This is a genomic window from Maledivibacter halophilus (assembly GCF_900167445.1).
GTDB classification, from domain to species: domain Bacteria; phylum Bacillota; class Clostridia; order Peptostreptococcales; family Caminicellaceae; genus Maledivibacter; species Maledivibacter halophilus.
On the sequence record NZ_FUZT01000001.1, the window covers coordinates 146,437 to 204,107 of the forward strand.

Sequence of the window (57,671 nt, forward strand, 5' to 3'; positions counted from 1 at the left end):
TTCATAAAAAGTGGTCTTATCCATACTATGGAGGGAGCGGTAGTCGCAGAAATTCAACAAAATAGTGATTTGACCTATAGGGTTTATGATTTTAACAGAGGAAGAGAGCTTCATATAGATAAAGCAATGGATGTTATTGATTTTTCATTAAAAGGAAAAAAAGCATCAGGATTAACCGCTAAAGAAGAAGGATATGAAAAAACATATTATTGCTATAATGATAAATTTTCCATTGAAAAATATGAAATAAAGGATATGTTAAAAGAAAAAAGTGATGAAGAGAGATTTTATGTATATATGTGTATAGAAGGAAGTGGAAAGATTATATATGAAGGAGGAGAAGAAAATATATCTAAAGGAGAAACCATACTGATTCCAGCCTCCTTAGGAGAATATGAATTTAAAGGAGATTTGACACTGATTAAGACTTATGTTCCAAATATTGAAAAATTAGAAAAAGAAATATTAAAGGAAGTAAATTATCTGTAAAGAGTATATACTCTTTTCTGGTGAGATTAAAATAAAACCAGAAAAGAGTATTTTTATTATACAATTTCTTTATCCCATTATTTAATATTTTCAACTATTATTGATGAAATTAATTCAATTTTTATTTGATTCAGTGCATAGTATAATAAAATTGTACCTAGGAAAAGGGTGATATAAAACATATGAAAATAAGTGATTTAGATATAAGGAAAAGAATTATATTAAAAAAATTGTTATATAAGGATAGTCCTATTACAACTAAAGAACTTTCAAAAATATTAGGGGTTTCTTCTAGAACTGTATATAATGATATAAATTATTTAAAATATTTATTTAAAGATGAGGATGTTCACATAGTATCAAGACCAGGAGTTGGATTTTGGCTAGAGACTAATGAAAAAATCATTAAAAATCTAAAAAAGGAATTAGATAAAGAAATTAAGACCTATAATGATGAGAAACAGCGATTTAATTATATTGCTGCTAGACTATTAAGCAGCGATATCGCAACAACTATGCAAGAGTTAGGTGATAATCTGTACGTTAGCAAATCCACTGTAAATATAGATATTAAACATGTGGAAGAGTGGTTTAAAAAATATAATCTAAGCTTATATAAAAAGACAAACCATGGTATTAGGATAATTGGAGATGAAAAAGACATAAGATATTGTATTCAATGTTTGCTTATAGAGAATACATCTGTTAACAATATTTATCAATTCAAGAGTGATAAAAGAAATCTTTTCCATGTGTTTGATGAAATAAGATCAATTGATATATTTACAAATATAAAAGCTGATGATTTATTTAATATTACAAATGTTGTAAATGAAATTCAAAGAGAAAAAGAGCTGAATTTTACTAATGAAAGCTACTGTAATTTGTTTTTAAATTTATCCATACTTGTAGATAGAATTGCAAGAAAAAAATATGTACAATTTTCAGAAGCAGATATTATGCAGTTCAAAAAAACTAAGGAATATGAAATAACAACGGATATTTGTAGGTCAATAAAAAAATATTTTCAAATAGATTTCATAGAATCTGAAAAATGCTATATTACTTTAAATCTTATAGGGCTTAAAATAAATGTTGATTCATTTATAAATAATAAATATAAAATAATTTCAAAAATGGATAATTATACAGAAGAAATTATCGAATATACAATGAAATTTATAGAAAATAAGTTTAATATAAATTTAAAAAAGAATAAGGAGCTGCTATTAGGACTAAAAATCCATTTGAATTTTGCTATAAATAGGATGAAATATGGAATGAAGGCAGCAAATTCACTGCTGGAAGAAATAAAGAAAAATTATCCCTATTCCTTTAATATAGCCTTGGAAATAGGAAAGACATTAAAGGATAAATTCAATATTAATGTATACGAAGAAGAAGCAGGATATATTGCATTATATATACAAGGCTATGTTGAAAAGGATAGAGAAGATAAAGATATAAAGACCTATTTAGTATGTAATAGTGGAATTGGATTTGTAAATTTATTGAATATTCAGTTGAAAAAAGAATTTAAAAATTTAAATATAGTAAAGATGATTTCTGGAGAAAAGCTGGAGAAAGAAATAAAGAAATTAGGTAAAAGAGATTTACCCCAATTAATAATATCAACTATACCCTTAGAAAATATAAAATTACCCTTTGTTCATGTTAAGCCCATTCTATCTGAAAATGATATGAAAAAAATTCAAAAAGAGATAGAAAATATAAAAGGAACAAATAGAATTTTAATTAATGGAGAATCTTCAAGAATATTAGATTATTGCATAAAGCCGGATTTAGTCTTCCTAAATTATGAATGTGATGATAAAGAAAAGTTAATAAAAAAAATAAGCAAAGAACTTTTGAGAAGAGGATATGTAAAAGAAGAGTTTGAGCAGTCAGTAATTGATAGGGAGAAGCTTTCCAGTACCTATGTTGAAAATGGAGTGGCTGTTCCCCATGGTTATACAAAACATGTTAATAAAACTGCTATTTCAGTTATTCAATTAGATAAATATATAAATTGGAATGGAGAAAAGGTAAACATAGTTTTTTTGTGTGCCATAGATTTTACCTTTGAAGAATTTGCTCAAGAGTTATTTGAAAGGTTATATGAGATTATAGGTGATAAAAATTTATTAAAGGAATTAAAAAAATCTAAGAATAGGGCTGAATTTATAAATCTTTTAAAATGATTTATGGAATTCCTATGAACAATATTTTTAAGAATAAATTATTTATAGAAGGTGAAGCAAATGAAAATAAGTAATTTAACCAATGAGAATTTAATAAATCTCCAATTAAAAGGTAAGGACAAGATAGAAATAATTAAGGAATTAGCTAGTTTAATGGAGAAGGAAAACAAATTGATTTCTTCAGCTCAGTATTTACAGGATGTATATAAAAGAGAAGATGAATATTCTACTGCCTTTGAAAGGGGCATTGCAATACCCCATGGTAAGTCCCATGGAGTTAGGGAATCATGTATTGCAATTGGAAAATGTAATAAAGTTAAATGGAGCCATGAAGATAATTGCCCGGTAGAAATAGTTATTTTAATGGCTGTACCTAAAGATAAAGCAAATGATGAACATTTGGCTATATTATCCAAATTAGCTGAGATGCTTATGGAGGATGAATTTATAGAAGAATTAAAAAAGGCTGCTACTTCTAATGAAGTATTAAATATGCTAAAAAATATTAATTAATGGAGGAGAGAATATGAAAATTGTTGCTGTAACAGCTTGTACTGTAGGACTAGCCCATACATATATGGCAGCTAAGGCACTAAAAAAATATAGTAGTAAAAGGGGTTTTGAAATTAAGGTTGAAACCCAGGGAAGTATGGGAGTAAAGGATAAAATTTCTTCAGAGGAAGTAAAGGGAGCAGATGTTGTTATAATAGCAGCGGATACTAAGATTAAAGATATTGATAGATTTAAAGGTGAAACTATATTGCAGGTAAAGGTATCAGAGGCAGTTAAAAAACCAAATGATGTAATTAATAGGGCAGTACAATTAGTTGAGGAAAACAAATAATAATAGAAGAAGTTTAATCAAAGCAAAGGAGGATAAAAATGAATGATGGTAAAAAGATTTCTACTCATTTGATGACAGGTGTTTCCTATATGATTCCAGTTGTAACTGCAGGAGGCCTTATATTAGCCATAGCTACAATAACTGGAGGAGAAGACATCTGGGAAGCCCAAGGTACATTTGCAGCATTTTTGAGAGATTTAGGACAAATTGGATTAGGACTTATTGTGCCATTTATAGCTGGGTTTATAGCTTATTCCATAGCTGATAAACCAGGTATTGCTCCAGGATTTATATGTGGGATGCTTGCTGATAAAATGGGAACAGGTTTTTTAGGTGGATTAATTGTAGGACTTCTTGTAGGATATTGTGTGGAATTAATAAAGAAAATAGAGGTTCCAGAAAGTGTTATACCCCTTATGTCTCTACTTATAATTCCAGTGGTTTCAACCCTGGGAGTAGGAATGCTACTAAATTATGTAATAGGAAAGCCTATTCTTGTTATGACAAATGGATTGAATAATTGGCTTGGAGGACTCCAAGGAGGGAATCAGGTATTACTTGCTGCAATAATAGGAGCTATGATGGCCTTTGACATGGGAGGACCAGTGAATAAAGTTGCCTTTACCTTTGGACTTGCAATGTATTCTCAAAAAATATATGGACCTAGCTCTGCTGCACTTTTGTCCATTTCAATACCGCCTCTTGCAATGGCTTTGGCATCAAAACTTGCCCCTAAGAAATATACTGAAGAAGAAAGAGAAGCTGCTAAAACAGCCCTTGTTACAGGTATAGGAGGAATAACTGAAGGAGCTATTCCCTTTGCCCTTAGGGATCCAATTAGGGTCATTCCTTCTATGATGGTAGGTACAGCGCTGACCACCAGCTTAGCGGCTGCCTTTGGTGTAGAAAATCCAGTTATATTACAAACGATTTTATCACTTCCCATTGTAAATAAACCATTTATGCAAATAATAGCAATAATAGTAGGGGTAGTAGTCGGTGCTTTAATGGTTAATTTATTGAAAAAGGAAATAGATGAAAGTGAATTAGAAGTTTAAGGATAAAATTAAGTATTAAAAAAAGTATCTAGGATAGAAAAATCCTAGATATATTTTTAAGGAGGAATAAAATGTATAAAGCACATATAGTATCCCATACCCATTGGGATAGAGAATGGTATAAGCCCTTTCAGCATTTTAGGGTTAGGCTAATATATTTCCTAGATAAGCTTATGGATGTATTAGAAGAAAATGAAGATTATAAAGTTTTTACCCTTGATGGACAAACTTCTTTACTTGAAGATTATCTTAAAATTAAGCCACAAAATAGTGAAAGATTAAAAAATCTAATAAAAAATGGACGTATCCTCATAGGCCCATGGTATATACAACCCGATGAATTTAGTCCCGATGGGGAATCCCTAGTTAGAAATTTACTCATTGGAGATAGAATGGGTGAAGAATTTGAAAGTGTAATGAAGGTAGGATACTTACCTGACTCCTTTGGACAGTCCAGTCAAATTCCCCAAATACTTCTTGGCTTTGATATAGATTGTGCTGTAATGATGAGAGGGATACCATTTCACCTATTGGGAGAATCAGAATTTATTTGGGAAGGATTAAATGGGGATTCTATTTTAGCAGTTTATTTAGCAGAAGGATATTTTAACGGCTGTTTTCTGCCTAAGGATTTAAATAAGGCAGATATGCGAATAAATCCTTTAGTTGGAAAACTAAAAGAATCAGCTACAACTAAAAATTTGTTGATAATGAATGGAATAGACCATCAATTTCCACAGGAACATATTCCAGAGTATATAAAATATTTAAATGAAAGATCAGAGAAAGTTGAATATATTCATTCAAGCATGGATAAATACGTTGACTCTATTAAGTCTTATAAAGAAGAAATGAAGAGCTATAAAGGAGAAATGATAACTCCAGAAAGAAGTAGGACCCATACCAGTATGGCATCTACTAGAATGTATCAAAAGAAAGAAAATAGAAAAGTTGAGGTTTTACTAGAAAAATATGTTGAACCAATAGTAACTTTAGCATGGCTTAATGGTGCAAAATATCCAAAGGAATTAATAAATCAAAGCTGGAAATATCTTATTCAGAATCAAGCCCATGATAGTATTTGTGGATGTTGTACCGATGAAGTCCATAAAGAAATAGACCAAAGATTTATAGACTGTAAAAACATAGGAGAAACTCTATTGAATAGTCATGCAAGGGCTATTGCAAGGAAATTTTCTAAGGATAAATTAAAATTAATAGTTTTTAATAATGCAATGATATTAAATTTACAGTTGGTAAAGGCATCTATAATAATAGATTCTAAGGATTTTATTATGAAGGATGAAGATGGGAATATTATTCCCTATGAAATAGAGAAAATAGAGGATGTGAATGCTGCTTCCCTTGGAATATGGGCATCTATGACTAAAGTAACTCAAACTAAGAAAAAAGTATATTTATCATTTTACACTACCTTTGATTCTAATTTTGGTTATAGGGTATTTGACATTGTAGAAAGGAAGAATAATGCTCTTAAAAAGACAGTAGAAAAAGAGATTAAATACCGTGATAATATTTTAGAAAATAAATATTTTAAAATATATTTTAATAAAAATGGAAGCTTTAATGTTGTAGATAAAGAAAGTAATAGGGAATATAAAAATTTGAATATCTATGAGAATTGTGGAGATGATGGGGATACTTATAATTTTTCTCCTGTAAAGAATGATAGTATAGTTACTTCAGAATCTAATAAAGCAAAACTTAAATTAATAAAGAAGGATTCAATTAAGACAACGATTTTAATAAATAATGAGCTTGAAATACCATTAAAGCTGGATTCAAAAAATAATTCCAGAAGTAAAGAAATAAAAACTTTAAATATTAATACCTATGTAACTATTTATTCGAAAATTAAACGAATAGATGTAAGGGTAGATATAGAAAACTATTCATATGATCATAGGCTTAGGGTATTATTTCCAACTACAGTGAAGAGTGATTATTCCTTTGCCGAGACTCAATTTGGCACTGTAAAAAGACCTAATAAATTGGATGATACCTTGTGGGATAAAAACAGCTGGTCAGAAAAACCTCTTCCTATATACACCATGCATAGATTTGTGGATATAAACGATAGTGAATATGGCTTGGCTGTTTTAAATAAAGGAATTAACGAATATGAGATTTATGAAAACAATGAAGCTATTATAGCTATAACTTTACTTCGAGCTGTAGGAAATATGGGTAAAAGGGAACTTTTAATTAGACCGGGAAGGGCTTCAGGCATGGAAATTGAAACTTCAGATGCTCAATGTATAGGAAAACATGAGTTTGAATACTCAATAATTCCTCATATTGGAGATGCTTTTGATGCTAATATTCCTGCTTCAGCAGCACAATTTGATGCAGATCCCTTTAGTGTACAAAACATTTTAAAACTTAATAATACCAAAGAAGAAATTGAGTTATATGATATAGAGACATTGACTAAGCATATAGAAAATGAAATCGATATATTAAATACAAATAATAAACTTATATCACTAAATGATGACAGAATACTAATTAGTGCAATTAAAAGATGTGAAGATGAAGATAATTTTATAATTAGGATATATAATTCAAGTTCCAAAGCAATAACAAATGGCAAAATAGGAATTAATATTGATGGAATTGAAAAGGCTGTTCTCACAGATTTCAATGAATGTAATATTAAAAAGGAATTGGAAAGGGAAAAAAATTATTTTCAATTACCAAAATTAAAGGCCTTTACAGCAGAAACAATTAAATTTGTATTAAATTAGATAAAATTATAGCCTATAAGCTTATTAAAGCTTATAGGCTATTTCTGTTAGAAAGTTATTATGAAATAATAACAATTGATTTTGTATTATAAACAAACTAGCTTGCCTGTTCTTTATAATAAAATTCTGTCTTACCAATTCTTTTAAAGCCTACCGATTTATAAAATTTGATGAGCCTTTGTTTTAATGATACCATTTGCTCATCCTTTGAGTTCATAATATATTTTACTTCCCCATTTATTTTTTCTAAAGGTCCAGGCATTAAATATATATAGGCAATAGGCTCAATGATATGTTTCCGCAAAAACTCTGGTAACTTATCAAATAGCTTTCTACCAACTCCTTTTTTTCTATGTTCTTTCTCAATAAACAGTTCAGTAATATAAAAAGCGTTGTCTTTAAGTTTTTTCTTTGAAAGAACCTGAATATAGAAGCTTTTCATTTCACTTTCCTTTTCACTATCAGCAAATTCAAGGATTTTTAATATTTCATCAGATTCTAATTCATTGAAAATATTTTCTCCATTTAATAAAACACCCTTTATATAACCGATTTTTTCCTTTTCAGAAGTGATGTAGATTAGGACTTCTTTTGTATAATTTGACAGTGTTAAAATTGGCTGTTTATCACTGTCACTATTATTACTGTCACTATCATCACTGTCTGACTCAATGGTCTCCATCAATAACACCTCTACTTTTTAATATTCATATTTATTGTACTTTTTTTTACAGAATAAGTCAATGCTGTTTAATTACAATATTTCAATTAAATGTCACCATCATCCACGGTTGACAATGATTTACATTCATGGTATGTTATATATAGAAGCGTAGAGGCATTTCACATTTAAAATGTGAGGTGCCTTCTTCTATATTTAATTAATTACCATTAAATGTATAAATATGAAAGGAGAAAAGGTATGTCAGTTAATGCAGAATCCCATACGGTAAGGCAGAGATGGTTAGACCACTTATCAGATATTGAAAGTGAAAAAGTTCAAGTGATAGATAAGTTTTTTTTCAATGAGACAACAGAAAAATATGAATTTAAATCATACATGAACAATTACATTGCACAAATTGAACATTATATTAATGAATATGAAAATGACGCTCAAATAGATTCTTTTGTAATTATTGGTAGTATAGTAGAATTAGAAGATTTGGAAGATGGTGAAATTATAGAAATTCAAATTGTATCACCTTTTGGAAATGATGCACATAACACAATGGACTGCGCTTCATATATGTCACCAATGGGTCGTGCACTTCTATTTAAAAAAATTGATGAAATTGTTTGTGTTGAAACTCCTGCAGGACAGTTTGAGTATAAAATCAACTCCATTAAGATGTTGTGATATATATGATTTATAGAAAATAATGGAAGCGTCTATATTTTACTATGAAATTTACAATACTTTAGAGTTGCTTATTTTAGATAAATATTATTAAAAAAACAAGGGCAATGCCCCTTAAAAATATAGGAGGTTTTGTTATGAACACAGCAACACTTGTTGTCACACCAAGGCATGAAAAAGGACGTAAGGTAAGAAAGCAGGGTTTTATTCCTGCTATTATTTATGGTCATGGTACTAAAAATACACCTATACAATTTCCAAAATCAAATTTTCAACGTGTCATAAATGAATTTGGACAAAGAGCCAAAATTAATCTAGTTATCAATGATGAAGAAAAATCTGGTATTATTAAGGCTGTAGATAGACATCCAGTTACTTTGGAAGTACAGCATGTTGATATACAGGTTGTACAAAAAGATGAAACAGTTAACTGGGAAATTCCAATCACCTTTTCTGGGCGTGAAAATCTTGAATCAAAGCGTTTAGTACTTCAAGTAGATTTAGCACAAATTGAAGTAAATGGCAGGGTAGATATTATACCTGATTCAATTGTAGTAGATGTAAAGAATAAAGATATAAATGACACCATAACAATAGGAGATTTGAAACTTGATTCTAGAATTAAAACTATTAAAACCCCCGATACGGTTTTAGCAATTGTAAAATCAAATTACAATACGGCTGCTGATACCATAATAGAAGATACAACCGAGGAAAGTGCTGTATAAAGGACAATAAAGTTTCAATAAAAGTCATGAGATTTTAAGACTGAGTGCTTAAATTCCCATGACTTTTTGCTTTTAATACTTCTTCAATTTTTTACTAAATACAATTATTAAGTAGGATAGAATAAAAATTAAGGCTGCCATTATAAATGGCGTTTTAGGATATATGTCCAATAAAGCTCCTGCAAATAGAGACCCTCCCACCATCCCTACTGAGTTGGCAGAATTTTGAAGTCCCATAATTTTGCCATGTTCATTCTTACTTAGGTTCGATACCATTGTTTGCAATAGCGGTCTAAACATAGAAATCACAAATATAAATATTAGAAATATCATTATTGAAGGCAAAGATAATAAATTATCTATAGTGGCAAGAATTATTAGGGTTATACCTGTGGCCAATAAAATAATTTTAAGTGATTTTTTTTCTCCATATTTATTTGCTATTTTTGGTGTTAAATACACATTTGCTATCATACCAACAATACCAGTTAAGGCCATATAATAACCTATCTGTAATGGGTTTAAGTTTAAATATTTCTTTAAGAAATAGTTTATGCCGTTAGAATAAGCTGTATAGGAAAAAGATGTTAGTAGAACTAGCAATAATAATGTTCCTAGAGCAGTAGGTATATATTTTTTTAAATTATCCTTAACTTGAAATATAAAAGGTGTTGTATTATCCTTTGAATTATGATACTTAACATCACTATCTGGCAGAAACAAATAGATTACTAAGGCTTGAATGAATAATCCGATTGATTGAAAAATAAAGGCTCTATGATAATCCTTAGCACCAATATAGCCACCGATGAGATATCCTAATGATACAGCAAAGCCTCTTATGGCAGTATAATAAGCTATGGCTTTACTTCTGTTTCTACTGTTTGTTTCATCTACAATATAGGCTATGGAGTTAGTAAATATAGATGAAGAAAATCCTCCACCTATAACTCTAAATAAAATTATCATATATGCTTTTGTAGAAAAACCAAATCCTATTTGAGCAAGGGCGTATCCTACCATTGGAAGATATAAGAATAGTTTTCTTGTTCTATATTTATCAGATAAACTACCCCAAATTGGCGACATAGTAAAGCTTGCCACAGACATGGCAGCAAACATTAATCCATACATAAATCCAGACATATTAAGACTAACAACTAATTCTGGAGTAACAGGATGAGCCATATTTGATAAAATTGTTACCCAAAATAATACTATAATTAAATAGATTGTTTTCTTATTCAAAAAAAGCACCTCATTTACCAAAATTAGCAAATCTCCATTTCATATTATATCATTTATTTCCAATAAATTCTGAGTTATTTTTTTAAAAATAGACTTTATTTGACATAGAAAGAATAATAAAAATTATTATGCAAATAATATGGTTAATAATTTTGACATTGTTTAACTGAGCAAATTGCATAATTACCTTCTCAAAAAACTAACTACCACATATTGTTTTAAAATCTTCGAAGCTATACCATCGAAATATATTCCATTCTAAATAATTAAATTAAGGATAATATTCGCATATGCAATTTTGCTAAATTAAAGTTATGGAATTTCCTCAACTATAACTGTATTAAAAATAAAATAAGAGAATTATATTTTGAAGGGATATTTAAAAATGAATGTTATTGAAACCAATAATTTAACTAAAAATTATGGAAAATCAAGGGGAATTGTCAATGTAAGCTTTAGTGTTAAAGAAGGTGAAATTTTTGGGTTTATTGGTCCAAACGGTTCTGGAAAATCAACTACTATTAGAACACTATTATCCTTAATTTATCCTACTAGTGGTAGTGCTACTATATTTGGTAAAGATGTTATAAAATTTGGACCTGAAATTAAAAAAGAAATTGGCTATTTACCATCGGAAGTTTTTTATTATGACAACATGAAAGTTATTGATTTTTTAAAATATTCAGCTAGTTTTTATAAAAAGGACTGTAATAAAAGAATTTATTACTTGGCGGATGAGATGAACCTGAATTTACATAAAAAAATCGATGATTTGTCTTTAGGAAACAAGAAAAAGGTTGGGATTGTTCAAGGTTTACTTCACCAGCCCAAACTTATTATTCTTGATGAACCTACTAGTGGTTTGGATCCTCTCATGCAGCAGAAATTTTTTGACATATTAAAAAAGGAAAACAAGAAAGGGGCAACAATTTTTTTCTCTTCTCATATTTTAAGTGAAGTCCAAAAACTGTGCGATCGTGTGGCTATTATAAAAGAAGGAAAAATAGTAAATCTAGAAAAGATTAGTACTTTAAAGGAAAATAATTATAAAAAATTTAAGATAGAACCGCTATCTAACATGGATTTAAATTATTTTAATATAAATGGTATAAAGAATTTAGAGATAAAGGATAAAACAATTAAATTTATGTTTAAAGGAAATCTCAATACTCTTATGAAAAAAATATCTGCAATCGAAATATCAAATATTTGGATAGAAGAGCCTAGCCTTGAAGAAATTTTTATTCATTATTATTCGAGGGAGGAATAGAGAAAATGAATATATTCTTACATGAGCTAAAGACATATAAAAAATCCACAATTTTTTGGAGCATATCCTTAATAGTAGTAATTGCTGTATTTTTTTCATTATTTCCATCCTTTTCAAGGGATATTGATCAGATGAAAAGATTATTGGAAGGTTTCCCAGAAGCCATAAGAATGGGAATGGGAATTTCATTAGAGAGTTTTAATAATGTATTAGGCTACTATTCCTTTCCATTTACATTTATACTTTTTCTTGGTGGAATTCAGGCTATGTATCTAGGTATTTCTATTGTATCAAAGGAAGTAAGTGAAAGGACGTCAGATTTCCTTTTAACAAAACCTATTACACGGGTACAAATCTTGACTTCTAAGATATTAGCAATAATTACCTCTTTAACAATTACTAATATGGTTTATATAGTAGGTACAAGTATAATTATTTATATTGTGAAGAATGATGATTATAGTTTTAAAATATTATTTATGATTTCTATTACACTATTATTTATACAGTTGATATTTATGTCATTAGGTATTGTTATTTCAGTTATACTACCAAAGATTAAATCGGTTTTATCTATTTCTTTGTCTACTGTATTTATTTTTTATTTTATAAGCTTTTTGAGCTCAAGAGCTGATGACGACATGATTCGATATATAACCCCTTTTAAATATTTTGATCCTTCCTATATTATAGAAAATAGTGCCTATGAATCGATATTTATTGTTATAACCTTATTACTAATTTCAGCTTTTATCACTGCAAGCTATATAATTTATATAAAAAAAGATATTCATACTATTTAGTAAGCTGATTTTAAAATCTGGGAGTGAGAAGTTTATGAATATATTAGCTATAGAAATTAAATCCAATATAAAATCACTTACTATATGGTGTATAGGAATGGTGGCAATGATTGGTGCTGGGATGGGTAAATTTGTAGGATACACTAAATCAGGAGAAGCTATAAATGATATCTTAACTATATTTCCAAAATCCTTGTTAAATGTGATGGGGATAAGTAGTTTTGATTTATCAACTGTTATTGGTTTTTATGGAGTACTTTTCCTATATCTCATATTAATTGCTGCTTCCCATGCTATTATGTTGGGAGTAAATATAATATTAAAGGAAGAAAACGATAAAACTATAGAGTTTTTACTTGCTAAGCCTGTTTCAAGAAGTAAAGTTATAACTTCAAAGCTTTTAGCAGCCCTTTTTAATATTATTATTTTAAATATAGTTACACTTACGGCATCTTTTTTTGCGGTTAATTATTTTAATCAGTTTCATGAGACATTAATATATATAATAATGTTAATGGCTGGAATGTTTATCCTACAACTTATATTTTTAAGTGTAGGATTATTACTGGCCTCTGCCAGTAATAATCCTAAGACTACGACTTCCAAGGCTGGAGCAATATTACTTACTACTTTCATATTGTATTTACTAATAAATATGAGTGATAAGCTTGAAAAGCTAAAATTTCTTACTCCCTTTAAATACTTTGAAGCTGAATCCATAATTTTGGGAAAGGGTTTTGATATGTTTTTCATAATACTTTCATTTGTGATTATAGTTATATCATTGATAGGGACTTATAAGTTTTATAAAAGAAGGGACTTAAATGTATAAAGTGTCGTAGTTTGCTGAGAAAAATGAAAATAGAACTAATTGTTTCAAATATATTTGTCTTAAAAAAAAGACATTGTCCAAAATTCAATGTGTTTAATGTCTCAAAAAAGAGATAATATTTTACAAATTTTAAAGCCTATGGGAATTCAAGAAATATCGATAAATATTTTTCATGACAGGGTGAAATTAATATTTATCAATATTTTAAAGAATTTCCATAGGTATTAATTTTATGCCAATATATTGTCTATGAAATATATTGGCATAAAATTTGCAAAATATTATAAATAATCAGTAAAAATCAAAGCTTAATTTTTAGGAACAAAAATAATAATAAAAGGAGGTAAATTTGAGGACATTGGAAAGTATATAGGTAGTGAAATTTAGCATAAGGAGGGTAAATTTTATATGAAAGGTAATTTATACACAACAATGGGACTATTTATATTTTTAGTAGCGGTAGTTATTATTGGATATTGGTCGTCAAGAAAGGTTAAGACTTCAAATGATTTCTATTTAGGTGGAGATAAGTTGCCAGGATGGGGACTAGCATTATCTGAACGCTGTTCTGATATGTCTGGATGGCTGCTTATAGGAGTTCCAGGAATAGCATGGGAAACAGGATTATCAAGTATATGGATTATTGTGGGAGCTGGAGGTGGAGCAATATTTCAGTGGTTAGTTTATTCAAGACCATTTATGGAAGGTAGAAAAGAAACTGGAGCCTTAACACCGGTTGGACTTATAGCAGAGAGATTACCCGAAGATAGTAAATGGGTAAGATTATTACCAGGAATAGTAACATTTATATTTTATATGGGATATATAGGATCTCAGTTTTTAGCTGGTGGAAAAGTTTTATATCAAACTTTTGGTATTGATACTACTATAGGTTTGGTAATTATAGCAGTTATTATAATTATTTATTCATTTGTAGGTGGATTTATGTCGGTTGTTTGGACCGATGTTTTACAAGCTCTTCTTATGGTGTTTACTTTGACAATATTACCTTTAATTTTGCTTATTCAAGTGATGGCGGATCCTTCATTATCTATTACAGCAGCCTTGAAAGCCGCAGGCCCTGAACATGCTTCATGGCTGGGGGGCAAATCTGGGGCGGCAGCAATGGTATTATTAGGAGCTAATTTAAGTTGGTTCTTTGCTAACCTAGGAGGATATCCCCACTTAGATGTAAGAATGATGGCCATTAATAATGAAAAGGATAGAAAAGAAGGACTGATAACAGCTACAATTTGGAGTATATTAACCTCCGTAGGGGCTATACTAATAGGCTTATTAGCAAGAACAATTCATGGTGCTCCTGCTGCACTAGTTGCAGATAGAGAAATGACGCTCCCCTTTATGGTACTTCAACATACTCCAGCAATTATGGGAGGAATACTATTGGCGGGTGCATTGGCAGCCATGATGTCAACAGCAGATTCCCAATTACTTGTGGCAGCTTCAGCTGCAGCAGAGGACCTATATACTAAGGTATTCAAAAAGTCAGAAAAAATTGACGAAAAAACATTACTTAAGATTACAAGATTAGCTACAATAATAATTGGTGGTTTAGGATTAGTATTTGCATTAACAGCTCAAGATTTTGTTTATACTTTAGTTAGTTTTTCAGCTACTGGATTGTTCTCAGCCTTTGGTCCAGCAATTACTTTAACATTCTTCTGGGGTAAAAAAGTTTCAAAACAAGGAATTATCGCAGCCTTTATAGCAGGTCCTTTAACTACAATATTATGGATTAGCTTAGGACTTACATCCATTGTAACGGTAAGATTAGTTGCACCACCAGTAGGATTTATAGCTGCAATTGCAGCATCATTAATATGGCCTAGAAAAGAGATGACTAAAGAAAAGAGTATTTAAAAAAAATATAAAGAATTGATTGTTGAGAATCAATGTTTTCAAAAGATACAAATATAAAGAATGTCAAAGGATCTGCCTTTATTTACAGATCCTTTGACATTCAATTTGTATATAGGCCCAATATTTTAAGTTTTTTTATTGCTATCTTTTTTGCTAAAATCTATGGGGTGTATGGGGCTACAGGTTCATTAAAAAAAGGTTTGACAAAATATTGAAAAGATACAAAATATGACATAAAATATATAGTATATACTGTTTTTGCCACTATAAAATAGAATAATAGGAGTGATTTATTTGAAAAGTATGAAGGCCTTATATTTTCCCGAGTTACATAAAATAGAACTACGACAAGTTGAAAAACCTGCTTTAAAGGATGAAAATGATGTTATTGTTAAAATTACCCTTACAACAATTTGTGGAAGTGACTTACATATTATTCATGGTGCAATTCCATCAAAACCAGGCTTTGTTTTAGGACATGAATATGTAGGGGTTATAGAGGAAGTGGGAAGTGCTGTAAAGAATTTTCAAAAAGGAGATAGAGTTATAGGCCCTCCAGTTCCATTCTGTGGGAAATGTGACAGCTGTCATGCTGGTGATTATGCCCATTGCAATGCTGGTATACACGGAAGCAGCTGCCATTTGTGGGGGACACATGCTGAATACATGAGGGTTCCTAATGCTGAAGCTTGCTTGGTACATGTTCCTGATGAACTATCAGATGAAGATGTTATTTTTACTGCAGACATATTATCAACTGGCTACAGTGCAGTAATGCAAGCTAAAGTTAAGCCTTTAGATACAGTTGTTATATTTGGTGCAGGGCCTGTAGGCTTAAGTGCATTAGCTGCTGCAAAATTATATAGTCCTAGGGAAATTATATTAGTGGGGAGAAAAGATAAATTTAGATTAAATGTAGGTAAAAAAATTGGAGCTACTGATATTATTGTTTCTTCGGAGGAGGATGTAATATCAACTATTAAAAAACTGACCAATGGACGTGGTGCTGATGTGGCTATTGATGCTGTTGGAGTTGAACCAACGATCCAACAGGCTGTAAGATGTGTAGGCATTAATGGTAGGGTATCTGTAGTTGGAATTTCAGGAGCAAATGTCACATTACCCTTAGGAGAAGTATTTTTTAATAACATAAGCATTGATATGGGTCTGGGAGATATAGGTCATGTGAAATACTTAATGAATTTGATAAAAGAAAAGTTCATTGATCTATCACCATTGATAACTCATAGGATGAGGCTTGATGAGATAGAAGAAGCTTTTAAATTATTTGAGAATAGAAATGAAGATGTGCTTAAAATACTTGTAAAACCATAATCTTATATATGTCATGTGAAACAATATAAGAAAGGAGCTGCTAGAGAATAAATTTAAGGCAGCTCTTTTTTAAAACAAGGCAAATTGCTTTTTAAAGCTTTATAATAAAGATAAACAGCCATTTTCTAAAAAGATAAGTGGGTGTATATAGGAGAGTGAGTGTATATGGAAGCTAAATATATTGTTATAGTTCAATGTGATATTGCACATAGAAGGTGCAGTGGTTTTGCCTGTTCAAATGCTTTCTATAATAAAGAAGGAATGTTTGATATTTATAATAATAACACAAAGTATATTTCATTTACTTGTGGGGGATGTTGTGGAAAGGGAATTGCTGCAAAGCTAGAGCATTTTTCCAAAAAACTAAAAAGAAAAACTGATATCAATAAAAATGAAGTAGTAATTCATCTATCATCTTGTATAGTAACTGATAATCATCATTACGATAGATGTCCTCATATTGATTATATTAAGGATATTATCTTAAAAAAAGGCTATAAAAATTTAGTAGAAGGGTCTTATATAAGTGATAATGCAGAAATGAAAAGAAAGCAAGGTGTATACACTAGTTATTAGAATTATAAATTAACTTTTTGTTCTAGTTTCTATATCGGGAGTTTTAATATTTCCTTTTTGTTCATGCTATAAACTTGTTTTTTTATACAATTTTTAAGGGGAAAACAGGTTTATAAAAATCACTCAAATGAAAAATTAAAACTCCCTAGTTTATATTTTAGAACAAAAAATTTGATTTACTAGCACAGCAGGTTAAATTAAAAAGGTGTAGGCTTGAATTATTTTTCTTACAAAAGCAAATATAAGTAAGAGAAATTCAAGTCTATTTTATTTTTTGGATATTTGAGCAAATTGCATAATTACCTTCCCAAAAGATTATCTATTATATATAGTTTTAAAATCTTCAAATCCATACTATCGAAATATATTTAATTCTAAATAATTAAATTAAGGATAATATTCCCATATGCAACCCAGCCAAATTAGAGTTATGCAATTTCCTCATTCAAATATAAATAAGATATTGACAAAAATACAAAATTGTAATATATTAAGAATAACAATATTGTTCAACAATATTAATTACAAATACGAACCTCAATATTGCTATAACATATATTGTGGGAAATTTATTTAAAATATATTTATTAAAAGCAACTATTTATCACATTTGTACAGAATATAGTGAAATAAATTAAAGTTCAATATTGTTTAACTACGCAAACCCTATATAGAAAAGTTTTAATAAGCCATTTGTTATAAATTGATGTTTAAAAGATTATATCGTACAATAAGTTTGAAAAGATACTTAAATAATAGGATGGTGAAAAATGAGTACTCAAACAGACTATGCATATGAAATTATTAAAAACAGAATTCTAGATGGAAGTTATAAGCCTTCTGAAAATTTAGTTGAAATGAATATTGCTAATGAATTAAAAGTAAGTAGAAATACCACTAAAAAAGCTTTGTTAAGGTTGGAAAGTGAAGGACTAGTAGTAATGGAACCTAATAAAGGAGCAAGAGTAAAGGATTTTACTTTAGATGAGATTGTAGATTTCTTAATGATAAGAGAAGTTCTTGAAGGGCTGATATTTAGTTTGGTTGCAAAGTCTATTTCTGATGAGGCTTTGGAGAAATTAGATGAAATAATTGTTAAAATGGAGAAATGTGTAGAGCAAAGCCAATTTGTTCAGTATTCAGAAAACAATCTTAAATTCCATAATATAATTTATGATTTATGTAAAAACGAGAAAGCAGTTGAAATGACTCTTTTAATTAAAACACAGTTAAGAAGATATAATTTGAGAACTATACTAATTCCAGGAAGGAGTCTTAAGACTCTAAATGAACATAAAAATATTTATAAGGCTTTAAAAAATCATGATTCAAAGGAAGCTGAAAAAGCCGCTAGAACACATATATCAAACTTAAGAAATACAATAATAGATAATTATGATTTTTTAATATAGTATAAAACAAATAAATTAGCTTAACATTTAATCTTTAAACCCGGGTAGAGATTATGAGAATATAAAATAACAATTTGAGTTTTTAATCAGTTAAATAAGGAGGATTAAATATGACAAAGGATATATTAAATGGTGCTTATGATCTCCATATTCATTCTGCTCCTGACGTTATGGCAAGAAAAATGAATGATTTAGAAATGACAAAGAGAGCTAAAGCAAAAGGAATGAAGGGTTTTGCTATTAAATCACATTTTTTCTGTACATCAGAAAGAGCAAGTATTGTTAAAGAAATTTATCCTGATGTTAATGTAATTGGGACTATTTGTCTCAATAATGCTGTAGGTGGAGTAAATCCAACGGCAGTTGAGATGGCTGCAAGAAGTGGAGCAAAAATTGTCTGGATGCCCACTGTGGATTCAGAGAATGAACAATCCCGTTTAAGGGCAGGAACTTTAAAGAAATTACCTTATTGGGCCACAATTCAGCAGGAAATGAAGAAGGAAGGAGTTTTATCTCATAGTATAAAGGTTTTAGAAAATGGTGAGTTGAAACAGGAAGTTTATGAAGTTTTGAAAGTAATAGCAAAAAATAATATGGTATTAGCCACCAGTCATCTTACCCACGATGAGACATTTGCAGTAGTAGAAGCAGCTGCAAAGTTGGGAGTAAATAGGATTATTGTAACCCATGTAGATTTTCCCACAACATTTTATACAGTAGAAGAGCAGAAAAAGCTTGTAGATTTTGGAGCCTACATGGAACATTGTTTTACAACTCCTGCAACTGAAAAGGTAGCTTGGGATGTTGTTTTCGATCAAATCAAAAAAATAGGATCCAAGCACTGTATTTTAGCCACAGATTTAGGACAACCTACAGCCTTATATCCAGATGAGGGCTTGGAAAAGTTTGCTTTAACATTGTTAGAAAATGGATTTAATGAAAAGGATATCGATAATATGATCAGAGTAAATCCAAAATACTTAGTTGAATGAAAGGAGTAGTTTATAGATATGGCAAAAAATATACTAGTTGTTAGTGCACATGCTGCTGATTTTGTTTGGAGAGCCGGTGGTACTATGGCAAAGTACATTAAAAGAGGCGACAATGTGTCCTTGGTAGTATTGAGTTATGGTGTTAGAGGAGAATCAAATCATCTGTGGAAGCTTGAAGGACAGACAAGCGAAAATGTAAAAAGAATAAGAAGAGAAGAATCAGAAAAAGCTGCCAAAATACTTGGAATAAGTGATTATGAATATTGGGACTTTCAAGATTATCCAATAGAAATAGATGATAATAGGATGGAAAGAATGGTAAGAAAAATAAGAGAAGTTAAACCAGATATTATAATAACTCATTCTCAAAGCGATGCTTTTAATCCAGATCATGAAATCGTTTCCGATTATGTTTGGAAAGCTAGTGTTTATGGTGTATCTGCTGGAGTGAGAATAGATGGACTAGAAAATATTAAACAACCAAAAATATTTGGATTTGAACATCATCAAACGGAAATAAGTTCCTTTGTACCAGATACAATTATTGATATTACGGATACCTTTGATACAAAGGTAGAGGCGATGAAGTGTTTCCAAGCTCAGAAACATTTAATTGATTACTATACCGATAGAGGAAAAATGAGAGGAAATCATGCCAGAAGGATATCTGGAAATAAAGAATATCAATATGCAGAAACATTTACTAGAAGATATCCTTATGTTGGGGAGGAGCTTTTATAAATGGAGAAATACGTTGTAAGGAATATCAATAGAACATCCCGGGAAATTACAGAAGAGTTTGCAAAACTAGGGACAGCAACAGTATATGAGGCTCAAGGAAAACAAGGGCTAATGTGTGATTCAATAAAGCCTATTCAACAGGGAGTTTCTGTATGTGGCCCTGCTGTTACTGCCCTTTGCTATGCAGGAGATAACTTAATGATTCATGCAGCTATAGAAGTATGCAAGCCGGGCGATATTTTAGTTGTGTCTACCATTGGAGATAGTAAATGCGGCATGATAGGAGATTTAATTGTTCAATCGCTAATTAAAAAAGGTGTAAAGGGATTAATAATTGATTCCGGCATAAGGGATGTGTCTAGGATTAGAGAACTGGGTTTTCCAGTTTGGTCTAAGTATATTACCTGCCATGGCACCACAAAGGTTAGAGGTGGATGGGTTAATTCACCATCTGAATGTGGAGGAACTCTTGTTAACCCAGGAGATTTAATAGTTGCTGATGACGATGGTATAGTAGTTGTTAGACAAGATGAAATACAAGATTCTTTAAATGCATCAAAGAAACGGGAAGAAAAGGAAAAACATACAGTAGAAAAAATAAATGCTGGACAATTAGGTGTAGATTTTTATGGCTTTAGAGATGTGCTTAAAAAGCAAAATGTAAAGTATTATTCTTCTAAAGAAGATATTAAAGGATAGAAAAATGTATAAATTAAGTCTTACTATATAAACTCTATAAGGATAGCCAACTCTAAAGCATTATAAATTTCATAGAAAAATGCAGAAGTTTTCACTATTTTCTATGAAAATTATACTAAGTTTTAATGTTGGTTATCCATATCATATATATCATAGAAAATTATAGACATATTGACAGAGTATAAATAAATGTAAAAGGATAATGAAAGGGAGGTAGACTATGAAAAAGTTTGGAGTTTTTGGTTTGATATTCGTTATACTTGTTGGATTGTTAGGTGGATGTACTAATAGTGAGGATGGTTTAAAAGAGAATAATACTTCAAAAGGTAAGACTCAAATAGTAATTGCAACGGGAGGGACTTCAGGAACCTATTATGCTGTTGGTGCAGGATTAGGAAAATTAGTAAATAAATATTCAGACAATCTAAATGCAGTAGTTCAAGGAACTCATGGGGCTGTAGAGAATGTTAGGCTTGTTAATTCAGGAGAAGCAGATATTGGGTTTGGAAACTCTGATGCTGCATATTTTGGTTATGAAGGTATTGGTCCATTTGAAGGTCAGAAGCAAAACATAGTTGGCTTGATGTCTTTATATAAGAGTGGTGGTCAGATGATTGTAATGGAAGATTCAGGATATAAATCCATACCAGATTTAAAGGGTAAAAAAGTCAATCTAGGACCTGCTGGATCTACAGTTACTGAGATGTCAAAAGTTATGTTCAAGGCTTATGGACTAGATCCTGAAAAAGATATAAGTCCTGTATATTTATCATTTGCTGAAGGTGTTGATAAAGTATCTGATGGCGATATTGATGCTTCATTTATAGTGTCTGGTATACCAACTGCAGCAGTAATTAGTGTTTCCAATACAAAGGATATAAGATTGATTTCATTAAGTGATGGAACAATAGAAAAAATAGTTAAGGAATATCCCTACTACGAAGGATTTACAATACCAGGTGGAACATATAAAGGTATTGATGAAGATGTACAAAGCTTGCAATTATGGACTACTTTAATAGTAAATTCTGATATGCCAGAAGAAATTGCAAATGAGATAACTACTATTATATTAGATCACAGTGATGAACTCTTGGATGTTCATAGCGTGGCAAAGGATATTTCCGTAGAAACAGCTCAAAAGATGCCAATTCCACTTCATTCTGGTTCTCAAAAATATTTTGATAAGCAGTAATATAATTTGGTGATGACACATGGTATTGGAGGACAATATGACAAATATAATAGAAAATAATAATTCTGAAAGAAATAAAACTAAATATATTATAGCCTTATCCATAATACTATCTGCTTTTCATTTATATACGGCATCCTTTGGTATTTTACCAAGCTATGCCCAGGCATCTATTCATTGGGCTATAATTGCAACTTTTATTGTTTTTACAAGACCTTCTGGTTTTTCATTTGGTGGAAAACTTTATGATTTTACTTTGGTTTTAATTACTTGGTATGCATCCTATTATCTAATACATGTGCAAGAAGAATTGGTGACTAGGGTGGGTTTGTATACGAATTTTGAGATTGTATTAGCTATAGCTGCTGTAATAGCGGCTTTACTGATTGCCACAAGGGTTGTTGGCAAGATATTGCCAGTAATATGTATTATATTTATACTTTATTCCATGTTTGGTAGTAAAATTTCGGGAATGTTTAATACTCAGAGTTTCTCAATATCAAGAATTGCCACATATTTATATACATCCGGTGATGGACTTTATGGACAAACATTAAATATATCAGCAAGATTTATATTTCTCTTTGTATTATTTGGTGCTATTCTTGACCTAACTGGAGCTGGAAACTTTTATGTTGATTTAGCTTATTCATTAACAGGAAGGGTATCTGGAGGGCCTGCCCAGGCGGCTATAACTTCTAGTGTTTTATTGGGAATGATTAATGGAAGTGGAGCGGCAAACGTTGTTACAACAGGTACTTTCACTATTCCGTTAATGAAAAAGGTTGGTTATAAGCCTTCAATTGCTGGAGCAGTTGAAGCAGTAGCTTCCTGTGGTGGTCAGATTATGCCTCCTGTAATGGGAGCGGCAGCCTTTCTAATGTCGGAAATTACCGGTATACCATATTCGAAAATAATTTTATCAGCCTTGATTCCTGCATTGTTATATTATTTTACTTTGGCAATAACTGTATATATTTATGCAAAGGAAAAGGGATTAAAGGGTATGAAAAGCAGTGAGTTGCCTAAAGTAGGAAAAGTTTTTAAAGAAGGATGGATGTATCTATTACCCATAGTGTGTCTAATTACAATATTGATGAGGGGGTACAGTCCTCAAAAAGCTGCTTACTTTTCTATTATTATTGCCCTTTTAGTAGGATTTGTTAAAAAGAGAGATGATATGAATGTGAAAAATATATTGGGAGCTTTAATGAATGCTATTAAAAACATTGCTCCTATAGCAAGTGCATGTATTTTAGCTGGAATAATAATGAGTATAATCAATCTTACTGGATTGGGAATAAAAATTAGTAGTATTTTGGAATTTATAGCCCAAGGTAATTTGATAATCGCATTGATTTTAGCAATGCTTACAAGCTTATTACTTGGCATGGGTTTACCTACATCAGCTTCCTATCTAATCTTGGCTGTTTTAGTTGGACCTGCTCTAGTAAATATGGGGGTTAGCTTGATGGGAGCCCATCTATTTATATTATACTTTGGAGCATTGTCTACTATTACTCCACCAGTTGCGTTATCAACATTTGCAGCTGCTGGTATAGCTGGGTCGGATATATGGGAAACAGGTATAGAAGCTCTGAAATTAGCTGTTATTGGATTTATAGTACCATTTATATTTGCCTTTAGTGATTTATTATTATTAGAGGGTAATATACTTGACATTATTGTTGCTATAATAACAGGATTTATGGGATGCACATTTATTGCTGTTGCAATAAGAGGCTGGTTTATTAAAAAACTTAACGTTTTCACAAGATTCATTGTGGCTGGTCTTTCAATATTTCTTATAGTACCTATTTCAATTTATGTTTCTCTGATAGTTACTTTAATAATTTGTATGGTATTGGCTATTGGAGTGAAGATGAAAAGGGCTTAAGTTAATAAACTATATAAAAGGCTTCCATTAGCTAACATTGAATTAAATTAGAAGCTAATAGAGGTCTTTTTGTATGGGGGAATATTTATGAATTATGTATTTTATAGCATTAATATTATAATGCCTATTGTTTTGGTAGTTATTTTAGGATATATTTTAAAGAAAGTATCTATAATAGATGATAATTTTATTAATCGAAGTTCAATAATCATCTTCAAATTAGCTTTACCTATAACTCTTTTTAATAGTATGGCAAATAGAAGTATTCAGTTAAGTAGGGATACAGAGTTTTTTTCCTTTATTGTATTTGGTGCTGTAGGATTAATATCTTCCTTTATAATACTGGAATTTTTATCGAGAATTTATATTAAAGATAAAAAGGTTAGAGGTGCTTTTGTTCAAGGAGCTTTTAGAAGTAATTATATTATTATTGGATATCCGATTTTAAAAAGCTTATACGGAGATAGCATTATAATTGAAATTGCTCTATTAGCGGTTTTAGCAATCCCTATATTCAATATATTTTCAATAATTACATTAACAATTAATAGCCAAGAAAATATAGAATCAAATAAAGTATTACTATTTACTAATATGTTGAAAAATCCTATGATAATTGGTATAGTTCTAGGATTTTTAGTTTCTTCTTTACAAATTAAAATACCTGTATTTTTAAGTGGAACATTTAATATAATTAGTGGACTTACAACTCCGCTAGCATTGATTTGTATAGGAGCATTATTTACTTTTAAATCCTTTGAACAAGAAATTAGACCAGTATGTGTAGCTGCTTTATTTAAAACTATACTATTTCCATTGCTATTTACTTTAACAGCTCATTTTATTGGCATTAGTGGAAGTAAATTAGCTGCAATATTTATTGTTTTTGCAACACCTACTGCCACAAGTAGTTTTATAATGGCAAAACAATTTAATAGTGATAGTAATATGGCGGCAAATATTGTAATACTATCTACATTAGTATCTGGAATAACTATTTTTGTAGGGATTACAATTTTAAGGATGCTAAGTTGGATATAAAGGAAATACTAGTATATTAACATGTTCTAAACAATAGAGCATGTTTTTTTATTTTTAATAGGCAAACCAATATATATTTTTATAACATCAATATAAAAAAATATTAATATAATAAAAATATAACAACATAATAAAAAAATATTGAAATATTATTAAAAAGAATATACAATATAGTTAGAAATTTTAATTATTTCAAACTATATTGTATATATTTTTTTACATTAATTATTTTACTAATATAAAAGGAGATGGAGATTTTGAAAAATGCTAGTAGAGATGTAGTTTCTACATCAAATGCTCCTGAAGCTGTGGGGGCATATTCACAAGCTATTAAATTAGGAGGATTTCTTTTTACTTCTGGACAGATACCAGTAAACCCTAAAAATAGTGAAATGGTTCAAGCAAATTTTAAAGATCAAACCAAACAATCTATGGATAACGTGTTAGCAATTTTAAATTCAGAGGGAATGACAGTAGATAATATTGTAAAATCCACAATTTTTATTACTGATATGACAAAGTTTTCTGAAGTTAATAGTATATATGAAAGTTATTTTGATTCATATTTTCCAGCCCGTGCATGTGTAGAAGTAAGTGCACTACCTAAGGGGGCATTGGTAGAAATAGAGGTGATTGCTCATAAATAGTATTGAGAGATAAATTCATATTTTAAATATCAAAGTTTTTAAAGAAATTTGCAATAATTCTACTAAGATAACTACATATTGTTTTGTTAAGTGAAGTCACCTATTGCAAAAATTATCTGCTATGGATAGCCAACATTAGAATTTAATATGATTTGGTAAAAAATAATGAATACTTATAAATTTTTTCAGCAAAATTTATAGTGCTTTAGAGTTGGTTATCTATAAATGTACGCCTTTAAAAGTTTAATTTGCGGTGGTAGCCACTGAGAATCCTTTTGGCTCATGCTATAAACCTGTTTTTGTTTAAATTAAAGAAAAAGGATAAACTGGTTTATAAAAATCGCCTGCAAGGAAACCTCAGAGTCTACTTCCGTTTCTTTAGTTTCTCAGTTACACATCTATATAGTGAAGCAATCTTGAAGCTTAATTTATACATCTTAAAAATATCGATGCTTCTAGGAATTTTTTAATTTATAAAGCTACTTTTGAATTTGCTTCACTATAGATATCCAGGTTTAAAATTTTTAGAGGACTACTATCTTAAGGGAATATAGCTGTCTTGCAGTTCTATTTTTCTGATAATTCTGATGTTTCTTTAAAAACAAAACTATCTAAAGAAAATTATATTAAGGAGGAATAATTTTGAAACTTTTTGATAATGAGTCAATAAAATTAGATGTCCTGAAAAAGAGAGCATACAATTACAGATGGGCAGAAGTTGAAGAAGGTGTAATTCCATTAACAGCTGCTGATCCGGATTTTCCAGTGGCTCCAGAAATAATAAATGATTTAATAGATTACATAAAGGAAGGATATTTTTCATATACTCCCAAATTGGGTTTTCCAGAATTTAAGGAGAGCATAGCTAAGGCATTAAAGCTTAGAAAAAATGAAGATATTAATCCGGATTTTGTATTGCCTATAGACAGCGCGGCTAGAGGTATGTATATAATTGCCAAAGCTTTACTTAATCCTGGAGATGAAGTTATAATATTTGATCCCGTTGATTTTCTTTTTAAGGAATCAGCATTAGCAGCTGGAGCGAAGCCAGTACTTTTCCCTGCTAAAGTAGTAGATGGAAAAATAGATATTAGTAAGTTAGAGGATTATATTACACCAAAGACAAAAATGATTGGACTGTGCAATCCTCATAATCCTCTAGGAATGGTATATCCACCGGAAGATTTAAAAAGGATGTTGGATTTAGCAGATAAATATGATTTATACATAATGAATGATGAAATATGGTCTGATATTATTTTCCCAGAAAAAGAATTTACAAGCATATTAACTGTAGATCCTGAGAAAAGTGAAAGAGTATTTTCTGTATTTGGTTTTTCAAAGTCCTTTGGTATAGCAGCTTTAAGAGCTGGTTGCATTTACTGTACTTCTAAAAAGACATTTGACTTAATTGTGGAAAATTCAGAGGTTATGACTACAGCTGGTGGGATTTCATCCCTATCACAAATAGCAGGAATGACGTGTATGGACAAATGCTATTATTGGGTTGATGAGTTTAAAGTCCATTTAACAAAAAATCGTGATTATGCAGTAGAAAGAATTAATTCAATCCCAGGGATATATTGTGAAAAGCCACAAGCAACATATTTATTATTTGTTAATATATCTTCAACCGGCTTAAGTAGTCAAGAATTTGTTGATTTCATGAAAAGTGAAATGAAGCTAGCTTTAGTTCCAGGCTCAGATGAATTTTTTGGACCGGGATCAAAGGGGTATGTAAGGATTTGCTTTGCTACTAGTTTTGAAATCTTAAAAGAAGGGCTAGATAGATTTGAAGCAGGTATAAAGAAATTAACTAAATCTAAAATATAAGTGGAAAGGTTTTGAAAGACTTTGGGAGATTTTCATATGAACTTAAGATTAGATAAAAAAGAATTATTAAATAAAATCACAAGTACTTTATCATTTGACTCAATAGATGGATGTGGATCTATGGAGAACATTAATAAACTAATAACTCGATTTAATGATAAATATAAAAAGGATATAAATATAAAAGTTTATTTTGAAAAGCTTAAAAATGGAAATCCATATTATGTAAATAATGATCAACTTAATAAATGTTCACAATTAATACCCAAGCTTGCCTCATTGAAATTAAGAACTCCAAATAGTCATCAAGCCAAAAAAAATATTGATCAATTGTATGAAAATATAATAAATCATAGTTATAAAGTAGATCATGATAAAAAAGTATTAGAAATGGAAAAAGTTTTTTCACATTTTAAATTAGATTCTTTATTTAATAATTTTATAAATAATAATATATTTATTCTAAATTTTAGAGGTGGAAATAGAAATACATTGCCTTATGAATGTGAATTAGACTTGTCCTTAAAAATATATAAGGATGAAAATGAGGAAGAGTTAATTGGAATAATTAAAGATTTAGTAAAAGAATATGGAGCCCAAATAAGAATTTAGGGGGTAAAAAAGTGCTTGCTGAAAGGTATAAAATACCAAAAGAAAAAATTCATCAAATTGAAAGTGTTTTAAACCAGAAAGATATTGATTCTTTATTAATATTATCAAGGGAAGGTTCAGACCCTAATTTACCATTTGTAATTGGTGATGATGCAATCCACGTTGCTGCTGCATTTATTAATAAAAATTGCAAACATAAGATGATTACATCTCTTAGCGATCAGAAAAAGTTTGAAGAGTCCGGTATATTTAGTGAGGTTATTACTTATGAAGAAAGCATAAAAGAAGTATTAAAAGAAGAATTTGAAAAAATGAATATAAAAAAATTAGCTTTAAATATATCTGAAGAAGATAATTTATGTGATGGACTAACACAAGGATTGTATATGATGCTATCTGATATTATTGGAAAAGATAGCCTTAAAGAAATAGAAGCATCAAGTGAAGATATTCTTCAATTAATAAGAAGTCAAAAAACTGATACGGAAATACAGTATTTAAGTGAATCAATTAAAATTACCCAAGATATATATGATGAAGTATTTTCAAAAGTAACTTGTGGAATGTCCGAAATGGAAATAGCAGACCTTTTTGTTGAGGGTATGAAGAAAAGAAATGTAGTAAATGGAATAGGAGGAGGATATTCTTATCCTATAGTTTGTCTTGTTAGAGCTGGACTTGCCCATAGAAATCCGGGTCATACAAAATCTCAGGGCGGCGATATTTTAATAATGGATTTTAGCGTAAGATATAAGGGCTATGTATCGGATATAGCTCGAACAGCGTACTTTTTAAGAAAAGGAGAAACAAAGCCTCCTAAGGAAGTTGAAGAAGCATTTAATACAGCATATAAAGCTATAAGTGCAGCTATTGGTTTTATAAAAGAAGGCAAAAGAGGATACGAGGTAGATGCTGTTGCCAGAAAAGTTATAGAGGATGGAGGATATCCTACAGTTAGGCATGCAGTTGGGCATCAAATAGGAAGAGAATGTCATGAAACTGGAACAATATTGGCGCCTATTAAAAGAACTCGTTCAGATGGTTTAGTTAAAGTAGGACAAGCTTATGCAATTGAACCTACGGTAATACAGGATGGAGGTCTTCCTTGTATGCTGGTTGAAGAAAATGTAATAATTACAAAAACTGGAGCCCAATTGTTAAGTAAGCGACAGGATAGATTATATCTAATACCTTGTAAATAAGGAGAAATAAAAATGGCAAAGGAAATTTGGAATAAGGATGTAGAATCAGAAATAGTTGATATACTTAAAAATTTAATAAAGATTAAAACCATCAATAGCCATAACAATGAAATTGAAGCAGTCAATTATATAAAAAAAATATTAGACAAAGAAGGTATAGAAAGTACTGTTATACAGTCTGATAAAGGTAGAGGGAATATAATAGCTAAACTTAAGGGAGGCAATAAAACACCAATAATATTTTTGTCACATCTTGATGTAGTAGATGTTGAGACTGACAAATGGACATTTGATCCCTTTGAAGGAACAATTCACAATGAAATCATGTATGGACGAGGGACTTTAGATACCAAGCATTTGACAGCAATGGGTTTAATGATAATGCTTCTTTTAAAAAGAAACAATATCTATCTTAATAGGGATATAATATTTGCTGCAACTGCTGATGAAGAAAATGGAAGTAAATATGGAATGAAATATCTAATGGACAATTATCCTAATCTCTTACCCAAAGGCTATGTTGTAAATGAAGGCGGCGGGTTTGTTATGGAAGTAGATGGAAAACAATTTAGAACATGTGCTTGTGGCGAGAAGGGAGTATGTGAAGTAAAGATAAGAATTGAATCAAATGACGAAGAAGATATATATAATACCCAAAACCATACAATTATAAAATTAAGTAAAATTATAAAGCGGGTAACCTCCTATGAATCTGAACTAGTAATGTGTGAAGTAAGCAACAAATTTAAAGAAGCAGCAAACAGCTATATATCTAAAGATAAAACATTAAAAAACCTGTGGGAATATATGACTCATAATACTATGACAGTTAATAAATTTAATATTGAGAAAAAACTAGAAGATTTGACTAAACCAATAGAAGTAGTTATAAACTTTAGATTCTTACCAATATTAACAAAGCAAAATGTTATAGCTATTATTGAGGAAATTTTAGAAGGATTAGATGTAACTTGGGAAATCGCAAATTTTATAGATGGATATGAAAGTAATATTCATAATGATTTTATAGGCTTACTTGAAAGTAAATCTAATAAATTTTCAGAAAAGACATCTATGCTTCCCATGATAGCACTTGGTAATACCGATGGAAGGTTTATTAGACATAATGTATATGGATATTCTCCACTACTTAATGATATACCATTTAGCCAAGTATTAAAAAAAGTCCATTCCCATGATGAATGTATAACAGTAAATTCTTTAATTTATGGTACTAGAGTGCTATTTGAAAGTGTAATGGAAATGTTAGAAAACAATTAAAGAGGTGTAAAAATGGATAATTTATATCTTGAAAAATTGCAACAAGCTGAGAAATACTTAAAAGATTGTGATATAGATTTATGGTTAATTTACTCTAGTGAAGGTAGCGACCCATGTATTCCTTTAATTACCGGACTTAAAACAGTTGGCAAAACTTTTTTTCTAATAACTAAAGAAGGAAAAAAATATGCTATAGCAAGTGTTATAGATGCACAGGAAAGTCAGAATAGTGGTTTGTTTGATGAAGTTTATATTTACTCTTCAGATTGTGAAAAGCTATTAAGAGAAGTGATTGACAAGATTAATCCCGGCAAAATTGCTATAAATTATTCTATGGATGATAATTTATGTGATGGATTGACAGCAGGGAGGTACAGATGGCTTATTAAGGCTCTAGGAGATAATTATGTAGATAAGATTATACAATCGGAAGTTTTTTTAAAAAAACTAAGAAGCGTGAAAACTCCCACTGAAATCGAGAGGATACAAAAAGCTATAGATATAACTCTCGATATATATGATGAAGTAACTAAAAATCTTAAGGTAGGTTTAAGTGAGTATGAAGTTGGAAAGATGTTTGTTGAAGGTATGAAAAAGCGAGGAGTTGTTAATGGAAATACTAAAAAGCTAACTATGCCTATGGTGCTCAAAGAGCGAATTGCCCATAGGGAACCAGGAAATGCAGTAATAAAACCTGGAGATTTTATGATAGTGGATTTTAGTGTAGATTATAAAGGCTATGTTTCTGATATAGCAAGAACATTTTATTTCCTAAAAGAAGGAGAAACCAGAGCCCCTGAAATTATGCAAAAAAGATTTGAAGCTGTTTATGAAGCTATAACTTTGGTAAAGGAAAATATAAAACCGGGTAAAAAAGGATACGAGCTTGATAGTCTAGCAAGAGAGCATTTGTTAAATCGAGGAATGCCAGAAATAACCCATGCAACAGGACACCAAGTTGGAAGATTTACCCATGATGGTGGTACTTTACTGGGACCGCAGTGGGAAAGATATGGTAAAGGCCCCAATGAAACCATTGAAGCAGGAATGATATTCACTATAGAGCCTACAATTTTATTCAATGACGGAGACTATAGTATTTTAACTGAAGAGATTATATTGGTAGGAAAAGAAAAAACTGTTTTTATGAGTAATAGACAAAAAAATGTATTTTTAATTTAATAAAAGTTAATAAGAAATAGAATAGAGAAAATTGCATATGAGAATATAATCCTTAATTTAATTATTTGAAATAGAATATATTCCCATGGCAGAGCTTCGAAGATTTTAAAGCAATATATGGTATTTAGTTTTTTGAGAAGGTAATTATGCAATTTGCTCAATAATTAATTTTGCTTGCCGAATTTAAGATAATTAAAAACTTTTTATTATAAAGGAGGATAAATATGAAGAAAATTAATATATTATTGATACTATTATTAGTATTCACACTTGCTTTTACAGGTTGTTCATCAAGTACTAATGAGGTAGTAAAGGATGGTTCATCAGAAGGTGAAAAAGTAAAAGATACACTTATTGTGGCAATGGCTTCGGAACCGAGTACATTAGATGGTAATGGAAAAGATGATAATGCTTCGTCACAAGTAAAGGCTCAAATATATGAAGGTCTTGTAAGACAGGATCCTCAAATGAATATACTTCCGGTATTAGCAGAAGACTGGAATTTTGAAAATGATACTACTATTATCTTTAATATAAGAAAAGGAGTTAAATTTCAAAACGGAAATGAATTAAAAGCTAGTGATGTTAAATTTTCTTTGAAAAGAGCTTATGATAATGGATATGCAGCAGCAGATTTAAGTCCTATTGATTTTGAAAAAAGTGAAGCAGTAGATGATTATACTTATAAGATGGTTCTAAAGCATCCCTATGCTCCAATTATATCAAAACTGGCATCTTCTTCAGCAGTAATCGTTCCTCAAAAAGTAGTGGAGGAAAAAGGGGAAGATTATTTGTCAACTAATCCAATAGGAACAGGTCCATATAAACTTAAGGAATGGGCACAAGGCGACAGAATAGAATTAGTAAAAAATGAAGAATATTGGCAGGAAACAAAGGGCGTTAAAAATATAGTAATGAGATTTATTTCTGAGATTGCTAATAGAGGTATTGAAGTAGAAATAGGAGGAGTTGATATAGCATATCAAATATCTCCTAATGATATTGAGAGATTAAATCAAAATCCAGATGTAGAAACAATTAAAACTCCCAGTCTTTCTACAACATATATTGGATTTAACTGTCAGAAAGAAACATTCAAAGACAAAAAAGTGCGTCAGGCTATAGCCTATGCTTTAGATATAGATGCAATAGCTGATACTGTTTACTTTGGAACAGGAACTCCTGCTAAAAGTGTATTAGCTCCAACGGTTTGGGGATTTAGTGAAGATGTTAGAACATTAGGATATGATCCAGAAAAGGCAAAAATATTGTTAGAAGAAGCTGGATATTCTGATGGATTAGATACTGCTATTTGGGTTAGTGATAGTCAGCAAAGAATTGATATAGCTGAAATTGCTCAAAATCAATTAAAAGATGTAGGAATAAATGCAGAAGTTAAAATATTGGAGTGGGGTACATTCTTAGAGAAATTAAAGGAGAAGGAACTAGATATTTATCTTTTAGGTAATTCAGTTACTTCAGGCGATGGAGATGAATTATATTATCAATTCCATTCTGAAAGTGGTTATTCTGGAAATACTGCATATTATTCAAATGAAGAAATAGATGATTTGATTGAAAAATCAAGACTTGCAATAGATCCAGATGAAAGGGCAAAATACCTAGAAGAAATTCAAAATAAAGTAATTGAAGAAGCTCCTTGGATACCGGTTTGGCATGGTGAAATTGTTACAGGTGTAAGAAGTAATATAGAAGGATTTGAAAATTATCCTAATGAAAATCACAAATTAAGTAATGTGCATTTTAAGTAAAATATATTTGCAATTAGAAAAATTAATATCCATAGTTAAAATACATAAGACAGCAAATAAACATTTTACTTTAATTAAAATAAAACTTAGATTTGGCAAGTATGAAATTTAAAATTATTTTACTATATAGAGTGACTTTAAAAACTTAGCAATAAAACTATCTAAAAGATTTGAGGAAAATTTGTAGAACTGACAGTATGTAAGTTCTTGGGCCTTAAGGCATCACGCCTCATGAAAAGGCCCACATTTTTCTTAAATATTGAATATGAAGTTTTCCTATTCTGCTTCTGTTTTTTAGTTTCTCAGTCACCTATCTAAATAGGCTTATATAATAAAATAATCAAAAAACTTAATTTTGCTTGATATATTTAAGAACTTTATATAGGAAAAGATATTACTACTTTGTAGAGGGTGTGAATATATTGTATAGGTACATATTTCGTCGCTTATTAATGATGATTCCAGTATTATTAGGAGTTTTATTTATAATATTTGTTATTATAGAAATAACACCAGGGGATCCTGCTCAAATTATGCTGGGAGAATCCGCAAGACAGGAGGATGTTCTTAAGCTTAGAGAGGAATTAGGTTTAAATGAACCCTTTATAGCTAGATTTTTTGGTTATGTAAAAGGAATTGTGACAGAATTGGATTTAGGTATATCATATAATACGAAAAGACCTGTTACAGAAGAAATTTTAAAAAGATTTCCAACAACAGCTCTTTTGGCAGCCCTGAGTGCAGTGATTTCTATGTTTCTAGGAATATTTCTTGGGGTTATTTCTGCAACTAAGCAATATACAACATTTGATAATTTGGCTACAGGGATAGCACTGTTTGGAGTATCCATTCCAAACTTTTGGCAAGGACTAATGTCTATAATTATTTTTTCAATTTGGCTTGGATGGTTTCCTGCTTCAGGTTCTTATGGTCCTGAATATTGGGTATTACCTGCCCTTACTTTAGGAACTAGTTCTACTGCTACAATAATGCGTATAACCAGGTCAAGCATGCTTGAAGTAATACGTCAGGATTATATTAGGACAGCAAGGGCTAAAGGACAAAATGAAAGGGTTGTTATTATGAAACATGCCCTTATAAATGCATTAATACCTGTTATTACAGTTGGAGGTTTACAGTTTGGTGTATTACTTGGTGGATCAGTTTTAGTAGAATCAGTTTTTGCTATTCCAGGTCTTGGCAAGTATATGATAGATGCAATTAAACAAAGGGACTTTCCCGTTGTCCAAGGGGGAGTTTTATTCTTAGCTATTGCTTTTAGCTTTGTTAATCTATTGATAGATATTTTATATAGTTTGATAGATCCCAGAATTAAAGCTATGTACAAGGTTAATAAAAAGAAAAAGAAGGAGGTCGCTTATGAATAAGAATATTAGAAAAAAGGGGCCTTGGAGAGACGTATGGAGAAGGCTTAGAAAAAACAAATTAGCTATGTTTGGATTGATAGTTCTTATATTATTATCTTTTTGTGCTATTTTTGCTAACCATATAGCACCTGAGGGTTATGATGATCAAAATCTATCTAGGAGATTTTCATTCCCTAATAAAGAAAATTTACTTGGAACAGATAACTTTGGTAGAGATATATTAAGTAGAATGATTTATGGCAGTAGAGTTTCTCTCACAGTTGGATTTATAGCCGTTGGAATGGCTGTGGTAATTGGAGGAGGACTTGGAGCTGTTGCGGCCTTTTACGGTAATAAAGTAGATAACATAATTATGCGTGCTATGGATATATTACTTGCTATTCCAGGAATGCTCCTTGCTCTATCACTAGCAGCAGCTTTAGGACCGGGACTTAACAATATGATGATTGCTATAGGGGTAGGGAATATACCCAGTTATGCAAGAGTTGTGAGGGCATCTGTTTTAACTGTAAAGGAACAAGAATATGTTGAAGCAGCAAGATCAATAGGAGCAAGTGATTTTAGGATTATATTCGGTCATATAATACCAAATGCTATGGCACCTATTATAGTACAAGCCACCCTTGGGGTTGCAGGGGCCATACTCTCAGCTGCTGCTTTAAGTTTCTTAGGGCTTGGTATACAACCACCCTATCCTGAATGGGGTGCTATGTTATCGGGGGCAAGACAATATATTAGAGATTATTGGTATATGACCACTTTTCCTGGGCTTATGATAATGATAACAATTTATTGTCTAAATGTTTTAGGTGATGGTTTAAGAGATGCTCTCGATCCACGTTTGAAAAACTAGTCAGGAGGTACAATTTATTATGAATGATAGTATATTAAAGATAAATAATTTATATATAGATTATAAAACAGATGATGGAGTTGTTGAAGCTGTTAATGATTTAAATCTTAGTATTAAAAAAGGAGAAACTCTAGGATTAGTAGGAGAAACAGGGGCTGGCAAAACGACTACTGCTCTTGGTATTATGAGATTAGTTCCTGATCCACCAGGTGAAATTACAAAGGGAGAAATAATATTTAATGGTGAAAATTTACTTGAAAAATCTAAAAAAGAAATAAGCAAAATTAGAGGCAGCAAAATTTCCATGATTTTTCAAGACCCTATGACATCTTTGAATCCTGTTATTACAGTTGGAGATCAAATCGCTGAGGTTATAAGGCTTCACGAAAAAATTTCTAAAGCCCAAGCCCATATTAAGGCAAAGGAAATGCTTGAGCTTGTAGGAATTCCTGGAAATAGATTTTCTGAATATCCTAATCAATTTTCAGGAGGAATGAAGCAAAGAGTTGTAATAGCCATAGCTTTGGCATGTAGCCCTGAACTTTTAATTGCAGATGAGCCGACAACTGCCCTTGATGTTACTATTCAAGCTCAGGTTCTTGACCTTATGAATAATTTGAAGAGAGATTTTAAAACTTCTATGATTTTAATTACTCATGATTTAGGGGTTGTAGCTGAAATTTGTGATAAAGTTGCTATTATGTATGCAGGAGAAATTTTGGAATATGGCACATTAGAAGATATTTTCAATAATCCTTCACATCCTTATACACTAGGGCTTTTAGGCTCTATACCTAATTTAGATGAAGATGTTTACAGGTTAAAGCCTATACAAGGATTGACTCCAGATCCATTTAATCTTCCAAATGGATGTCCCTTTGCTCCTCGCTGTCCCCAGAAGAGAGATGAATGTGATAAAAATAAATTTGAGTTGAAGGCTATAAATTCTACCCATAAAGTAAGGTGTATATTATTTGGTAGCACAAAAAAAGGAGGACAAAAATGAGTATTTTATTAGAAGTTAAGAATTTAAGAAAATATTTTAAAACTCCTAAAGGAATGCTCCATGCTGTAGATGGTGTTAATATGCAAATAGAATCTGGTAAAACACTGGGGGTTGTTGGAGAATCGGGCTGTGGAAAATCAACATTAGGTAGATTAGTTCTGCATCTTTTAGATTCCTCTGATGGGGAAGTATATTATCAAGGAAATAATATTACCCATGTAAATAAGAAAGAGCTCAAAGAGCTTAGAAAAAATATGCAGATGATATTTCAGGATCCATTTTCATCTCTTAATCCAAGAAAAACTGTAAGTCAGATAATTGTAGAGCCTTTACAAATATATAAAGCGTATCCTTCTAAAAAAGATATGATTAAAAAAGTATATGAGCTAATGGATACCGTTGGTCTTGCAAAACGACTTGAATATTCATATCCCCATGAACTTGATGGCGGTAGAAGACAAAGAATTGGGATTGCAAGAGCTTTAGCCCTTAATCCAGAATTTATTGTGTGTGACGAACCCGTATCTGCCCTTGATGTTTCAATTCAAGCCCAAATACTTAATTTAATGCAGGATTTGCAGCTTGAAAGAAAGTTAACATATATGTTTATAAGTCATGATTTATCAGTTGTAAAACATGTTTCTGATAATATTTGTGTTATGTATTTAGGAACCTTAGTAGAAAGTTGTGCATCTAAAAATTTGTTTAAAAATCCTTTGCATCCTTATACGAAAGCACTGCTTTCTGCTATACCTGTTCCTAAAATAAACATTGAGAAGAAAAGGATTTTATTAAAAGGAGAGATATCATCTCCAATAAATCCTAAGCCCGGCTGTAGATTTGCACCTAGATGCTTATATGCAAAGGATATTTGTACTAAGAAGCAGCCGAAATTAATTGAAGTTGAAGAGAATCATTTTGTTGCTTGTCATTGTCTAAAGGAAAATAATAAGGAGTCAATGTAAATTTATAATCTATACAAATTATAAAAATGTAGTTTTGATATTTTTAATAAATTTTAGATACTAATCATAAATCAGACCTCTATTAGTAGAAGAAATTATTTGATTATGATTAGTCTTTCTAGGTTTCAATATGTATAATTATTCTATTTTTGGAAAACTGTAATTTTTTTTGTGATAAATTTACAAAAAAATGTTATTATAAATATAGGCTTAAAATTTTAGTTGATATTTTACATTATTTAAAGTATTATTTGTAATTGTGATTTAAAGATAAATATCTTTAAGTATAGTGTAAATATGATAGCTTTATTGTCTTAAAATTATTATATAAGGAGGAATAGAAATGACACAGGATGAATTAATAGATTCTTATAAACCAATGGTAGATTTTATTGCAGATATTTATGGTAAGAATTGCGAGGTAATACTCCACGATTTGAGAAATCTTGAAAGCTCTATTGTGGCTATAAGGAATAATCATATAACTGGTAGAAACATAAGTGATACTGTAACAGATTTTGCCCTGGAAATTGTTTATAATAAAGATAAATATAAAGATAAAAAATTTATCACAAATTATACAGGAAGAACAAAGGATAACAGCAGAATACTTAGAGCATCTACTTACTTTATTAGAGATAAAAAAAATGATTTAATAGGTATGCTTTGTGTAAATGTAGATATTACAGCTTTACACGATGCTAGATCCTTTATAGATGAGTTATTGATGGAAAATTTAGAACAGAATATAATCAATAATGAGAAAGAAAAAGATGAAAAAGATAAAAAAGAGAATTTTGGACTTAGTATAGATGAACTTGTAAATTCTATAATTAATGATGTATTATCTAATAATCCTATAGAGCCTTCCAGAATGCTAATAGAAGAGAAAAAAGAAATAGTAAATAGATTAAATAAAAAAGGTGTATTTCTATTAAAAGGGTCAATTAATCAAGTGGCATCAAAATTAGAAGTTTCAGAGCAGACCATATATAGATATCTTAAGGAATTAGAATAATTTGAACTTTTAAAATTGAAATTTTATAACATCGCAAATTAAGCATATTAATGATTTATAATATATAATAAAGAAACTAAGAAGTTTATATTCCTAGTTTCTTTCCTAATTATAATATTTTTTATATGTGAAACTTTACATTAAATATATAAAATCCCTTCTGCAACAATATCTACAACTCCTTTAATATAGATATTGTCTACACTATTTTCACACCACTGTGTAATTACCTCCAAACTTCCTCCAGGTTGATTTACTATTAGTTCTATGTTTTTTTGCGAATTGTAGGAATGCACAGCACCTACAGCAGCTGTTCCTGAACCGCAGCCCCTTTCCCAAATAAGACTTTCGGTAGACTTAACATAGACTAAAGGCTGCATATATGATCGTTCTTCATCATAAAACATTACTCCAAGTGCTTCAAACTTTAAATCTTCAAAGTTTTTCTTTAAATTCATGAAGAAATTTTTTTTTGAATCTATTTTATTGTCATTTACAACTAAATGAGTTATTCCTGGAAATTCGACAAGCTTTCCTTTGATAGTAGTATTATTATAATTAATAGAAAAATCTTCTATATTTTGGGGAGAAGATATTTTAGCAGTAGAGATAAAGCTATTCATATCATTTTTTTGATTATTTAATTCCACTTCACAAAAAACTAGCTCATCTAAACCAGATACTTCCAAAGGAACTATATATTTTTCTTCCTTTTTCTGGATTTTGCAGTGTTGTCTTTGAACCAGAATAGCTGCAAGTGATCTAGTGGCATTAACACAAAATTCGCCCCCCATCATATGAAGTCTTACACAAGCTTGGCTATTTTGTGAGGAAATATTTTCAATAAATCCCACTTGTTCTGCATGGATATGATTATAATCCATTATATGATTTGCTATTTCTATGTATTTTTGACGAGGGAGCGGATCTGAAATAAATACAGTCATATTTTCAGTTGGATTTGTTTTAATAAAATTTAACTTCATTTATATATCAGTCCTTTTTAAAGAAATTATATAATAAGATGTCGAATGATTATATGTATTTAAAATCTTATTATGGTATATCCTATACTTTGTATTATATTTTAAATAATATGAAAATTCAATATATAGTTATAATGGAGTATATTTGGTTTACTGTATTTAGATAAGATATGTAAAAGTAATTTGTTAAGTTTGTTCATCACATATTTATAAAATAATTGCATATTAGCATCTTTTATTATATATTGATATTATTGAAAATATAGAAGAAACGAAAGCTTTTAAGTCTACTTTTTACAAATCTTTAAAGTTTAACTTCAATTATTAATCAGATTATGATAAAAATATGAACTTTTCTATTGGTGCTACATTGTTAAATCCATTATAATTTAGAAAAGATTTGGAAAACTAATTATTTTTAGGATAGAATAAATAGAAAATAAATATAACAAAGACTCTTATGAGGAAATGTTTCTGATATTATAGATTTTGCAGTAATATTTTGGAGTGATTATATGGATATGAAAGTTAAAAATCTAATGGAGCAGTTTGGAGATTTTAGAGTTTTAGCAGGAAAAAATGGCTTATATAAAAGAGTGAGCACGGTTAGTGTTATGGATGCTCCAGATATATATAACTGGATGAAAGGTGGAGAATTCTTAATTACTACCGGGTACATAATGAAAGATGATCCATTAAAGTTAAGACATTTAATTATTAAACTAAATGAAAATAAAGCAGCAGCCCTAGGTATAAAATTGGGAAGGTTTATTGAAAAATTACCACAAGAGGTAAAGAAAGCGGCAGATGAGCTTAATTTTCCCATTTTATATATACCTACTAAATATGCTTTTACTGATGTTATAAATCCTGTACTTTCAAGAATAGTAAATGCACAAGCTAGAAAGTTAGAGTTGTCTGAAAAAATCCATAAGTCATTTACACAAATTGTTATAGAAGGAAAGGGAACCGATGATATAGTAGATATGCTATATGAAATATTAGGCAAGGATTTGGCCTTTGTTGACTTGATTTTTAGTAAAACATATATTAGAGGTATGTCTCATAAATTTAAAGAAGATATATCTAAAAATTATTATAATAAATATTATAAATATCCAGTTCGAATTAGCAGTTCTATATATGGCTATATAGTGGTTAAAGAAAAGGCTTTGGAAGATTTAGATAAGACAACTATAGAACATGCTAGTACAGTTTTAAAACTAAATATTCAGAAGAAAATATCCAACAGGCAAATAGAGCAGAAGTATAGAGATGAGTTTATTCAAGATTTAATACTAAATAATATAAAAACTGTGGAAGAAGCAGATAATAGAGCTGCACTATATGGATGGAAAATAGATAAAGGACTTGTTTGTGTAATAGTTGATATAGATAATTTTAAAGAAAAATTTATATCTATAAAAAAGACAAAAAAGCTAGAACAAGAAAGGGATAATATATTTTATTTAGCTACTACTATAATGAAAGGAAATTTTCACCAATGTTTTTATACTACTTATAGTGATAGCATAGTTTTTTTAGTAGAACCTAATATAAATCCCATAGAAAATTTTTTTAAAAAACTTAAAGGGATAGGAGAAGAACTGCGAAAGACTGTTAGAGATAAAAGCAGCTTCACAGTTACTATAGGGATAGGAAATTATAAAGAATCTATAATAGATGTATATATTAGCTTTGTGGAAGCTCAAAAAGCTGCAAGAATAGGAAGGGCTATTTATGAGAAAGATAAAACCCATATTTATTCTGACTTAGGAGCTTATAAAATGCTTTATAATCTTTCCTTAAAAGAAGAATCTAATAGATTTTGTCGTGAATATTTGCAAAGCCTTATAAATTATGATATTGAGAATGGTTCAAAGTATATAGATACTTTAAGCTGTTTAGTTAAAAATGACTGGAATTTAAAACAAACAGCAGAGGAGCTATTTATTCATTATAACACCATGAAATATAGATTTAGTAAGATTACTGAGATGGTTGGTCTTGATTTAAATAATAGAGAAGAGAAGTTTAAAATAGAGCTTTGTTTAAAGCTTATGAATATGAGTAAACAATATTCCTTGTACATGAAGACTAATATATAGTCTTTTTTTTTATTCTAAGTAGACAATGTATATATGATTTATTAATTGTATAATAAGATTAAGTAAAAAAATTAACAAGGAGGAGAATTCATGTACAGTACAAAAGTAGGAATGCTAAAAGACATATTAACTTCAGCTAAAGAAAACGTTTTATCGGATCCTAATAGTGAACTAGAGAAAACTGGAAGAATCATTTTAAAAAATGGATTAGTAGTAGATCCCAAAAATGAAGTGGAAGAAGTATTAGATATAGCTATATTAAATGATGAAATAATAGAAGTAGGAAAAGATATTTATATTGAAAAAGGGGATATGGTAATAAGCTGTGAAGGATTATTGGTTGTGCCAGGAATTATAGATATGCATCTTCACTTAGGAGATTTATTTGAAGTAAGCACAAACCCTATATATGGTTCAGTAGCAAATGGTGTTACTATGGGACTTTCACCAGGAGCGGGCAATACTTTTATGGCACCGGCTTTATTAGGATCAGAAGTAGATAGGGGACTCCCAATAAATATAGGATTGTATCAAGGGGCTGCTAATGTTTTATCTACTATGCTATCAGTAGAAGAATTAATAAAATTATACAAAGGGCAGTTAGAGGAAGATATAGCTTCAAAAAAGATGACAAGAAATGGAATCACAAATACTACAGCGCCTTTAATAATAGGTATAAAAGATCATATGGGTCATTTTATAATGTCCGATGAAAATATAGATAAAATATTTGAAATAACATCTAAAGCTAATTTGGTTTATATGACCCACACTCAAGATCCAGATCATGCCATTAGATTAGTAGAATTATCAAAGAATAGACCAATTCATTTAGGTCACACTACAGCTGCTGGATGTGGCACCCATAAAGAAGCTTCAGAAGGAATGAAATTAGTTCTAGATTTATGCAAAAAAGAAAACGTTACTGGAGAATTTGTCACTACTATGCTAAGAAAAAATAGAGGTAGTAGAGAAGGTCTTACTATGTCAAAAGAATCTCAAAGATTAGCTTATGAAGCTTTGGAAAAGGGGTTGGTAGATATCTTAATTTCTGATGGTCAAAATGATGCTACTATGAAGGGCTTTGGTGACACAAGGGATAATATACCAGCTTTATTAGAATTATCAGAAATGGGAGTGTTGAGTTTAAGAGATTCGGTTGCAACTATGACATCAAATCCAGCAAAATTATTAGAAAAGAGAACCAATAATAAATGGTGGACTGAAAAAATAGGTCATTTAGGTAAAGGGGCCTTAGCAAACATAACTATTATAAATAGCGATGTGAAATCTGCAGTATATACTATCGTAAATGGAGAAGTAGTAGGATTTGAAAATAGATCAGTTAGACGTGGAAGTGGAGCGGGAGGCTTTATTAGTAAGTTTGGTATGGTGAAAAGAGTTGGAGTAGGAGATTTAGTAATGTTTTCTTATAAAAGGTAAGAGTTTAAAAGGGAGAATAGAACTTATGAAAAGAATAGAAAATATTTTAAGAAAATTAATCAATATAAATACTACAAATCCCCATGGGAACGAAATGGATGGAGTTAAAGAAATCCTAGGTTTTTTTCCTAAAGGGATAGACTATAAAATAGTAGACCATGAAAATAATAGAGGGTCTTTAATAATAGAGATTGAAGGAAAATCTCAAAAAAAAATAGGATTTATAGGGCATATAGATACAGTTCCAGTACCCGATGAATCTAGCTGGATACATCCACCCTTTGAGGGAATATTTAAAGATGGATACATCTATGGTAGAGGTGCAGCTGATATGAAGGGAGGAGTTACAGCTATGATACTAACAGCTCTATATTTTATAGAAAATCATATAACTCCTCCAAATACCCTTAAGTTTGTATTTACCGCAGATGAAGAGTCCGATGGAATAGGAGTACAAGCCTTAAGAGATAAGGGACTTTTAAAAGATTTATCAAGTGTATTTATAGCAGAACCCTCTGATGAAGAAATTGGAATATGTGAGAAAGGGGCATTATGGTTAAAAATTCATATTAAAGGAAAGGCTTCCCATGGTTCTAAGCCGGAGCTGGGATTAAATGCTATAGAAAAACTATATGAATATATTAATAGAATAAAAGATAGTTTAGATTTAAAGAAAAATCATTATTTATTAGGGGAATCTAGTTGTGCCATTACATTAATTAATGGAGGTGTTAAAACTAATATTATACCTGAAAATGCAGTGGCGTCTATAGATATAAGAACTATCCCAGGTTTTAATCATGAAGAAATTATAGAAAATGCTTATAAAATTGGGCAGAAGATGGAAAGAGAAAATAAAGGAATTGTCGTAGAAATTGAAGTAGAAAACAATAGACTTCCATTAACTATAGATGAGGAAAATGATTTTATAAAAAATATAGTATCTGTATATAAAAAATTAAATTATCCAGTGAAATTTAAGGGAATAAATTTTTATACAGACGCTTCGCAAATTATTCCATTTCATGATATTCCCTTTGTAATATTGGGACCAGGTGAAGAGAATATGTGCCACCAGAGAAATGAAAGGATAAAAATAGAATCAATTGAAAGAATGATAGAGTTTTATATTTCTTATATTAATAATTGTTAAGCTAGGAGGCGTATTATGGGATATAGTAAGAAAAAATATAGAACTGGTTCTTTAGCAGGTTTTACAATATCTGTAGGAATAGGATTTTTAATATACTTTATTTTAAATAATATCCATGTGGCCAGTAATTGGCTAGATTATAATACAATAGTGGCTAACGCAGGGCACAATTTATTGTATAAGTTTATATGGTATATTATGAACTTTACAGAAGCTCAATTTTATGCAGGATTCTTTGCTTCCTTAGGAATTATTGTAGGAGGATTTATAGCATGGCGGTTAGATGTAAAAAACTCAACTTTAAGAGGGTTTGATATTTCTTATGGATCTAATCTATGGCCCTGGGTATTAGCTTCTCAATTGTTGTCCTTGTTTATTGCAATATTTATTTTAAATTATACAAGATTTTTTGACATTGGAGATTATACTTGGTTGCCAACTTTTATTACAGTAGTAGGTATTCCACCGGCTATAATGCTCTTGTATGGACCAAATATAAAAGCCCTATTTACAGGATCAATTCTTGGAGGAATAATGGGATTTCCAGTGGCCTTTTGGATAAATAATAATATAATTCCAGTTTTAGAAGTGCCAGGAGTAGTATCAAATGTATTCACAATGGCTATTACTGGGATATTAGTTTGTGCAATATGCAAAGCTTTGCCTTGGATGGAAAGGGTTCCTGCTAATTCTCTAAATAGACCAAAGGAGTCTCAAGAGCAAATTTTAGAAAATATGAAAAAGCCATCTTGGTTTGTAAGAAGGGTATTTGCAGATTTTACAGAAGCTCAGTTTTATGCCAATGAGATAGCTGGATTATTTCTTATAATAGGTGTTTGTTTAGATTGGATATTAAATGTTAATCATGGAGCCTATGCATCAGGAGCAATTCCAGCTATTATTCTATCTCAGTTTATTGGTTCAGCTATAGGAATATTTCTATATTTTGATAAATATGTAGAAAAGGGCTGGTATGCAACATTTGTACCGGTAGTAAGTGTTGGTCCAGCTTGTGTACTAATGTTTGGAGCTAATGTAAAAGTTGCTGTAATAGCAGGTGCATTAGGAGGTATAATTGGACCGCCTTTAGCAGAATATTTTTGTGACAAGCTTCCTAAGGGGTATCATCCTACAATAGGAAATGTAACATCCATGGGGGTCACTACAATAGTAGTATCTATAATAATTAAAGTTCTTCCTTGGTTTTAGAAGATCAAAATCTATATCAAAAGCAGCCAAGTTTTTATATGGCCTGCTTTTTTTAATGTCATAATGTTATAATGATTGGAATATGAATTTGTATGATATAATTAGAAGGCAATGTCATTATTTACAAAAAAGTCCCTAATAAAACTTTTATATAAATAACGTTAAGACTCAAAATGAAAAGGAGCAAAATTTATGAAAGTAAGTTATAAAAAAAGGATTTTAATTAGGAAAAGACGGTTTTATAGAAGACTATTTGCATTGTTATTATTTATTACAATTATAGGAATTACTATTTTTATAAGGTGTTCAGCAAACTACAAATTTACTGTTTGTATAGACCCAGGCCATGGGGGATATGATCCCGGAGCCACCAATTCAATCTATAGAGCAGATGAAAAGGATATAGTACTGGATGTTTCTTTAAGATTGGCTAAAATCTTGAGAAAGGAAGATATAAAGGTCATATATACAAGAAAAAAAGATAAGGTATCCTGGGAAAACCAAAGAGAGTCATTAAGTGAAAGAAGCAAAATTTCTAATAAATCAAATGCAGATATTTTTATATCAATTCATGCAAATAATTTTGTAAAGGATACTAATGTTAAGGGTACGGAGGTATGGTGCAGATTTAAAAATACTGAAGACGAAATTCTTGCTAAAGAAATTAGCAATGAGCTTTCAAGTATAGGTTATACAAAGGATAGAGGTTTAAAATATGAAGAAGATAAGGAACTCTATGTTTTAAAAAATACCCAAGCCACATCGGTATTGGTTGAATTAGGATATATGAGTAATCCTGAAGACTTAAAATTTTTGATGTCTAAAGAAGGCAAAAATAAGTGTGCCGAGGCTATTGCCCAGGCCATTATAAATTATTATAAGACAATTAAAATAGAGGAATAAATATAGATATTATTGAAAATTAAATATTAAAATATGTGAAAAGTAAAAGACTTCAAATATCTTTCTAAAAAATAAATGGTCTTTATATATGATTGGGATAATTGCATAATTTAAATTGGAGACAATTACATATGGGGATAGTATTCTTGATTTAGCTATTTAGAATAGAACATATTATGACAGTAAGTTCTAGGAGGTTTTAAAATTAAATATAGTAGGTAGTTTTTAAGAAGGTAATTATGCAATTTCCTCCACTATTTAATTCATTCTATTTGACAAGAGCGTACCTATAGAACATGAATATTTCCTTTAATACGTCTAATTTTATCTTCTTCTTCTAGCTCGTTTAGTTTTTTTGTAACGGTACTTCTAGTAGAACCTATCATAGCAGCTAATTGTTCATGGGTGAGCTTAATATTTATCTTTATTCCAACTTTGGTTTTTATACCCTGTTGAATCGATAATCTTTTAAGTAAGAACAATAATCTGTTTTTTATATTATGAAAAGATGAGTCATATATTTGGGCCATCAATATACGAAATTTTGTTGTTATCATTAATAGTAAACTATTATACAAATTCGGGTTTTCTTTGAGTACTTGATAAAATTTATTTTTATCGATCTTACGAACTATTGTATTTTCTAGGGCTTTTGTCATTACTAAGTCATAGTCTTCCTGTATAAGGGTTATTTCGCCAAAAATATCTCCCCTTGAAAGAATAAGTATAGTTTTTTCTTCTCCATTAATGTCTATGAAATACTGTTTAACTTTTCCTTCTAAGATTAAATAGATATGATTTAATTTTTTATGTTCAAATTCAATAAAAGAATGGGGAGAGAAAATTTTTTTTATGCCATATTGGCAAAAATTATTTATTAAATCATTCTTATAATTATAGTTTACTTTATATTCAGAAAAGATGTTATCCATAGTTTCACCACCTATTTTAGTCATATATTAATCATTCTATATTATAGATAAAAGACCTCTATAAATAATATAATGAATATTTATAATATTTTCAGAAAATTGTGTTTTAGGACACAGTTTTATTTTTTTATATATTTTATAATAAAATTAAAAAGAAGGAGGTATAGTATGTTTTCAAATTGGCTACATGAAAATAGTTGGGAAGAGGCAAAAAAATTAATTGAAAGAAGTAAAGGTGTAGCAATAATACCTGTAGGCAGCACAGAACAGCATGGGTATCATCTACCATTAGGAACAGATACCTATGTTGCTATAACTTTAGCAGAGGAAGCTGCTTTAAAAACAGATGCTGTTATTGCTCCACCAGTGTGGTTTGGTTGGAGTCCACATCATATGGTATTACCAGGAACCATAACTATAAGACCAGAGGTGTTGGTAGAGTATTTATACGATATTATTCACTCTTTAAAGGAACATGGACTTGACAAATTTATTATTATTAATGGTCATAGGATAGTTAATATAACGTGGATGCAGCTTGCAGCAGAAAGGTGCCAGAGAAATCTTAAAGTAAAAGTAAATATATTTGATCCGGCTTATATGTCAAAAGATATAATAAATAAATTGGATTTTGGGGCTGTAGGGCATGCAGAAGAAATAGAAACCTCCCACATGATGTACAGATATCCTGATTTTGTTAATTTGGAAAAGGCAGTAGATAATCCTATACATCCTAAAGATTTGTATTCAGTGGACCCTAGATATACTCATGATACCTTGTGTTATGTTCCCAGCTCAATAGAAGAAGCTAAAAAACATGCACAAGCTTCTGGTGGAGCCAGTGGAGAACCAACAAAATCTTCAAAAGAAAAAGGAGAAATATATCATAATCATTTGATTAATAATTTAGTTAGAATAATAAAGGATTTGCAAAAGGAAAAATAAGAGAATATAGAAGGAGGTAAGGATTTTGAAAATTAGTAAGGGTGAAAAAGTTATATATTCTATTTTTATATTATGCTTAATAATGTTAAATCCTCCAGTTTTAAATATAGCAAACAATTATGCAAAAACTAAGCCTCTAACTTTTAACTTTCCAACACTTTGGATATGGTTACAGATTTGGTACCTAGTGGCCATAATCACATTTTTAGTAGGAGCGATTAAAATAAAGAATTGGAAAAAAGATTATTAGGGAGGGGTAAACTGTGAATATTGGTCTTATAATTTTAATATTATACACAATTAGCTTGCTTGGAATAGCTTATTATGCTTCTAAACAAGATAAAAAAAATATTTCGGATTTTGCAACTGCCAGCAGTTCATTAGGGATATTTGTATTGACTCTTACATTTAGTGCAACCTATCATAGCTCATATGCATTTTTAGGTGCACCAGGATTTGTTTATGCAAATGGAATAGGTTGGTGGGTAAATGGTATTTGGACAGTTTTCCCAGGAATTCTATTTTGGATATTAGGAAGGCGTTTTTGGTTTTTAGGAAAGAAATATGGATATATTTCCATGGCTCAGTACATAAGTGATGTTTACCAGGATCATATGATAGGGCTTTTAGTTACAATTATTACTTTAATATTTACTATACCCTATGTAGCTATGCAGGCAATAGGTTCAGGTTATATTTTTGAAGTAATAAGTGAAGGGAAATTAAGCTATGAATTTGGAACAATAATATTCTTTGGATTAATGATAATATTAGTTTGGCTTGGAGGAATGAAGGGCATTGCTATAACAGATGCAGCTCAAGGCGTTTTTATGTGGATTGGTATGGTTATTGGATCCTATTGGATTATTAAAGTGAATTTTGGTTCTATTTCTAATGCTTATGTTGAAGCCATGAAGATATTACCTGAGCATTTTACTTTACCAGGACCAAAGGGAGTTGTAACTTCTGGGGATTGGATCTCTAGGTGGACTGTAATCACTATTGGAATGATGATGTTTCCACATATAACTTTAAGATTTTTTTCAGGTAAATCTTTAAGAGTTCTTAAATGGTCTTCTGTTTTTTCATCTATATATTTGACATCTATATTTATATTTACACCAGCTATAGGCTTTGCTGGTAATATAATTTTCCCAAATATTGCATCTCCAGATATTATATTTCCAGAAATGCTTTTAAAATATACACCTTTAGTATTTTCTTCATTAGTTATTGCAGGAGCATTAGCTGCTTCAATGTCAACTGGAAATTCGCAATTGCATGCAGTTAGTAGTATGGTTTCTACTGATGTATATAAAAAATATATTGATAAATCAGCTAATGCATATAAGCAATATACAGTTGCCAAGGTTGCAACATTGATATTTGGAGTGTTTTCAGTTGTTGTGGCTCTGCAAAGACCAGGACTTTTGGGAAATATTTTAGCCCTTTCCAACGGTGGAGTGGCAGCTTTAGCTCCTGCTATGATAGGAGGAATCTATTGGAAAAAAGCTACTAGAGAAGGAGCATTATGGAGTATTATTTTTGGCGAAATAGCTATGCTGCTAACTACATTTGTTGTACCTAGTCCCTTGGGAATAATGCCTGGATTATGGGGACTTATAGTATCATTTATGGTATATATTTTAATATGTAATATCACAAAAACAAATGAAAGAACTATAGAAATAATAGATTCAATCAATGATTTCTTTTATAGTGGAGCAAAAGTTTAATTATATAAAAATTCAATAAAATTAAATAAAGACAAGGACTTAAAAATGAAATCTAACCATTTAGTTAGATTTCATTTTTTTTAAATTAATTATGCTATAATTTTTTTATCAATTGCAGAATGAAAAAGATACAAATTTGAAGCATAAAAGATTATAGCAATAAGAATAAAATAGGAGGTTTTTATGAAAAAAATAATCAGTTTATTATTGGTTTTATTACTTAGCTTCACATTCTTTGGTTGTTCAAAGGAAATATCCAGTCAAAAAACAGAGGAAGAATTAAGAGCAGAAATAAAGGCAGAAATGGAAGAAGAAGCAAAGCGTAAAGAGGAATTAAAGGAAGAGATGAAAAAAGAAATGGAGGGTGAATCAGAGGATAAGCAAGAAGAAAATGCACATCCATCAAAATCTTTAGATGTAAGAAATAATGATGAATTATATAAATTTATAAATAGTACGTATCCTAATAAATATAATAGAGAAGATTTTGATAAATGGAACCCCTTTTATTTTGATATAACTGGAGATGGGAATGATGAGGTTAGTTTTACATCTACCTATTCTGAGGGTAATCTAGAAAATGCTATATTTATCACAGCAGATAATGGTGAGTATAGAATAATATCATCGGATATTGTTCTATCAAAGTATAAGAATGACCTTGCCTATAATGAAGGCTTTATAACTATAGCACAAAAGGCTGGTGGCTCAGGTATGTTTTTAGAACAAACCAGCTATTTTGTTTATGATGGAGAAAAAATTAAATCGGCAGATGCTTTTATAGTTACAGAGGATGTAGTAGCCCATCCAAAAGGATATATAATTAAAGGGGAAATAGAAGGAGATCCAAAGAACTTTGTATATACTGCTACAAAAGAAGATTATGCCACAGAGAAGACTTCTGTAATAGAAAAAACAAAATATGTGTATAATCCTGAAACTATGAAATTTGATAAAGAAATTATAATTAAAAAAGAAGATAATGAAGAAGGGGATTCAAGCAGCAAAAAACAAAGCACAGAAGACAAAAATACGAAAAATCAAGAAGTGAAGAATGATTATACTAAGGGATTTGATTATGAAGTAAGAGATGGGAATGTATATGTGAAATATAAAAATACTGGTAATGAAATAGAGGTATATAATCCTAAGACTACTACAATACATAAGGATGACGGTAACGGTTTATTCACCTTTAAATCCGGTGAAGTGCAAGGTGCCATTGCAAGAACTGCAAGCCAAGGTAATAATGGGAAAAGAGTGTATTTTACTACTAATGAGTATGATGAATATGTTAGAAATGCCTATTCAACCTTTTATGTAGATATGGCAACTCTTAAGGTGTATTTTGTTGCAAATGGAGAATATATAAAGCATATTACAGATTACCCCTATAATAATTATACTATAATTGCAAATGAACAAGACGGATCAGCAATATATAGTGTATATGACAGTGCTAATCAATTTGCTTGCTATTTAGGAGGCGATTTGAGTGAGGATATAGTAGCTCAAATAGCCAGTGCTGTGGAAAAGACCAGCTCAGATGCTGGACTTCATGGGCTATCGAGCTTTAAAAAGGAGACAATAGGAGAAGAAGAAATAGATTATTCTAAGTATATAGCAGTTGTAATTCCTATGCACAGCACATCAAATATTGATTCTCTCACAAAGAAAACATGCAGCTTCAGTGATAATCCAAATAATCAAAAGGTAATCTTTAGTGTTTTTGGTGAGATGAAAGATATTAAAATTACATATTTTGAAAACATGGATTCTAAGGGAGAAGTAGAAAATATAGATAAGCTTAAAAATTTTTACCTAGAGATTTATGCACCCTTTGGTACAGATATGTCATCTGTAAAGGTCACAGGAAAGGTACACATAGGAGAAGGGTATTATGAAGATGTAAAATTCACCCTTGATGATATGAGGGATACAAGTGAATATGAGATTTTAAAATATGAATAAGTATATAGATTTCCTATAGTAAAATTTAATTTAAACATATCAAAATATCCAATTTTTTTGGGGAATTTTGAGAAGGAGGTTTCTATGAAAAAAATAATTAGTTTATTACTTGTATTAACCCTTGTTTTAACACAGGTTGCTTGTACTAATAAAGCTGCTAAGACAGAAGAAGAGCTAGAAGCAGAGATACGTGCCGAATTGGAAAATGAAGCTGAGGCTAAGGAAAAACTTAAAGAAGAGATTAAAGCCGAAATGGAAGCTGAAGACGAGGACAAAAACAAAGATGAAGAAAAGTCATTGGATAAAGATAATACCGTGATATTAGAAGGTATAATTACAGATTATAGACCACAAGATGGTATTGGGGTAATATTAGATAAAGAGAAAAAAATATATGGAAAAGATGTAAAAAGAATATTTTTTAAGGACAATAAGCTTTTAGACTTTATTCCAAGAAAATATTTAACCTATGGCCTAGAGCTAGGTACTACTATAAAGGGTGCTCATAATGAAAAAATACCAGTAAAGGTAAGGGTAGATGCCGATAGCTTTGAGTACTTTGAACCCCTATGGAGAACAACTGTTGACCTTGTTAAGGTTGTTTCATTAGATGGAGAAAGTAATCCTGCTGATAAGAGTGAAAAAGATTTTCCAGATGATTATTACAAGGATGTAATTAATGCTTTAACAGAACCCTATTTTGAAAATCTTAGTGAAAACATAAAGGATATGGATTTATATGAAAACAATAGTGATTTTAAAACAGCAGTAGATAAGTTATATGAAAAAGGCTATTCTATTAAAAAAGGCGACTCTAGTTATATTATTAATAAAAGTGAAGAAGGAAAAGATAAATCATCTAAAGGAGAATTAGAAGGTTCTACTAATTTGTAAGCTCTCAATTATTGAGCCCAGTGATAAACACAAGGATATAAATATTAGTAAAAAGATGAGCTTTTTGGTATGGATTTTGACATGACTATTTATGGAGGAATTTATAATCTTAAAAACGATGATAAAAAGACCTATGAAGAAACAGAGGAGCTTGGAAGTATTTCTATCAATAAAGAATAGGAGGAAGTTATGAAAAAGATATTTAGCTTATTATTAATTTTGATTCTTGTTCTGTCTATAGTTGGCTGCTCAAAAGAAACAATAAGTCAAAAGACAGAAGAAGAATTAAGAGCAGAAATAAAGGCTGAGATGGAGGCAGAAGAAAAGCTTAAAGAAGAGTTAAAGGCAGAAATGAAAGCTGAAATGGAGGCAGAAAAAAAAGATGAAGCATCGAAATATAATGAAGAATTGAGGTTTTTAAAGGGCAAGCTTTTAGGATATGGTTTATACGGTGGAGAAGATGGTGGTACAGGCATTATTCTTGATAATCCAATAATTGTAGATAATAGAAGAGTAAAGGAAATATTTTTTGAAGATGAAAGTATATTGAATTTTGTGCCGAGAAAATACTTTACATACTGCTATGAAGGTGGTACTACATTTACCAATGATGGTAAAATACCTATAGAAATAGAGACTGATCCTAAAGGATACAAATATAATGAAGAATATGATAGAATATCTGGAACTATGGTTAAAGTTATATCTGTAGATGGAGAAAAAAACCTAGTTGATAAAACAGAAAATGAATATCCCTTAGAATATTATAAAACCTTAGTACTTACTCGTGTATATGATGGTGTAGAGGTACTTCCTAAGAATATTAAGGAACATTATTTCTACAAAAATACTGATACTCCTTTAGTTGGAGACGAATTTAAAAAAGCAGTTGATAAGATTTTAGAGGCTGGATATAGTATTAGACAAATTGAAGGAGAATTCAGTATTGTGGATTTGTCAGAGGAGACACCTACTGAGGTGGATATAACTCTTTCAGCCAAGGAATTTTTAGAAAAGTATCCTACTGATTATGTAGCGACAGAGGAAGATGCAGGCTATCATGGGTATAATACCACTTATGAGTATCCTTATACTGGAATGACTGTAAGATATTATCATGGTAAAGAAAATAATCTTGAGAATGCTGAGTTAGGAAGTATAGATATTACTGAGCATTTAAATAAAATTAAAGATTTAGATATCACCATAGGAATGAGCTTGGCAGAGGCCTATGAGTATTGTGATACTAATTTGGAAAAGCACTATGATAGACATTCAGATACCTATGTAGATGAAGTATATGAGTATAATGGTTTAGTTTTAGCCTTAAATGATAGAGGCTTTGGTGAGCATGATGAGGTTTCTTCAGATGATCAAGTAACAAAAATATCTCTTTGGCTTTTGGAGGATTAAAGAGGAGAGCATTGCTCTCTTTAATTTTTTGTAATAAAATAAAAAAAGGGGGAGGACGCCATGAATAGAAAAAACCTTGTTATAATTCTATTAGTCATATTATTAGGTGTTCTCATTTTTATGCTTTTTCCAAGGGAAAATGAAGTTACTTATACAGAAGAAGAAAAAGAATGGATTATTGAAAATGAAGATGAAATTTTTTTTATGGGATATTACAATTCTCCTGGAGAAGCCATTTTTGTTAAAAAGCTTTGTAAGATATTGTCAAAGGAAACGGGTCTAAATATTGTTCCCTATGAGGATACATGGTATAACAATATGTGGCTTTTAAAAAGGGGAAAGCTGCAAATGTGTTCCACAATGGATATTACCCCACAGAGACTTAAATATGTTAAATATACGCAGCCCTTTAAGGGGTTGAGTGCAGGTATTTATTCTACTTTCAATGATCCTATTGACCAGTATGAAAATATTAAAGGAAAAAATATAGGTGTAATAAAGGGGGTAAAACTTCTTAATGTATTAGAAGAAAGGTATAAAGGTATTAGTTTTAATGTGATTTTATATGATGATATGGAATCTATGATTGATGATCTTAGGTCATGGGAAATAGATGGATATATTTCCACTAAAAATTATGATGAATCCACCCGTGATTTCTATTATTTTGAAATACCATCTGTTTCAAAAAATAATAATCATATAGGTATACATAAGGACTATCCTGAGCTCTACAGCATTATTGCAAAAGAGGTTAATTACTTAATAGATATAGGATGGAGCGATGCTATAAAAGAGGCAATAAATTTTGAACTTGAAAAACAGAATTTACCCTTTAATGAAATAGAAATGGGATATTTAGCTGAAAATCCCGTTATGAAAATTGGATTAATAGATGGCTATACTTTAAGTGGAAATAGAAAGGATTATTTAGTTGATGGAATTATACCAAATATTTTTAAAAAGATTGAATTTCTAACGGGTATGGAATGTCAATATTTTTTTGACAGCTACGAAAATCTACTTAAAAATAAGGATATAGATTTAATTTTAACTGTTAAAAAGGATAATGACAATTATATATATTCAAATCCAATATTTAGTTATAAAATTTCCGTATTGGGAAAGAAGGATATGGGATTTATTAAAGAAATTTATGATCTTGAACCCTATAAATTAGGGGTTTTTGCTAATGGATATGAGAATAAGTATTTAATAGAGCAAATGCCTAATATTAATATAAAGGAATACAATGATTTTAATGAGCTTCTTAATTCAATAAAGACCTTGAAAAATGAATATGTTCTTTTACCTGATATTTTAGTTGATGTTTATATCTCACAATTTAAGGACTTAAGACGTAAAGGTATTTTATATGAGAGATTTAATTATATGATGGCGGAAAATAACAAAGCTCCTTTGATTAATATAATAAATAAATGCCTTGCTGTAATTGATATGGATTCCGTTGTTTATGAAGAAATAGAGGACTTATACAACTACAGGAACAGCTCTAAAGGGGCATTAGCTATTAAAATTGGAATTATTATAGTAATATTGGCGACTATTATTAATCTAATAATTAAAAAGGGTGGAGCCCAGTTTAAATTAATATATACCGATAGAAGAACAGGTATCAATAACAGACTTTGGCTTGAAAAGAAACTTAAGAAGGATATTGATAAATATGTATTTTTTCAAGTGAAATTAAAGGATTTGTTTATATTATATGAATCCTATGGACTTAAAATTTACGAAAGAATATTAAAAAAAGCTATTAAGTCTATAAAGGAAAATTTAAATGAAAGTGATATACTTGCTATTATTGATAAGGAAACCTTTATTATTGCAAAAGAAAATATAAGTGATGCTAAAGCAGAGATTTTTGCCAAAGATTTAGAAAGGAGTTTTGGAGAGAAAGTACTTATATATGATATGAGTTATAATTTTAAAAATGCTGTTGGTTGGTTAAATATAGATGAAGATATTAATGATTTTGATACTCTTATGGAATGCCTCAATATAGCGGTGTATTTTTCAGAAAAAGAAAATAAAGTCGTTAAATATAGCTATGAGATTTTTAGTAAATACAAGGATAAATTTGATTTTGATAAGGAATTTGTAAGGGCTGTAATGAATGAAAAGTTAATGGTGTTATATAGAAATGTATATGACAAATCTGGAGAAGTTTTTGCATTAGATACCTCTGTAACATGTTATCTTAAGGATTATGGAGATTTAAACAGTAAGACATTTTATCAAGCAGCTAAAAGACTTAATCTTAGGGGAAAAGTAGATGCTATTTTATTAAAAAAAATATTTAATCAGCTTAAGGAATGGAATAATCAGGGAAAAGCTATAGGGATAATAGTTGATTTAGTTGATGAAACAATTGAAAAGAAAAGCTTTATTCATTGGCTTATGGAAACAATAGAAAAGTTTGAAAAAATAAAGCTTATAATTAAACTTGATGAAGAAACAATTGAAGACAATATAGAACAGATTTTGTTTTTGGAGCATGAAAGGATTAGTTTTTTAGTTAATAATTTCGGGGGAAAAGTATTAAATACAGTTGAAATTAAAGACATTCCTGTGGATATTGTTTGTATTGATAGTGATTACATATTGAATATTGGTGAAAATGAATTATATGATGATGCATTAAATTATATTATATCTCTAGCTAAAAAATCAAATAAAAAAGTTATGGTGTCGGATATAGTATCAAAAAATCAGTATGATATTATTATGAAAAAAAATATTGATTACGTAGAAGGTAGTTATATAAAGCCATATGTTAAGGGGGAAGACATTTTTTATGAATATACTAATTGTTGAAGATAATGAAT

At 30.1% G+C, this 57,671-nt stretch carries 50 protein-coding genes (2 of these 50 only partly in view); 46 read left to right on the plus strand and 4 right to left on the minus strand.

Annotation, left to right across the window (positions count from 1 at the left end; all coding sequences use genetic code 11):
* The 6 genes from B5X81_RS00745 to B5X81_RS00770 form a co-directional block, all read left to right on the plus strand.
* Positions 1 to 489, plus strand: the 3' portion of a protein-coding gene (locus B5X81_RS00745) for a type I phosphomannose isomerase catalytic subunit (RefSeq protein WP_079488607.1). It extends 486 nt beyond the left edge of the window; only the last 489 of its 975 coding nucleotides appear in the window; its start codon lies off the left edge, out of view; its stop codon occupies positions 487 to 489.
* Positions 490 to 671: 182 nt separating this feature from the next.
* Positions 672 to 2,690 (plus strand): BglG family transcription antiterminator, encoded by a 2,019-nt coding sequence (locus B5X81_RS00750; protein WP_079488609.1) that lies wholly within the window; start codon positions 672 to 674, stop codon positions 2,688 to 2,690.
* 60 nt (positions 2,691 to 2,750) lie between these two features.
* Entirely contained in the window at positions 2,751 to 3,203 is a 453-nt protein-coding gene (locus tag B5X81_RS00755) for a PTS sugar transporter subunit IIA (protein WP_079488611.1), read from the plus strand.
* A 13-nt stretch (positions 3,204 to 3,216) separates the two neighbouring features.
* Complete coding sequence (locus tag B5X81_RS00760) at positions 3,217 to 3,534, plus strand: PTS fructose transporter subunit IIB (RefSeq protein ID WP_079488613.1); 318 nt, start codon at positions 3,217 to 3,219, stop codon at positions 3,532 to 3,534.
* 38 nt (positions 3,535 to 3,572) lie between these two features.
* On the plus strand, positions 3,573 to 4,592 hold the full coding sequence (locus tag B5X81_RS00765; RefSeq protein ID WP_079488614.1) for a PTS fructose transporter subunit IIC: 1,020 nt from the start codon (positions 3,573 to 3,575) through the stop codon (positions 4,590 to 4,592).
* A gap of 71 nt (positions 4,593 to 4,663) precedes the next feature.
* Positions 4,664 to 7,360, plus strand: a complete 2,697-nt coding sequence (locus tag B5X81_RS00770; protein ID WP_079488616.1) for a glycoside hydrolase family 38 N-terminal domain-containing protein — start codon at positions 4,664 to 4,666, stop codon at positions 7,358 to 7,360.
* Between the two features lie 97 nt (positions 7,361 to 7,457).
* Here B5X81_RS00770 and B5X81_RS00775 read toward each other — a convergent pair whose 3' ends face one another.
* Positions 7,458 to 8,042 (minus strand): GNAT family N-acetyltransferase, encoded by a 585-nt coding sequence (locus B5X81_RS00775; RefSeq protein WP_079488617.1) that lies wholly within the window; start codon positions 8,040 to 8,042, stop codon positions 7,458 to 7,460.
* A gap of 240 nt (positions 8,043 to 8,282) precedes the next feature.
* On the opposite strand from B5X81_RS00775, the gene B5X81_RS00780 reads away from it, so the two are divergent.
* Complete coding sequence (locus B5X81_RS00780) at positions 8,283 to 8,720, plus strand: GreA/GreB family elongation factor (protein WP_170917219.1); 438 nt, start codon at positions 8,283 to 8,285, stop codon at positions 8,718 to 8,720.
* A 137-nt stretch (positions 8,721 to 8,857) separates the two neighbouring features.
* Positions 8,858 to 9,448, plus strand: coding sequence for a 50S ribosomal protein L25 (locus B5X81_RS00785; RefSeq protein ID WP_170917220.1), 591 nt, complete (start codon positions 8,858 to 8,860; stop codon positions 9,446 to 9,448).
* Positions 9,449 to 9,520: 72 nt separating this feature from the next.
* Here the strand turns inward: B5X81_RS00785 and B5X81_RS00790 are convergent, their stop codons facing one another.
* Complete coding sequence (locus B5X81_RS00790; protein ID WP_139380219.1) at positions 9,521 to 10,696, minus strand: MFS transporter; 1,176 nt, start codon at positions 10,694 to 10,696, stop codon at positions 9,521 to 9,523.
* A 367-nt stretch (positions 10,697 to 11,063) separates the two neighbouring features.
* On the opposite strand from B5X81_RS00790, the gene B5X81_RS00795 reads away from it, so the two are divergent.
* The 25 genes from B5X81_RS00795 (at position 11,064) to B5X81_RS00920 (ending at position 39,129) form a co-directional block, all read left to right on the plus strand.
* A complete protein-coding gene (locus B5X81_RS00795) occupies positions 11,064 to 11,966 on the plus strand; it encodes an ABC transporter ATP-binding protein (RefSeq protein ID WP_330397319.1) in 903 nt (300 codons plus the stop codon).
* A 5-nt stretch (positions 11,967 to 11,971) separates the two neighbouring features.
* Complete coding sequence (locus B5X81_RS00800) at positions 11,972 to 12,769, plus strand: ABC transporter permease subunit (RefSeq protein ID WP_079488624.1); 798 nt, start codon at positions 11,972 to 11,974, stop codon at positions 12,767 to 12,769.
* A 34-nt stretch (positions 12,770 to 12,803) separates the two neighbouring features.
* Entirely contained in the window at positions 12,804 to 13,601 is a 798-nt protein-coding gene (locus tag B5X81_RS00805) for an ABC transporter permease subunit (RefSeq protein ID WP_079488625.1), read from the plus strand.
* A gap of 408 nt (positions 13,602 to 14,009) precedes the next feature.
* Positions 14,010 to 15,482, plus strand: coding sequence for a sodium/proline symporter (locus B5X81_RS00810; protein WP_079488627.1), 1,473 nt, complete (start codon positions 14,010 to 14,012; stop codon positions 15,480 to 15,482).
* 303 nt (positions 15,483 to 15,785) lie between these two features.
* Complete coding sequence (locus B5X81_RS00820) at positions 15,786 to 16,817, plus strand: zinc-dependent alcohol dehydrogenase (RefSeq protein WP_244281990.1); 1,032 nt, start codon at positions 15,786 to 15,788, stop codon at positions 16,815 to 16,817.
* A gap of 165 nt (positions 16,818 to 16,982) precedes the next feature.
* Positions 16,983 to 17,393, plus strand: coding sequence for a CGGC domain-containing protein (locus B5X81_RS00825; RefSeq protein WP_079488631.1), 411 nt, complete (start codon positions 16,983 to 16,985; stop codon positions 17,391 to 17,393).
* Between the two features lie 770 nt (positions 17,394 to 18,163).
* Positions 18,164 to 18,805 carry a GntR family transcriptional regulator gene (locus tag B5X81_RS00830; protein ID WP_079488633.1) on the plus strand — a complete coding sequence of 214 codons (642 nt, stop codon included), beginning with the start codon at positions 18,164 to 18,166 and terminating at the stop codon, positions 18,803 to 18,805.
* 110 nt (positions 18,806 to 18,915) lie between these two features.
* Positions 18,916 to 19,797, plus strand: a complete 882-nt coding sequence (locus tag B5X81_RS00835) for a DUF6282 family protein (protein WP_079488634.1) — start codon at positions 18,916 to 18,918, stop codon at positions 19,795 to 19,797.
* 18 nt (positions 19,798 to 19,815) lie between these two features.
* Positions 19,816 to 20,538 carry a PIG-L deacetylase family protein gene (locus B5X81_RS00840; protein ID WP_170917221.1) on the plus strand — a complete coding sequence of 241 codons (723 nt, stop codon included), beginning with the start codon at positions 19,816 to 19,818 and terminating at the stop codon, positions 20,536 to 20,538.
* Complete coding sequence (locus B5X81_RS00845; protein ID WP_079488637.1) at positions 20,539 to 21,237, plus strand: 4-carboxy-4-hydroxy-2-oxoadipate aldolase/oxaloacetate decarboxylase; 699 nt, start codon at positions 20,539 to 20,541, stop codon at positions 21,235 to 21,237. It begins immediately after the preceding gene.
* Between the two features lie 220 nt (positions 21,238 to 21,457).
* On the plus strand, positions 21,458 to 22,432 hold the full coding sequence (locus B5X81_RS00850; RefSeq protein ID WP_079488639.1) for a TAXI family TRAP transporter solute-binding subunit: 975 nt from the start codon (positions 21,458 to 21,460) through the stop codon (positions 22,430 to 22,432).
* A gap of 37 nt (positions 22,433 to 22,469) precedes the next feature.
* The gene (locus B5X81_RS00855; RefSeq protein WP_170917222.1) at positions 22,470 to 24,329 is read left to right on the plus strand and encodes a TRAP transporter permease; all 1,860 of its coding nucleotides are present in this window, start codon (positions 22,470 to 22,472) and stop codon (positions 24,327 to 24,329) included.
* 87 nt (positions 24,330 to 24,416) lie between these two features.
* Entirely contained in the window at positions 24,417 to 25,370 is a 954-nt protein-coding gene (locus B5X81_RS00860; protein ID WP_079488642.1) for an AEC family transporter, read from the plus strand.
* Positions 25,371 to 25,627: 257 nt separating this feature from the next.
* Positions 25,628 to 26,017: a RidA family protein gene (locus B5X81_RS00865; RefSeq protein ID WP_244281970.1), complete on the plus strand. Its 390-nt coding sequence runs from the start codon at positions 25,628 to 25,630 to the stop codon at positions 26,015 to 26,017.
* A 642-nt stretch (positions 26,018 to 26,659) separates the two neighbouring features.
* Complete coding sequence (locus tag B5X81_RS00870; RefSeq protein WP_139380220.1) at positions 26,660 to 27,850, plus strand: pyridoxal phosphate-dependent aminotransferase; 1,191 nt, start codon at positions 26,660 to 26,662, stop codon at positions 27,848 to 27,850.
* 36 nt (positions 27,851 to 27,886) lie between these two features.
* Positions 27,887 to 28,462: a hypothetical protein gene (locus tag B5X81_RS00875; protein ID WP_079488646.1), complete on the plus strand. Its 576-nt coding sequence runs from the start codon at positions 27,887 to 27,889 to the stop codon at positions 28,460 to 28,462.
* 11 nt (positions 28,463 to 28,473) lie between these two features.
* On the plus strand, positions 28,474 to 29,664 hold the full coding sequence (locus B5X81_RS00880; protein WP_079488648.1) for a M24 family metallopeptidase: 1,191 nt from the start codon (positions 28,474 to 28,476) through the stop codon (positions 29,662 to 29,664).
* Positions 29,665 to 29,676: 12 nt separating this feature from the next.
* Positions 29,677 to 30,945, plus strand: a complete 1,269-nt coding sequence (locus tag B5X81_RS00885; RefSeq protein WP_079488649.1) for a M20/M25/M40 family metallo-hydrolase — start codon at positions 29,677 to 29,679, stop codon at positions 30,943 to 30,945.
* A gap of 12 nt (positions 30,946 to 30,957) precedes the next feature.
* Positions 30,958 to 32,127, plus strand: a complete 1,170-nt coding sequence (locus tag B5X81_RS00890) for a M24 family metallopeptidase (protein WP_079488651.1) — start codon at positions 30,958 to 30,960, stop codon at positions 32,125 to 32,127.
* A 224-nt stretch (positions 32,128 to 32,351) separates the two neighbouring features.
* A complete protein-coding gene (locus tag B5X81_RS00895) occupies positions 32,352 to 33,899 on the plus strand; it encodes an ABC transporter substrate-binding protein (RefSeq protein ID WP_079488652.1) in 1,548 nt (515 codons plus the stop codon).
* A 422-nt stretch (positions 33,900 to 34,321) separates the two neighbouring features.
* Positions 34,322 to 35,287, plus strand: a complete 966-nt coding sequence (locus B5X81_RS00900; RefSeq protein WP_079488654.1) for an ABC transporter permease — start codon at positions 34,322 to 34,324, stop codon at positions 35,285 to 35,287.
* Complete coding sequence (locus B5X81_RS00905) at positions 35,280 to 36,140, plus strand: ABC transporter permease (RefSeq protein ID WP_079488655.1); 861 nt, start codon at positions 35,280 to 35,282, stop codon at positions 36,138 to 36,140. Before B5X81_RS00900 ends, B5X81_RS00905 begins: the two co-directional genes overlap by 8 nt.
* 19 nt (positions 36,141 to 36,159) lie before the next feature.
* Complete coding sequence (locus B5X81_RS00910) at positions 36,160 to 37,146, plus strand: ABC transporter ATP-binding protein (RefSeq protein WP_079488657.1); 987 nt, start codon at positions 36,160 to 36,162, stop codon at positions 37,144 to 37,146.
* Positions 37,143 to 38,111, plus strand: coding sequence for an ABC transporter ATP-binding protein (locus B5X81_RS00915; RefSeq protein WP_079488658.1), 969 nt, complete (start codon positions 37,143 to 37,145; stop codon positions 38,109 to 38,111). Before B5X81_RS00910 ends, B5X81_RS00915 begins: the two co-directional genes overlap by 4 nt.
* A 343-nt stretch (positions 38,112 to 38,454) precedes the next feature.
* Positions 38,455 to 39,129, plus strand: a complete 675-nt coding sequence (locus tag B5X81_RS00920; protein ID WP_208984956.1) for a helix-turn-helix transcriptional regulator — start codon at positions 38,455 to 38,457, stop codon at positions 39,127 to 39,129.
* Between the two features lie 140 nt (positions 39,130 to 39,269).
* On the opposite strand, the gene B5X81_RS00925 is transcribed toward B5X81_RS00920, so the two are convergent.
* The gene (locus B5X81_RS00925) at positions 39,270 to 40,115 is read right to left on the minus strand and encodes a hypothetical protein (protein WP_079488660.1); all 846 of its coding nucleotides are present in this window, start codon (positions 40,113 to 40,115) and stop codon (positions 39,270 to 39,272) included.
* Positions 40,116 to 40,630: 515 nt separating this feature from the next.
* Here B5X81_RS00925 and B5X81_RS00930 point away from each other — a divergent pair.
* The 5 genes from B5X81_RS00930 to B5X81_RS00950 all read left to right on the plus strand — a co-directional run bounded on the left by B5X81_RS00930 (position 40,631) and on the right by B5X81_RS00950 (position 46,931).
* On the plus strand, positions 40,631 to 42,223 hold the full coding sequence (locus tag B5X81_RS00930; RefSeq protein WP_079488661.1) for a PucR family transcriptional regulator: 1,593 nt from the start codon (positions 40,631 to 40,633) through the stop codon (positions 42,221 to 42,223).
* A 90-nt stretch (positions 42,224 to 42,313) separates the two neighbouring features.
* The gene (locus B5X81_RS00935; protein WP_079488663.1) at positions 42,314 to 43,666 is read left to right on the plus strand and encodes an amidohydrolase family protein; all 1,353 of its coding nucleotides are present in this window, start codon (positions 42,314 to 42,316) and stop codon (positions 43,664 to 43,666) included.
* Between the two features lie 25 nt (positions 43,667 to 43,691).
* Positions 43,692 to 44,819, plus strand: coding sequence for a M20 family metallopeptidase (locus B5X81_RS00940; RefSeq protein ID WP_079488664.1), 1,128 nt, complete (start codon positions 43,692 to 43,694; stop codon positions 44,817 to 44,819).
* Between the two features lie 15 nt (positions 44,820 to 44,834).
* On the plus strand, positions 44,835 to 46,028 hold the full coding sequence (locus B5X81_RS00945) for a hypothetical protein (RefSeq protein ID WP_079488666.1): 1,194 nt from the start codon (positions 44,835 to 44,837) through the stop codon (positions 46,026 to 46,028).
* Positions 46,029 to 46,220: 192 nt separating this feature from the next.
* The gene (locus B5X81_RS00950; RefSeq protein ID WP_079488668.1) at positions 46,221 to 46,931 is read left to right on the plus strand and encodes an N-acetylmuramoyl-L-alanine amidase family protein; all 711 of its coding nucleotides are present in this window, start codon (positions 46,221 to 46,223) and stop codon (positions 46,929 to 46,931) included.
* A gap of 287 nt (positions 46,932 to 47,218) precedes the next feature.
* On the opposite strand, the gene B5X81_RS00955 is transcribed toward B5X81_RS00950, so the two are convergent.
* Positions 47,219 to 47,863, minus strand: coding sequence for a Crp/Fnr family transcriptional regulator (locus tag B5X81_RS00955; protein ID WP_170917223.1), 645 nt, complete (start codon positions 47,861 to 47,863; stop codon positions 47,219 to 47,221).
* Positions 47,864 to 48,031: 168 nt separating this feature from the next.
* On the opposite strand from B5X81_RS00955, the gene B5X81_RS00960 reads away from it, so the two are divergent.
* The 8 genes from B5X81_RS00960 to B5X81_RS00995 form a co-directional block, all read left to right on the plus strand.
* Positions 48,032 to 48,808, plus strand: a complete 777-nt coding sequence (locus tag B5X81_RS00960; RefSeq protein WP_079488670.1) for a creatininase family protein — start codon at positions 48,032 to 48,034, stop codon at positions 48,806 to 48,808.
* Positions 48,809 to 48,833: 25 nt separating this feature from the next.
* Entirely contained in the window at positions 48,834 to 49,058 is a 225-nt protein-coding gene (locus tag B5X81_RS00965; protein ID WP_079488671.1) for a hypothetical protein, read from the plus strand.
* 13 nt (positions 49,059 to 49,071) lie between these two features.
* Entirely contained in the window at positions 49,072 to 50,544 is a 1,473-nt protein-coding gene (locus B5X81_RS00970; protein ID WP_079488673.1) for a sodium:solute symporter family protein, read from the plus strand.
* Between the two features lie 183 nt (positions 50,545 to 50,727).
* Entirely contained in the window at positions 50,728 to 52,515 is a 1,788-nt protein-coding gene (locus B5X81_RS00975; RefSeq protein ID WP_079488674.1) for a hypothetical protein, read from the plus strand.
* An 84-nt stretch (positions 52,516 to 52,599) separates the two neighbouring features.
* Positions 52,600 to 53,409 carry a hypothetical protein gene (locus B5X81_RS00980; protein WP_079488676.1) on the plus strand — a complete coding sequence of 270 codons (810 nt, stop codon included), beginning with the start codon at positions 52,600 to 52,602 and terminating at the stop codon, positions 53,407 to 53,409.
* A gap of 189 nt (positions 53,410 to 53,598) precedes the next feature.
* The gene (locus B5X81_RS00985; protein ID WP_079488677.1) at positions 53,599 to 54,822 is read left to right on the plus strand and encodes a hypothetical protein; all 1,224 of its coding nucleotides are present in this window, start codon (positions 53,599 to 53,601) and stop codon (positions 54,820 to 54,822) included.
* Positions 54,823 to 54,882: 60 nt separating this feature from the next.
* Positions 54,883 to 57,660, plus strand: a complete 2,778-nt coding sequence (locus B5X81_RS00990) for an EAL domain-containing protein (RefSeq protein ID WP_079488679.1) — start codon at positions 54,883 to 54,885, stop codon at positions 57,658 to 57,660.
* Positions 57,641 to 57,671: the beginning of a response regulator transcription factor gene (locus tag B5X81_RS00995; RefSeq protein ID WP_170917224.1), read on the plus strand. It continues 641 nt past the right edge of the window; 31 of the gene's 672 nt are visible here — the first part of the coding sequence; the start codon lies at positions 57,641 to 57,643; its stop codon lies beyond the right edge, outside the window. The genes B5X81_RS00990 and B5X81_RS00995 overlap by 20 nt, the downstream gene beginning before the upstream one ends.

Excerpts from the sequence above, each read along its gene's own strand:
- B5X81_RS00820 (WP_244281990.1), top strand. The coding sequence starts at position 15,786 with ATGAAGGCCTTATATTTTCCCGAGTTACATAAAATAGAACTACGACAA.
- B5X81_RS00935 (WP_079488663.1), top strand. The coding sequence starts at position 42,314 with ATGTACAGTACAAAAGTAGGAATGCTAAAAGACATATTAACTTCAGCT.
- B5X81_RS00800 (WP_079488624.1), top strand. The coding sequence starts at position 11,972 with ATGAATATATTCTTACATGAGCTAAAGACATATAAAAAATCCACAATT.
- B5X81_RS00940 (WP_079488664.1), top strand. The coding sequence starts at position 43,692 with ATGAAAAGAATAGAAAATATTTTAAGAAAATTAATCAATATAAATACT.
- B5X81_RS00885 (WP_079488649.1), top strand. The coding sequence starts at position 29,677 with ATGGCAAAGGAAATTTGGAATAAGGATGTAGAATCAGAAATAGTTGAT.
- B5X81_RS00915 (WP_079488658.1), top strand. The coding sequence starts at position 37,143 with ATGAGTATTTTATTAGAAGTTAAGAATTTAAGAAAATATTTTAAAACT.
- B5X81_RS00905 (WP_079488655.1), top strand. The coding sequence starts at position 35,280 with ATGAATAAGAATATTAGAAAAAAGGGGCCTTGGAGAGACGTATGGAGA.
- B5X81_RS00760 (WP_079488613.1), top strand. The coding sequence starts at position 3,217 with ATGAAAATTGTTGCTGTAACAGCTTGTACTGTAGGACTAGCCCATACA.
- B5X81_RS00975 (WP_079488674.1), top strand. The coding sequence starts at position 50,728 with ATGAAAAAAATAATCAGTTTATTATTGGTTTTATTACTTAGCTTCACA.
- B5X81_RS00910 (WP_079488657.1), top strand. The coding sequence starts at position 36,160 with ATGAATGATAGTATATTAAAGATAAATAATTTATATATAGATTATAAA.
- B5X81_RS00775 (WP_079488617.1), bottom strand. The coding sequence starts at position 8,042 with ATGGAGACCATTGAGTCAGACAGTGATGATAGTGACAGTAATAATAGT.
- B5X81_RS00955 (WP_170917223.1), bottom strand. The coding sequence starts at position 47,863 with ATGGATAACATCTTTTCTGAATATAAAGTAAACTATAATTATAAGAAT.
- B5X81_RS00830 (WP_079488633.1), top strand. The coding sequence starts at position 18,164 with ATGAGTACTCAAACAGACTATGCATATGAAATTATTAAAAACAGAATT.
- B5X81_RS00875 (WP_079488646.1), top strand. The coding sequence starts at position 27,887 with ATGAACTTAAGATTAGATAAAAAAGAATTATTAAATAAAATCACAAGT.
- B5X81_RS00860 (WP_079488642.1), top strand. The coding sequence starts at position 24,417 with ATGAATTATGTATTTTATAGCATTAATATTATAATGCCTATTGTTTTG.
- B5X81_RS00850 (WP_079488639.1), top strand. The coding sequence starts at position 21,458 with ATGAAAAAGTTTGGAGTTTTTGGTTTGATATTCGTTATACTTGTTGGA.
- B5X81_RS00920 (WP_208984956.1), top strand. The coding sequence starts at position 38,455 with ATGACACAGGATGAATTAATAGATTCTTATAAACCAATGGTAGATTTT.
- B5X81_RS00945 (WP_079488666.1), top strand. The coding sequence starts at position 44,835 with ATGGGATATAGTAAGAAAAAATATAGAACTGGTTCTTTAGCAGGTTTT.
- B5X81_RS00960 (WP_079488670.1), top strand. The coding sequence starts at position 48,032 with ATGTTTTCAAATTGGCTACATGAAAATAGTTGGGAAGAGGCAAAAAAA.
- B5X81_RS00835 (WP_079488634.1), top strand. The coding sequence starts at position 18,916 with ATGACAAAGGATATATTAAATGGTGCTTATGATCTCCATATTCATTCT.
- B5X81_RS00785 (WP_170917220.1), top strand. The coding sequence starts at position 8,858 with ATGAACACAGCAACACTTGTTGTCACACCAAGGCATGAAAAAGGACGT.
- B5X81_RS00855 (WP_170917222.1), top strand. The coding sequence starts at position 22,470 with ATGACAAATATAATAGAAAATAATAATTCTGAAAGAAATAAAACTAAA.
- B5X81_RS00825 (WP_079488631.1), top strand. The coding sequence starts at position 16,983 with ATGGAAGCTAAATATATTGTTATAGTTCAATGTGATATTGCACATAGA.
- B5X81_RS00980 (WP_079488676.1), top strand. The coding sequence starts at position 52,600 with ATGAAAAAAATAATTAGTTTATTACTTGTATTAACCCTTGTTTTAACA.
- B5X81_RS00770 (WP_079488616.1), top strand. The coding sequence starts at position 4,664 with ATGTATAAAGCACATATAGTATCCCATACCCATTGGGATAGAGAATGG.
- B5X81_RS00895 (WP_079488652.1), top strand. The coding sequence starts at position 32,352 with ATGAAGAAAATTAATATATTATTGATACTATTATTAGTATTCACACTT.
- B5X81_RS00810 (WP_079488627.1), top strand. The coding sequence starts at position 14,010 with ATGAAAGGTAATTTATACACAACAATGGGACTATTTATATTTTTAGTA.
- B5X81_RS00750 (WP_079488609.1), top strand. The coding sequence starts at position 672 with ATGAAAATAAGTGATTTAGATATAAGGAAAAGAATTATATTAAAAAAA.
- B5X81_RS00990 (WP_079488679.1), top strand. The coding sequence starts at position 54,883 with ATGAATAGAAAAAACCTTGTTATAATTCTATTAGTCATATTATTAGGT.
- B5X81_RS00840 (WP_170917221.1), top strand. The coding sequence starts at position 19,816 with ATGGCAAAAAATATACTAGTTGTTAGTGCACATGCTGCTGATTTTGTT.
- B5X81_RS00755 (WP_079488611.1), top strand. The coding sequence starts at position 2,751 with ATGAAAATAAGTAATTTAACCAATGAGAATTTAATAAATCTCCAATTA.
- B5X81_RS00950 (WP_079488668.1), top strand. The coding sequence starts at position 46,221 with ATGAAAGTAAGTTATAAAAAAAGGATTTTAATTAGGAAAAGACGGTTT.
- B5X81_RS00985 (WP_079488677.1), top strand. The coding sequence starts at position 53,599 with ATGAAAAAGATATTTAGCTTATTATTAATTTTGATTCTTGTTCTGTCT.
- B5X81_RS00930 (WP_079488661.1), top strand. The coding sequence starts at position 40,631 with ATGGATATGAAAGTTAAAAATCTAATGGAGCAGTTTGGAGATTTTAGA.
- B5X81_RS00780 (WP_170917219.1), top strand. The coding sequence starts at position 8,283 with ATGTCAGTTAATGCAGAATCCCATACGGTAAGGCAGAGATGGTTAGAC.
- B5X81_RS00805 (WP_079488625.1), top strand. The coding sequence starts at position 12,804 with ATGAATATATTAGCTATAGAAATTAAATCCAATATAAAATCACTTACT.
- B5X81_RS00925 (WP_079488660.1), bottom strand. The coding sequence starts at position 40,115 with ATGAAGTTAAATTTTATTAAAACAAATCCAACTGAAAATATGACTGTA.
- B5X81_RS00765 (WP_079488614.1), top strand. The coding sequence starts at position 3,573 with ATGAATGATGGTAAAAAGATTTCTACTCATTTGATGACAGGTGTTTCC.
- B5X81_RS00890 (WP_079488651.1), top strand. The coding sequence starts at position 30,958 with ATGGATAATTTATATCTTGAAAAATTGCAACAAGCTGAGAAATACTTA.
- B5X81_RS00845 (WP_079488637.1), top strand. The coding sequence starts at position 20,539 with ATGGAGAAATACGTTGTAAGGAATATCAATAGAACATCCCGGGAAATT.